Below are 57,671 nucleotides of genomic sequence, written 5' to 3'. Positions count from 1 at the left end.
AAGGCCCGCGCTCGCAGGTGCCGGTGAGCGCATCCGCGCGCGGACCCGGCAGCGCGGGGCGCGCACCCTCGGCTTGCCCGTCGCACATGTCCCACGCGGGCATCGGTGGCGGCCGGCCTTCCCTGAAGAAAGGCCCTGGTGGCCCTTCCCCGCGAAAACCCGGTGGTGGCCCGTAAGGCATCGGCGGTGGCAGCACGATGCAGCCCGTCAGGCTGGTGGCGGCGAGCACGGCCGCAAGGTGTCGGATTCTGTCGATCATTTTTTGAAATCTCCTCACGCCTTGCACGGCCACGCGCAGCCGACGGAGCAGGCGCCCCGCCGACCGCACCGGCCGCGCAATGCGCCCCGTCGGTCAGAACGCGTGGCGGATGCCGAAGTCGTAGCCCGTCGACGAACGCGGCAGGCCCGTGTAGCCCACGCCGGTGCTGCCATAGCCCGTCGTGCTGGCGGCGGTCAGGTCGCCGGTGTAGGCCGCGTCGTTGCGGTTGTTCACGCGCGCGACGGTGGCATACAGCGCGGTGCGCTTCGAAAGGTTGTGCACATAGCCCAGCGCGAACTTGTTGACGCGCGGGCTCTCGCCGGTGATGCCGAGGGCGCCTTCGTGGTAGCGCACCGTGGAGTACGACGCGCGGATCAGGCCCGCGCCCACCGGCACGCTGGCGCCGAGCAGGTAGCCCTTGTAGCTGTCGTGGCTGTTGCCCACCGCGGCGATGTCGAACTTGTTCTGCACGTTCGAGATTTCGCCGAACAGCTTGACGGGCCCGAAGTCGTACGACGCACCGAGGTTGATCGTTTGCACCTTCTGCGTGAGCGACGTGGTGTCGACCGCCACGTTCTGGCCCACGGCCAATGCCACATCGAGCGGCCCGTTCGCATAGCCGAAGCGCCCGCCGATGTAGCGGCCGGCATTGCTGCTGGTGGCCGCCGTGAGGTTGGTGCCGCTGGTGCGCACGTTCTCGTTGAAGCTGTACTGCACCTGCCCGTAGAAGCCACCGAGATTGGCCGGCAGGAAGTAGCCGACCATGTTGCTGGCACGCGCGTAGTTGGTGTTGCCGATGCCGCTGCTGGCGCCCACCGTGCTGATGACGTTGGTGCCCGACCCGTTCGTGCCGAAGGGGTCGAAGACGGTGTCGTTCCAGAAGGTCGAGGTGTAGTCGCGGCCCAGCCGCACTTCACCGAAGCCACCGGAGAGGCTGACCGTCGAGCGGCGATTGAAACTCGAGATGCCGTTGGCACCGTCGTCGTTGCTGATCGGCGCTTCGAGCCAGAAGCTCGCGGCCAGCCCGCCGCCCAGGTCTTCGGTGCCACGGAAACCGATGCGGCTGGAGTTGTAGCCCGAGTTGGCCAGGCTCCATTGGCTCTGCTTGCTGGTGGCGCCCGTGAGGGGGTCGCGCGAAGTGGCGGATTGATAGCTCACGCCCGCATCGACGACACCGAACAAGGTAACGGACGATTGGGCAGAGGCCAGGCCGGTAACGGCCAGCGCGGCGAGTGCCGTGAGGGATTTCTTCATTCAGGTTTCTCCGGTTTGAGCAGCTCTTCATCGAGCAGCTGGAACGGATGGTCTCGTTCAAATTTGGAGGAATCTGGTGGGTAGGCCGTACTGTTGTTTTTGCGCGCACCCGCTTTGGTTACCGCAGGTTTCGGGCACGCCCCCGCATGACTCCCTCTCCTTCTGGGAGAGGGTTGGGGTGAGGGCCGACGGCATCAACGCCACGACCAGCGCCCGGTATGCGGCACGGCGCGCTCGGCTCCTCTGTGCCGCCGAGGAGCGCAGCGTTTCGCGGATCAGGGCTCGCAGCTGTTTGAGCGCAGCGAGTTCTGCGAGACCCCGCGAAACGCGAGCACCGCAGGGAAGCCGCAAAGCGGCCGGCACAGCGGGGCCGAGCGCGCCGTGCCGCATGCCGGGCGCCCTTCGCAAGCGTCCTGAATAAAAACGCAAAGACACCCCCCATCCCAAAAGTCTCCCAAAAGCCAAGCAATGCTCGGCCCCTCGAAGGAGCCCGACATGACCATTGCATTGCAAAGCACCATCGCCGCGTCCCTGGGTGTGCAGCAGCTCGCCAGCGCATTCAGCCCCGCCTTCTCCCACCTGCGCATTCTTCGCAACCTCGTCATTCCCATGCCCGAAGGTTGCGCGATGCGAACCGCCAGGATCGACGCCGTGCTCGTCTGCGAAACCGGCATCTACCTGTTCGAGATCAAGGCCTGGCGCAACGCCTTCGTCTATCGCAAGAAGTCCGACCAGGCCCCGCCGCGCTGGTTTCTTCGCCTCAACGGCTGCAGCAGCGCACGCGAAGTGAAAGACCCCGCCTGGCAAGGCGGCCGCAAGACCACGCAACTGCGAAGCCTTCTGCCCGAAGACCTTCGCCTGCAGTACTTCGTGCTGCTGCCTTGCGAAGGCGTCGAGCTCGAAGGCGTGATGCCCGCTGCCGTCATCACCCAGCAAGACCTGCCCTACATCGCACGGCTGGTGCGCAACAACGGCCGCACCGCGCGCACCTACCCCTTGCTCGATGCCGATGCCATCGACCGCACGGTGCAGCGCCTGCTCGACATCCAGGGCAACCTGTCGGTCGCGCATCACATGCAGAACTGCCGCGAAAGAAGCCTTCTCGCGGCCACCGGATGGAACAGCGCAACCGCCATCGGATTGCAATAAACAGAAACACCCCGCACGCGGCGGGCATGGCCAAGGTCCCAAATTTCTCCGACATTGGCAGGGACCATGCGGCGATGAATCTTCCCAAGTCCCTTGCGACCCTCGCCGCGCTGCTCGCCTCTCTCGCTGCGCTTCCGGCATGGGCCACCGATCCGTTCACCGTCAAGGACATCCGGCTCGAAGGCCTGCAGCGCGTCGAGCCCGGCACCGTCTTCGCGACCCTCGGCATCAAGGCCGGCGACACCTACAGCGACGAGCGCGGCAGCGCCGCCATCCGCGCGCTCTTCGGTCTGGGCCTTTTCAAGGACGTGCGCATCGACGTCAACGGCAACGTGGTCGTCGTGATCGTGGAAGAGCGCCCCTCCATCGCCGACGTCGACTTCGTCGGCACCAAGGAATTCGACAAGGCCGCCCTGCAGAAGGCCCTGCGCGAGGTCGGCCTGGCCGAAGGCCAGCCCTACGACAAGGCCCTGGCCGACCGCGCCGAGCAGGAGCTCAAGCAGCAGTACATCGGCCGCAGCCTCTACAACGCCCAGGTCATCACCACCGTCACGCCCGTCGAGCGCAACCGCGTCAACCTCACGTTCACCGTGACCGAAGGCGAAGCGGCACGCATCAAGGAAGTGCACGTGGTCGGCAACAAGGACTTCAGCGAAAGCACGCTGCTCGACCTGTTCGACCAGGACAGCGGCACCTGGCTTGCCTGGTACACCAAGTCGAACCAGTACGTGCGCAGCAAGCTCAACGCCGACCTGGAGACGCTGCGCTCGTACTACCTCACGCGCGGTTATCTCGAATTTCGCATCGACTCCACGCAGGTCGCCATCTCGCCGGACCGGCAGGCGATCACGCTCACCATCAACATCACCGAAGGGCAGAAGTTCGCGATGGCCGGCGTCAGGCTCGCGGGCAACTACCTGGGCCGCGAGGACGAGTTCAAGTCGCTCGTCACCATCCGCCCCGGCGCGCCCTACAACGGCGAAGACGTCACCGCCACCACCAAGGCCTTCACCGACTACTTCGGCACCTTCGGCTATGCGTTCGCACGCGTGCAGGCCGAGCCCGAGATCGACCGCGCCAACAACCGCGTCGTGATGGTGCTGAAGGCGGAGCCCTCGCGGCGCGTCTACGTGCGGCGGCTCAACATCGGCGGCAACTCGAAGACGCGCGACGAAGTGATCCGCCGCGAGTTCCGCCAGTACGAAGGCGCCTGGTACGACGGCAACAAGATCAAGCTCTCGCGCGACCGCGTCGACCGCCTGGGCTTCTTCACCGACGTGAACGTCGAGACCGCCGAGGTCGCCGGCTCGCCCGACCAGGTCGACCTGTCGATCAACGTGACCGAAAAACCCACGGGCTCGCTGCAACTGGGCGCGGGCTATTCGTCGACCGACAAGATCTCGCTGACCTTCGGCATCACGCAGGAGAACGTGTTCGGCAGCGGCAACTACCTTGGCGTGCAGGTCAACACCAGCTCGTACAACCGCACGGTCTCGCTCACCGCCACAGACCCGTACTTCACGAAGGACGGCATCTCGCGCACGCTGAACCTCTTTCACACCACCACCCGCCCCTACTACGAAGCCGACGGCAACTACAAGCTCGCAAGCGACGGCGGCTCGGTGCGCTTCGGGTTGCCGGTGGGCGAGCTGGACACTGTCTATCTCGGCATCGGCGTCGAGCGCTACGCCTTCACGCCGGGCAGCAACGGCACCTACACGCTGGTCAACGGCTCCTACGTCTACACCGCGACGCCGCAGGCCTACCTCAACTACTTCCAGTGCACGGGCATCGCGCCGAGCGTGGTGTGCGCGAGCGACACCAAGCTGGCCATTCCCGCAACCGTCGGCTGGTCGCGCGACGACCGCGACAGCGCGCTGGTGCCCACGCGCGGCCGCCTGCAAAGCGCCAACCTCGAACTGGGCGTGGGCAGCGAGCTACGCTACCTGAAGACCACCTACCAGTACCAGCAGTACTTTCCGCTGTCCAAGCAGTACACGCTGGCCGTCAATGGCCAGCTCGGCTATGCCAAGGGACTGGGCGGCACCACGTTCCCGATCTTCAAGAACTTCTATGCCGGCGGGCTCGGCTCGATCCGCGGCTTCGAGCAGAACTCGCTCGGGCCGACCGACTCCGTCACCGCCGGCGCGCTCGGCGGCACGCGCAAGGCGATCTTCAACATGGAGTTCAGCACGCCCTTTCCGGGTGCGGGCAACGACCGTTCGCTGCGGCTGTACACCTTCCTCGACGCGGGCAACGTGTTTGCCGACCGCACCACGGGCATGACCGATGCGCAATGGAAGGCGCAGAACCGCCTGCGCGCATCGACGGGCATCGGCATCAGCTGGATCTCGCCGCTGGGCCCGCTGCGGCTGGCCTATGCGCTGCCACTGATGTACCAGAAGGCCGACACCGCCAACGGCATCGCGGCCGACCGCATCCAGCGCTTCCAGTTCCAGATCGGAACCTCTTTCTGACCAGCGCCGAAGGAGACACCACCGCATGAGCCGCATCCTTCTGGTCGAGAACGGGCACGACAGCAGCGCCCGGTTGCTGCTGCCTCCGCTGCGCGACGCGGGCCACGAGTTCGAGCAGATCGAGGACGGCGCGGCGGCGCTCGACCGCATCCTCAGCGCGCCGCCCGCGCTCACGCTGCTCGACGTGGCGCTGCCGCGCATCGACGGCCTGCGTGTGCTGGAGAAGGTGCGCTCGCACAGCGACCATCCGATCATCATGCTGACAGCGCGCACGCGCGAGGCCGACCGGCTGCGCGGCTTCGACATGGGCGCCGACGACTACGTGTGCAAGCCCTTCTCGCCCCGCGAGGTGGTGGCCCGTGTCAACACCGTGCTGCGCCGTCGCGCGCAACGCCCGTATGCAGCAAAGCCTTCGGCCGCGGTGAGCTTCGCCGATCCGCGCGCCAGCCTGGAAGGCCATGCGCTGGACCTCACGCGCCGCGAGCTGCTGTTGCTGCGCGCGCTGTCGCGCGACCCCGGCCGCGTGTTCACGCGCTCGAACCTGCTCGAGGCCGCGTTCCCCGAAGCGCTCGACGTGAACGAGCGCGCGGTCGACGGGCACATCAAGAACCTGCGCAAGAAGATGGCCTGCGTCGTGCCCTCGCACGACTGGATCCGCTCGATCTACGGCGTGGGCTTCAGCTTTGCCGAACGGCCAGCCTGAGCCGCCGGGCCGGTCTGGTACCGGCAGGCCGTCGACCCTGCAACCGGCGCATCGGGGGTGGCAGGCACGGCCGGGCTGAACAGATCACCGGCCGCCGTGCGCCCGCTGTCCGCTGGTACGGTTCGCGCACCCGGACCATTGCCCATGATCGGCGCCAGCGTCGACAGGTTCGACCGCCGTGCCTGCGTGTGCACGCGCTCGGGGCATTCGTCGCGCGCGGCAATGAAGGCGCTGATCGCCAGGCCGCCGAAGGCCAGGTAGCCCGCCAGGCGCTACATCAGCGAGGCGATGCCGCCGCCAAGGCCGTCTTGAAACTGCATCGTGATCCGCAAGATGCTTCAGCCCGCTGCCGCCGTGCCGGGCGGCCGCGATGGTTCGTTGTGTGTCATGAGGTCTTCTTCCCGACCGGCGCGGGGCCGGGCACGGCCGGCCGCGTGGCGCGGGCCTCGGCCCAGCGCACCAGCAACACCCACGCATGGGCCACCAGCCAGAAGCGCAGCGCGAGCGACAGCAGCAACCACAGCGGCAGGTCCATGTCCGGGTTCATGGGCTGCATCCTGCGTGTTGAATCGGGAGAAATATGGGAGAACACTTCTCCCAGATTCCTCCTCATTTCGGCCCGAAGATCGGCCGCTTGCCTATGACGACCGCCCGCCCGAAACGCATGTCGCAGAATGCGGCCATGCCTGCCCCGAGCCCATGCCGCGTCTGACCCTTTCCCGCAAGATCTTCCTGGCGCTGGCCGCCTTGCTGATCGTGCTGCTGCTCAGCTTCGCCGGCCTCTCGATCCTTGCGCTGCAGCGTGGGCTGGGCTCCTACGTGGCCGAGATAGAGATCCGCCGCATGGACTGGCTCGCGCAGCTGGTGCTCAAGCACTACGTCGCCAACGGCGACTGGAAGAGCCTGCGCGACAACGACGACACCTGGCACCGCCTGCAGATGGGCCGGCTGGCGGCCGCGACCGACGGGCCCGGTGGTGCCGACGAGCGGCGGCTGCCGCCCTGGTACAGGTACCGCGCGCTGCGCGAAGCCCAGGCGCAGGAACAGCAAGGCCAGCCGCCGGGCACATCCGACAGCGGGCCGCCGATCCCGCCGCCTTCACCTTCTTCGTCATCGCCGTCGTCGTCAGCTCCCTCGTCGCCGCAACTCGACCTGCTGCCCCGCCGGCTGCCGGCGATGCCGCCGCCGTGGTTCTTTCCCGATCCGCGCGAGATGGCCGATTCGATCTTCCAGCGGCTGGCCGTGCTCGACGCCCAGGGCGTGCGCGTGGTCGGCGCGAGCGTCGATCTGGAGAACGCGGCGCGCCTGCCGATCCGCCGTGGCCGCTCGGTCATCGGCTACCTCGCGCTCACGCCCATGCAGGGCCTCGAAAGCGAGGCCGACCGCGCCTTCCTCGCGCGGCAGTCGGGCGTGATCGTGCTGACCGGGCTGTGCGGCCTTGCCTTCGCGCTGGTGCTGTCATGGCTGCTGGCGCGCCGCTGGTTCAAGCCCATCGACGAACTCACGCAGGCCGCGCAAGAAGTGGCGCGCGGGCGGCTTTCCACGCGCGTCGCAGTGCACGGCTCCGACGAACTCGCACTGCTCGGCAAGACCTTCAACGACATGGCGCAGCGCCTGGACACCGTCGAGGCCTCGCGCCGCGCGTGGCTGGCCGATGCCGCGCACGAGCTGCGCACACCGCTGGCCGCCATGCGCGCCGAGATCGAGGCGCTGCAGGACGGCGTGCGCAGCTTCGACGAGCGCACCGCGCTGCGGCTGCACCGGCAGGTGATCCGGCTGGGCCAACTGGTGGACGACCTGCGCAGCAGCATGCGCGAGCCGCAAAGCGACCTGCTGACCGCCACCGTGTTTCCGCTGTCGCTGTTGAAAGAGGCGCTGGACCACACGCGCGACCGCTTCGCCAAGCGCGAGATCGCGGTAGACCGGCACGCCATCGACCTGATCGCGGCGTCGGCGCAGCCGGTGGTCGAAGGCGACGCGCACCGGCTGCACCAGGTGTTCATGAACCTGCTCGAGAACACGCTGGCCTACACCGACCCGGGTGGCAAGCTGCGCATCGGCGTCACGGTCGAAGGCGCATGGAGCGGCAACCGCCTCACGCTGGTGTTCGACGACAGCGCGCCGGGCCTGCCCGAGCACGAGCTGCCGCGGCTGTTCGACCGCCTGTTCAGGGGCGAGACCTCGCGCAGCCGCGAGTTCGGCGGCTCGGGGCTCGGCCTCTCGATCTGCCGCGCGACCATCGAGGCGCACGGCGGCACCATCGACGCATCGGCCTCGCCGCTCGGCGGGCTGCGCCTGACACTCACACTTCCACTGGCGGCACCGTCATGACACGCATCGTCATCGTCGAAGACGAGATCGACATCGCCTCGGTGGTGCAGGACTACCTGCGCCATGCGGGCTACGAAACGGAGCACTTCGCCGACGGACGAAGCGCGCTCGACAGCATCGTGGCGTCGCCGCCCGACCTGACGCTGCTCGACATCATGCTGCCGCGCCTGGACGGCATCGAGGTGCTGCGCCGCGCGCGCGAACACACGGCGCACCCGATCATCATGCTCACCGCGCGCATCGAGGAGGTCGACCGCCTGCTCGGCCTCGAGCTGGGCGCCGACGACTACGTGTGCAAACCCTTCTCGCCGCGCGAGCTGGTGGCGCGCGTGCGCGCGGTGCTGCGGCGCACCGCGCCAGGCCCGGCCGCAGGTGCATCGGGCGATGCGCCGGGGCTGGTGCTCGACGACGTGCACTGGCGCGCCTCGCTCGAAGGCACGCCGTTGAACCTCACGCGGCGCGAGTTCGGTTTGCTGCAGGTGCTGTCGCGGCATCCGGGCCGCATCTTCTCGCGGGCCCGCCTGCTCGAATTGGCCTACGACGACACGGTGGACGTGACCGAGCGCGCCATCGACAGCCACGTGAAGAACCTGCGCCGCAAGCTCGGCGCGGTGACGCCGGAACACGACTGGATACGGTCGGTGTATGGCGTGGGCTTCGCGTGGGAGGCGCCCGCCTGAACGCCTCCCACGCCGCTGCTGTTTTTACTGCCAGCCGAAGCGCCGGATGTAGTAGCGCTTCATGAGCGTCGTCAGCACCGCATAGCCCAGCAGGATGGCCACCAGCCACGGGAAGTAGCCCAGCGGCAGCGCCTGCAGCTTGAAGTAGCCGGCCAGCGGCCCCATCGGCAGGAAGATGCCGGCCGCCATGATGAGCAGCGTCATGGCCGTCAGCGGCCAGGCCGCGCGGCTTCCGATGAAGGGCAGCTTGGGCGTGCGGATCATGTGCACGATCAGCGTCTGCGTCAGCAGCCCCACCACGAACCAGCCCGACTGGAACAGCGCCTGCTGCCCTTCGCTGTTCGCGCCGAACACGTGCCACATGAGCACGAAGGTCGTGATGTCGAACACCGAGCTGATCGGCCCGAAGAAGACCATGAAGCGGCCGATGTCGCCGGGGTTCCAGGTCAGCGGCTTCTTCACCAGTTCCTCGTCGACGTTGTCGAAGGGAATGGCGATCTGCGAGATGTCGTACAGCAGGTTCTGCACCAGCAGCTGCAGCGGCAGCATCGGTAAAAAGGGCAGGAACGCGCTGGCCACCAGCACCGAGAACACGTTGCCGAAGTTGGAGCTGGCCGTCATGCGGATGTACTTCAGCATGTTGCTGAAGGTCTTGCGCCCTTCGATCACGCCGGCCTCCAGCACCATCAGGCTCTTTTCGAGCAGGATGATGTCGGCCGCCTCCTTGGCGATGTCCACCGCGCTGTCCACCGAGATGCCGATGTCGGCCGCCCGCAATGCCGGCGCGTCGTTGATGCCGTCGCCCATGAAGCCGACCACGTGGCCGTTGTCGCGCATGGCGCGCACCAGCCGCTCCTTGTTCAGCGGCGAGAGCTTGGCGAAGACGTTGTTGACCTCCACCGCGTGCGCCAGCGCCTTGTCGCTCATGCGGTCGATGTGCTGGCCCAGCAGGATGCCTTCGACCTTGAGGCCGACCTGCTGGCAGACCTTGCCGGTCACCAGTTCGTTGTCGCCTGTCAGCACCTTCACCGTCACGCCGTGCTCGGCCAGGGCCTTGAGCGCGGGCGCGGTCGATTCCTTCGGCGGATCGAGAAAGGCCACGTAGCCGACCAGCGTGAGGTCGGCTTCGTCGGCCACCGAGTACGCGGCCGCGCGCGACGGCGTTTCCTTCATGGCCACGGCCACCACGCGCAGGCCCTCGTGGTTCAGCTCGCGGGTGATCTGGCGCACGCGCTCCAGCATCGCTTCGTCCAGCGGCACGTCGCGGCCGTTGTCGTGCACGCGCGTGCACACGCTGAGCATTTCCTCGACCGCGCCCTTGCAGATCAGCTCGTGGTGGTCTTCGCGCTCCGACACCACCACCGACATGCGCCGGCGCTGGAAGTCGAAGGGAATCTCGTCGACCTTGCCGTAGTCCTGCCCCAGCTTGAGTTCGGACTGCAGTTCCACGTGCTCCAGCACCGCGCGGTCGAGCAGGTTCTTCAGGCCCGTCTGGTAGTAGCTGTTGAGGTAGGCGAACTTGAGCACCTCGGTGGACTCGTTGCCGAACACGTCGGTGTGGCGCTCCAGAAAAATCTTGTCTTGCGTGAGCGTGCCGGTCTTGTCGGTGCACAGCACGTCCATGGCGCCGAAGTTCTGGATCGCGTCCAGCCGCTTGACGATCACCTTCTTGCGCGACAGCAGCACCGCCCCCTTGGCCAGCGTCGAGGTCACGATCATCGGCAGCATCTCGGGCGTGAGGCCCACGGCCACCGACAGCGCGAACAGAAAGGCCTCGGTCCAGTCGCCCTTGGTGAAGCCGTTGACCAGCAGCACGATGGGCACCATCACCAGCGCGAAGCGGATCAGCAGCCAGCTCACGCTGTTGACGCCGGCCTGGAACGCGGTGGGCGTGCGGTCGGTGGCGGTGACGCGCGTGGCCAGCGTGCCGAAGTAGGTGCGGTTGCCAGTGGCGATCACCAGCGCAATGGCCGAGCCCGACACCACGTTGGTGCCCATGAACACGATGTTGGCCTGCTCCAGCGGGCTGTGCGCGCCGCTTTGCCGCTCGACGAACTTTTCCACCGGCAGCGATTCGCCGGTCATGGCCGACTGGCTGACGAACAGGTCCTTGGCGGCGAGGATGCGGCAGTCGGCCGGGATCATGTCGCCGGCCGACAGCACGATGTGGTCGCCAGGCACCAGGTCCTTGATGGGCAGCTCGACGCGGCTGGGCGCGTGGCGCGCCAGCGGCCGGGCCTCGAAGTAGCGCTCGGCGACTTCGGCCGCCTCGGTGCGCAGGTCGCGCCGGATCACGGTGGCCGTGTTGCTGACCAGTGCCTTGAGGTTTTCGGCCGCGCGGTTGGAGCGGCCCTCCTGCACGAAGCGGATCAGCGTCGACAGCAGCACCATGGTGCCGATGACGACGGTGGCCTTGGTGTCTTCGGTGACATAGGACACGACGGCGAGCAGCGTCAGCAGCAGGTTGAACGGGTTCTTGTAGCAGTGCCACAGGTGCATCCACCAGGGCAGCGGCTTTTCGTGCGCCACTTCGTTGGTGCCGACGGTTTCCAGCCGGCGCTGGGCCTCGGCGTCGCTCAGGCCGTCTTCGTGGGAGTCGAGCCGCACCAGCAGCGAGGGCACGTCGTCGTCCGCCGCACGGAACAGGTCGCGCGCCAGGCGGTCGGAAATCGGCTGCGAGGCGCCGCGGCCGCCGGCCACGGTTTCCAGCATCTCGCCCCGGCCGAAAAGCCGCGAGGTCCGGCGGCTGTTGAGGAAGGCGACGAACCAGGTCTGAAGAAAATTCATCCGAGCGCTCCAGCAAAGGAATGGTTGGGCCTGTCGGGCAAGGAACTCGCGGGCCGGGGATTGCTGCCTGCATCGACTGCCGCATCATCCCCCCAGAATGTGGCAGGCGGATTGTGCGTTGCCGCGCCGCCCAGGGTTTCCAGGCGCAGCAGCACCACGGGCAGCGCCTGCAGATGCAGGGCCAGGCACTGCACCAGCCGGGTCGCACCGCCGAGTTGCCCCTGGAACTCGCCGCTGAGCGCCCACTTCACGGGCGGCATGCCCAGCGGCTGCTCCTGCGCGCGGCGCCAGTACAGGCGCGCGTCGAAGAAGCTGCAGCGCAGCGCCTCGCGCGCGGCGTCCAGCGCGTCGGCATGGACGATCAGCGTCAGGCGATGATGGAGCCAGCGGGCTCCGCGTCCGGAATCGAATTCGGCCATGGCGAAATTCCTTTCACTTTGTCTTTGGAGCTCAGAGCGCGGGATGCAGCCCGACGCTCAGTTGAAGCTGCACGGTGGCAGCGGCCAGGTCGGCCCGCGCCTGCAGGTACGCGAGGTAGGCGTCGTCGGCCGAACGCTGCGCCGCCAGGAACTCCAGCAGCGAGGCCTGCCCGTTGCGGTACGACAGGCGGATGCCCGCGAGCACCTTGTCGGAGTCCGCGAGCACGGACTCGCGGTAGCGCCGCAGGTTCTCGCGCGCGGCAACAAACTGGGTGTAGCTGGTGCGAACGTCGGCATCGGTCTTCAGCTCGGCCGCGCGCAGGCCCAGCATCGCCTGCGTGACGGCCGACTCGGCCTGGATCACCTCGCCCTTCTGCAGGCGCGAGAACGGGAGCGGCATCGACACTTCCACCGCCAGCGTGCGCGAGACCGGCGAGCCGGGCGTCTCCTTGCCCTCGCCGTCGAAGGTGCTGCGGCCCATGGGCGTGCGGCCGGCTGTGAGCTTCACGGTGGGGCCGACATAGCGGTTGGCCTGCACGAGTTCGGCATTCGCGCGTGCGCTGTCGAGGGTCGCGCGGGCGATCAGCACTTCGTCGCGCGCATCGAGCGCCTGGCGGATCAGGGCATCGACGTCGTCGCCCGGCGTGTACGCTGCAAAGTCGCAGTTCAACCCGAGCGGCCCGAACAGTTCGCCGAAGCGCTGCCCCAGCGGCACCGACAGGTTTAGCAGCGCGGCCTGCGCATCGGCACGCCCCTTGACCACGCCGGCCTGGAACTGGTCGCGCTCGGTGCGCGACTGCAGCAGCTCCAGCCCGCCCGCATCGCCCACCTTGCGGCGCACTTCGTTGGCACGCACGACGTCGGACAGCGACTTGAGCGACGACTCCTGCCGCACCAGCGCCTCGCGCGTGCGGCAGGCTTCCGCGAAGGCGGTGGCCGAATCGCTGTAGAGCTGGTGCTTGAAGCCTTCGACGTTGGCCTCGGTCAGCTTCACGTTGCTCTTCGCAGCCTTGATGCGCTTGTCGCGCTTGCCGCCGGTCTCGATCTCCCATTCGAGCGCGACCGTGCGGCTGACGGGTGGCTTCAGCGCGACGGTTCGGCTGAACTCCTTCGGCCCGTAGCCGAGGGTGAGCTTCGGGTCGGGCATGACGCCCGCGATCGACACGCCGGCCTCGGCGGCGGTGATCGACTCGCGCTGCGACGCGAGGTCGAGGCTGTGCTTCTCGACGGCGGCGAGGTAGCCCGCGAAATCGACTGTCGCGGCACCGGTGGCTGCGGCCGAAGCCGTGCCTTGCGCGCAGGCGATGCCCGTGCACAGCGACAGCAGCGCCACGCCGACGCCGTGCCAATGGATGTTCTTGTTCTTCATGCTTGCTCCAGGAGGCCCGCGTCCGGCGCGGCCGTTTCGGCCTCGGCGCGCCGTCTGGCAGCGGCCTCGGCCTGTGTTTCGACAAGGTGGTAGAGCGCCGGCAGAAGCACCAGCGTCAACAGGGTGGCGGTGACGAGGCCGCCCACGACGACGGTGGCCAGCGGCCGCTGCACGTCGCTGCCCAGTCCCATCGCCAGCATCGCGGGCGTGAGGCCGAAGGCGGCCACGGTGGCGGTCACGAGCACGGGGCGGATGCGGCTGCGCGCGCCCTCGATCACGGCCTCGCGCAACGGCAGGCCGTCTTCGCGCCGCAGCCGGTTGATCTGCGAGATCATCAGCACGCCGTTGAGCACGGCCACGCCGAACAGCGCGATGAAGCCGACCGCGCTCGACACGTTCAGCGTCATGCCGCGCAGGTGCAGCGCCGCCAGGCCGCCGAGCATGGCGAGCGGCACCACCAGCAGCACCATCGCCGGCTGGCGCAGGTTGCCGAACTCGGCGAACAGCAGCAGGAACATGATCGCCAGCGTCATCGGCAGGATCACCATGAGCCGGGCCTGCGCGCGTTCGAGGTTCTCGAACTGGCCGCCCCAGGCAACCTGGTAGCGCAGGTGGTCGTAGTGCACGTCGCGCTCGATGGCCGATTGCGCCTCGGCCAGGAAGCTCGACAGGTCGCGGTTGCGCGCATTGAGCTTCACCGTGAGGTGCCGGCGCGACGCTTCGCGCGTGATGGTGGTCTCGCCCGACACGGTGCGAACCTTCGCCACCTGTCCGAGCGGCACCTTCGCGCCGCCGGGTGCGGTGAGCATCAGGCCGGCGATGGCGTCCGGGTCGTTGCGGGTGGCTTCGGGAAAGCGCACCGTCATGCCGTAGTTCTTCTCGCCCACATAGACCTGCCCGATGGCCGTGCCGCCCATGCCGGTGGAGATCAGGTCGCTCACGTCGGCCACGTTGATGCCGTAGCGCGCGGCGGCCGCACGGTCGATGTCGATCTTCAGGTTGGGCAGCGGCGGCTCCTGGTCGATGGCCACGTCGACGGCGCCGGGTACTTTTTCGAGCACGCCCACCACGTCGCCCGCGATGCGGCGCATCTCGTCCAGGCTGTCGCCGTAGATCTTGACCACCAGGTCGCTGTGCGCGCCCGAGAGCTTGTCCTGCACGCCGTCGATCATGGGCTGCATGAAGCCGACCGAAAAACCGGGCAGCTGCTTGTAGCGCTCGGCCAGCTTGGCGATCAGCTCCTGCTTGCTCAGGCCCGACTTCCATGTGTCGTACGGATGCAGGCCGACGCTGGCCTCGATGTGCGAGACGGTCCACGGGTCGGTGCCGTCGTCGTTGCGGCCGGTCTGCGTCACGATGTACGAGACCTCCGGGAACTCGCGCGTGGCGCGGCGCAGTTCATTGGCAAGGCCGGTGGCCTTCTCGAGCGTGATGCCCGGCGGCATCGTCACCTGCAGCCAGAGCGAGCCTTCGTCCAGGTAGGGAAGAAAGTCGCGGCCGATGGTGCTGCCCAGGCCGAGCACACCCAGCAGTGCCACCGCACAGCTCACCACCACCCAGCGCCCCTTGCCCAGCGCACGCGAAAGGAAGGCTTCGTAGCGCACCGTCAGCCATTCCATCGGCCGGTTGTGGAAGATGCGGCGCGGCTTGCGGAACGCGAGGTACGCCAGCCCCGGAATGAGCGTGAGCGCCACCAGCAGCGCGCCGACCAGCGCCGAGCCCACCGCGAAGGCCATCGGCGAGAACAGCTTGTATTCGATGCGCTGGAAGGCAAAGAGCGGCAGGTAGGCCGCGATGATGACCAGCATGCCGAAGAAGATCGGCCGCGCCACCTGCACCGTGGCGGCGATGGCATCGGCGGGGGTCAATGGCTTGTCTTGCGCCTGCTCGCGCCGCCGCAGGATGCCTTCAACCAGCACCACCGCGCCGTCGACCAGGATGCCGAAGTCGATCGCGCCCAGCGACAGCAGGTTGGCCGGCACGTTCAGGTGCCGCATGAAGATGAAGGCGATCAGCATCGACAGCGGAATGGTCAGCGCCACGATGGCCGCCGCGCGCGGGCTGCCGAGCGACAGCAGCAGCACCAGCGTGACCAGCACGATGCCCTCGATCAGTGTCTTGCCGACCGTGTGCGTGGTGGCGTCGATGAGCGAGGCGCGGTCGAGGTAGGGCACGACCTTCACGTCCTTGGGCAGCAGGTTGTCGTTCAGGTCCTGCACGGCGGCGTGCACACCCTGGATGACCTGCGAGGCCTGCGCATCCTTCAGCAGCAGCGTGATGCCGGAGATGGTGTCGGGGTTGTCGTTCTTGCCGAGAACGCCCCGCCGCTCGACGTTGCCGTAGCTGAGCGTGCCCAGGTCCTTCACCAGCACCGGCGTGCCCGACTTGGCCGTGACCACCACGTTGCCCATGTCCTGCAACGAGCCGATGAGCCCCGAGCCGCGCACCACATAGGCCTGCTCGCCGCGGTTCATGAGGCTGCCGCCGGCACTGCCGTTGTTGGCGTTGATGGCGTCCTTGATCTGCTGCAGCGTGACGCCGTACTGCACCAGCTTTGCGGGGTCGAGCGCGAGCATGAACTGCGTGGTCAGCCCGCCGAAGTTGGCCACGTCGATCACGCCGCTGACTTTCTTCAGGCGCGGGATGACGGTCCAGAACTGCAGCTCCGACAGCTCGCGCAGGTCGCGCGTCTTCGACTCCAGCGTGTAGCGGTAGATCTCGCCGATGGGCGAGGTGTAGGCGTCGAGCCCCGGCGTGGCGCCGTAGGGCAGCGTCACGCGGGCGATGCGCTCCTGCAGGCGCTGGCGCGACCAGTAGCCGTCCACGCCGTCCTTGAACACCACGACGATCAGCGACAGGCCGAAGGTGCTCTTGGAGCGCAGCACATGCAGGCCGGGCGTGCTGAGCAGTTCGCGCTCCAGCGGCACGGTGATCTGCTGCTCGACCTCTTCGGCCGCAAGGCCCGGCACCTGGGTGACGACCTGCGAGGTGACGTCGGCGATGTCGGGATAGGCCTCGATGGGCAACTGCTTCCAGCAGGTCCAGCCGTAGAGCGCGACGAAGGCGAACACGATCCACGCGATGCCGCGCCGGCGAAAGCACAGGGTGACGAGGCGCTCAATCATTGAGGAGCACCCCTTCCTTCACGGCGATGCGCTCGCCGGCCTTGAGCCCCGAAAGAATCTCGACGCGGTCGCCGATGACCGGCCCCACCGTCACGTTGCGCGCCTCGTAGGTGAAGGCGCCCTTCTCCACGAAGACCTTGGTGTAGAGGCCGCTCTGCACCAGCGCGGACGCAGGCACGACCACCGCCGGATGCGCCTCGCCCGAGAACACCACCTTGGCGAACATGCCGGGGCGAAAGCGGCCGTGGCGGTTGTCGATGGCCACGCGGACCTTCACCGTGCGCGTGTCGGTATCGAGCACCTCGCCGATGTACTTGACGGTGCCGTCGAAGGCCTGGTCGGGGTAGGCGTTCAGGTCGATGCGCGCCTTCTGGCCGACGCGCAGCGCGGCGATGTCTTTCTCGGACACGTTGGCGGTGAGGAACACGGTCGACAGATCGGCCACCGTCATGATCGGCGCGTTGATGTCGTTCCAGTAGCCGCCCTGCGCGCCGGTCATCTCGATCACGCGGCCGCTGATGGGCGAGCGCAGCACGTATTCGCGGTGCGAGCCCGCACCTGCCGAAGCACCGAGCTGTGCCAGGCGGTTCTTCGCGACCTGCGCATCGCTGGTGGCGGCGCCGTAGGCGAGTTCGGCCGCTTCGTAGTCCTTGCGGGCGGTGATCTCGGCCTCGAACAGCAGCTTCTGGCGCTCGAAGTCGCGGCGCGACTGGCGCAGCGCGGCCTCGGCCTTGGTGGCATCGCCGAAGGCATTGCTCAGGTCGGCCGAATCGAGCGTGAAGAGCGCGTCGCCGGCCTTGACCGAGTCGCCCAGCGCGCGTTGCAGCTTGACGATGCGGCCCGCCACCGGCGAAGTGACCTTGACGAGTTTTTCGGGTGCAGCCTCGATGCTGCCGGGCGCGCCGATCGGCCGCTCCACCGAGCGCGATTCCGCCGCAGCCACCTGGATCGATGCGCGCAGCGGGGAGTTTTCGGGCACGGCGACAAGTGCGCCGTCGTGCACCACGGCGCGCGCGGCCGGCACCGGTTGCGCCACGGCGGACGACGTGAACATCCTGCCCGCGTCGCAGCCGGCCAGCACGATGCTGGCGGCCACTGCGACGAGGGTGGCGATGAAGGTTCTTTTTCTCATGGTTCTTCTCCTGGGGATCGAGAGATCCGGATCTGTTGTTGTGGGATGGACCGCAGTCACAGCCGCGCCCCTCGCAGCGGCAGGCAGAAAGCCAGCAGGCGCGCGAAGAAGCCCATCGAAGGACGGGCATCGAACGCACGGCCGCCGACCTGCGCGCAGCGGCGGCGGGCCGCGCGGGTCAGGTGGCGGAAGACTTCGTTGCGCTGCGGGGCAGGCAAGGTCGAGAGCGCGTCGGCGATGACGCGGCCCGAGCAGGGCGAGAGGGTGGCGGCGAAAGCGGCGGCGCCGTGGCTGTACAGCAGAGCCTGCAAGGCCTGGGGCCGGCGCTGCGCGAGCGCGGCATGCGGCGCGCGGCGCAAGGTCTCACGGCGGTGAGCGAGAGCGAACATGGCGGAGACTCCTGCGGCATCGGCGCGCAGGAGTCCTCACGCCTGTGTTCAGGCGAGTCGAGGCCTCCGGGGCAATGCCGGATGCGGGTTCAATGAAGGGGGCGAAGGATGGGCAGGCGCGCGCAAGCGCCAACTAGGGTCTGGGTCCACGGTCTTCTCCTCGGCCCTCTCGGGCGGGTTGATGCAACGAAGCTCCGCTGCATGGACGCACGCGCACAGACCGCCCGGAGGGAGGCCGAAAGATCGCGATCGCGATCGAGCCACCCCGGGCGGAGGATCAATGAATCGGGCGTGAGGAGATGGGCGCGAAGCCTGGGCTCCGAAGGGAGCCGGGGCATCGGCAAGGGCTGCGGTCGGCTCGGCGACCTCAACCCGGAGAGCGGGTGTTCAGGAGGCCGGGCAGGCAACAGCGGCCATCAAGGCACGCTTTGCATCACTGCTACTACAACTGGCACTGTCCACGCGCGGCGCTCCAAAAAACAAGATGCGCGGATTATTGCGATGCAGCAATGCGAGCGTCAACAAAAATTCACACTACGTGCGATTTATCCGACGCCGGTCCTGCTGGCTCGTGACGACCGCCGAAGTGGCGGGCCGCGCAAGACCCAGCGCCCCCTCGAGCATGCGGATGATGGTCTCGCGCGCGAGGTCGAAATCGGCCGGCTCCAGTGCCTTCTTGCCCAGCAGCATGCGCATCTGCCATGCGAAGTCGGCATAGGTCTGCGTCATGGCCCACAGCGTGAACAGCAGATGCGCCACGGGCAGCGGCGCCACGTCGCCATTCGCCATCCAGCGGTTCAGCACGGCGGCCTCGGCGCGGAAGGCGGGCACGAGCTTGGCCTCGATGTCGTCGGCGCATTGCGGCGCCTGCGAAATGATCTCCTGCGCGAACAGGCGCGAGCCCGAGGGGTGGTCGTAGGAGAACTGCAGCTTCTGCGTGACGTAGCGCTCCAGCGCGGCATGTGGATCGAGGTCGGCATCCGCGAGGCTGTTGAGATTGGAGAGCCATGAATCGAGCACGTCGTTGAAGACGCGGCTGTACAAGGCCTTCTTCGAGGGGAAGTAGTACAGCAGGCTCTGCTTGGAGATGCCCGCATCGGCCGCGATGTCGTCGACCGACACACCGCCGTAGCCGTGCAGCGCGAAGCGTTCCTGCGCCACGGCGAGGATGGCGCTCTCGATGTTCTGCCGGCGGGCCTGCCGCTTCACGGCCGGTGGGCGTGCGGTGGTGCTCATGGGTTCTTCATCCGCGCAAGGAAACGCACGAGCCGCTCGTCGCCGCAGTGCGCGACGTTGAAGCGATACCACGCGAAGGGCTGCGGTGCGCCGCCGAAATCTGCAGCGGCCGCGAGCGGCAGGCCCTGCTTGCGCGCCTCCTGCAGCACCGCGTCGCTGGTCGGTCGCGGCTCGCTGCCGGGCGGCCAGCCGGCGCAGAGAAAAGGACCACCGTCGGGCACGTACAGCGCCTGCAGGCCCGCACCAGTGAGCAGCGACAAGGTGCGCTCGCCCGCGATCTTCAGCGCCGTGTTGAGCTTCTGCAGAAAGCGCGGATAGCTGGCATCGGCCAGCACCTCGCAGGCCACGCGCTCCTCGAACTCGCTCGGCCCGAGCGTCGTGTGCAGGCAGCGCAATGCAGGGTCGTCGACCCAGCGCTGCGGCAGCAGCACATGCGCGAGCCGCAGCTTGGCCGACAGCGTGGTCGACACGCCACCGACCTGCGCCACGCGCTGCAGGCCGTCCATCGCCGCGAGGCTGGGTGCCTGCAGCGGCGAGAGCCCGCGCCATGTGTCGAGTTCGATCACGCGCAGGTCGTGGCGCTCGGCGGCCTGCAACGCCTGGTGCGCGCCCTGCGGGCTCATGCAGATGCCCAGCGGATTGGAGACGGCCGTCGAGAGCAGCAGCAGGCGCTGCCCGCCTGCTGCAGGCAACTGTGCAGCAAGGCTGTCGAGCGTGCCGATGTCCAGGCAGCCACCGCGCCGTGGCACTTCGAGCATGCGTCGGCCCAGCGTGTGGATCAGGCGGCGCAACTGGCGCGGCGCGGGCGATTCGACCAGCACCGCGTCGCCCGGCCCGGTCCATGCCTGCAGCAGGCACATCACGGCGCCGAGGCTGCCTGCGGCGGTCATCACCTGCTGCGGGCCCATCGCGGGCAACTCGGCGCGATGGCGCGTGGCGATCAGTTCGCGCAGCCGTGGCAGGCCGAAGCTGGGGCGCGTGCCGCTGTCCCAGTCGGGCGCGGCGCGGGCCACGCGGCGCATGGCTTCGCGCACGAGGTCGTCGCCACGGTATTCGGCGGGTGGTGGCCTGTCTTCACCTGTCGTCTGCTCGGCCACGGGCTGCATCGTTGAACCGCTGTCATCGAGCGTCGAGCGTGACGGCCGATGCAGCACGTAGTAGCCACTGCCCGGCCGCGACGCCAGCACGGAGCGTGCGCGCAAGGCGCTGTACGACTCGGTGACCGTGAAGGTGCTGATGCCCAGCTTGCCGGCCAGCGCGCGCACCGAAGGCATCTTGGTGCCGGGTGCGAGGCGCCCGTCGATGACGCGCAACTCGACGCCCACCACCAGCCGTTGCGCCAGGCCGAGGCCGGGGCCGGCGTCGTCCATCTCGCCCATCAGGCCCTGCATCCATCCGGCACCGGCCTGCGCCGGTGAAAGCAGCGCCGGGGCGTTGCGTGAACTCTGCATCGCTGTGTCTCCTTCGAAACCCGTGTGGCCGGTCGAGACAGGGTTTGCCCTTGGGAACTGTGCTGGACAGTGCACCAAACAGCACGGTCCGCGGCGGCAAACACTTTCTCGCATGCCGCTTCAACTGTGTATGGGCGGCACCCCTCGTTTGCTGAATCATCGCGACATTCGACCACTTGGTCAAACTTCATGAGGGCTAGCTCCCTCGTGTCGAAACAGATCCCCACCACGATCCTGGAGCCTGAACGCCCATGAGCAGCACGATGAATCCCGTCGCTCCCACCGCACACCTTGCATCGGATGTGCGCGCGGGCCGCCTCAACCCCGAGCAGTACGCGAAGAACTTCTGCGACGCCCATCCGCCGCTGAACGTGGTGCAGGCCAACATCGAGGCCGAGCGCTGCTACTACTGCTTCGATGCGCCCTGCCAGACAGCCTGCCCCACGGGCATCGACATCCCGACCTTCATCCGCCGCATTGCCGACGGCAACCTGCGCGGCGCCGCGCGCACCATCCTCGAAGAGAACCCGCTGGGCGGCATGTGCGCCCGCGTGTGCCCGACCGAGGTGCTGTGCGAGCAGGCCTGCGTGCGCAACAGCAACGAGAGCAAGCCGGTCGAGATCGGCCTGCTGCAGCGCCACGCGACCGATGCCTTCTTCGATGCGCCCGGCGCGCCGCTCTTCGTGCGCGGGGCCGACACCGGCAAGCGCGTGGCCATCGTCGGCGCGGGTCCGGCCGGCCTGGCCTGCGCGCACCGCCTCGCGGTGCTGGGCCACCAGGTGACGCTGTTCGACGCGCGCCCCAAGCTCGGCGGCCTGAACGAATACGGACTGGCCAGCTACAAGACGGTGAACGACTTCGCGCAACGCGAGATCGAGTGGCTGCTGTCGGTCGGCGGCATCGAGGTGCGCAACAACCAGGCGCTGGGTCGCGACCTGCACCTGGACGCGCTCGCCGCCGAATACGACGCGGTGTTCCTCGGCCTGGGCCTGGCCGGCGTGAACACGCTGGGCCTGGGCGAGCAGACCGGCGTGCGCGACGCGGTGGACTTCATCGCCGAGCTGCGCCAGGCCGCATCGCCGGCCGACGTGGCCATCGGCCGGCACGTGGTGGTGATCGGTGGCGGCATGACCGCCGTGGACGCGGCCGTGCAGTCGCGCAAGCTCGGCGCGGAAGACGTGAGCATCGTCTACCGGCGCGGCACCGAAGGCATGGGCGCATCGCCCGACGAACAGAGCTGGGCCAAGGACAACGGCGTGCGCATCATCCATTGGGCCGCACCGAAGGCCTTGCGTGCCAAGGGCGGCGTGCTGCGCGGCATCGACTTCGCGCGCACGACGCTGGTCGACGGCAAGCTGGTCGAGACCGGCGAGAGCCTTGCGCTGCAGGCCGACATGGTGCTGTGCGCCATCGGCCAGAGCTTTGTCGCGACCGCGCTGGAAGACAGCGGCGTGCAGTTGCAGGGCGGCCGCATCAGCACCGATGCGGAATGCCGCAGCTCGCGCCCGAAGGTCTGGGCCGGTGGCGACGCGCGCTTCGGCGGGCGCGACCTCACGGTCGAGGCGGTGGAAGACGGCAAGCAGGCCGCGCTGTCCATCGACCGCCACCTGCGCGCCGCGTGACGCGGCTGCACCGACCTTCCCTTTCTCTCATTCCATCCGTGCGCGCCTTGCCGCGACAGGAGCAATTCACATGGCAGACCTGAGCATCGACTTCGTGGGCATCCGCAGCCCCAACCCCTTCTGGCTGGCTTCCGCACCGCCGACCGACAAGGAGATCAACGTGGTCCGCGCCTTCGAAGCCGGCTGGGGCGGCGTGGTCTGGAAGACCGTGGGCGAAGACCCGAACGTGGTCAACGTGCACGGCCCGCGCTATGCCGTGTCGTACGCGGCCGACCGCCGCGTGACGGGCTTCAACAACATCGAGCTGATCTCCGACCGCCCGCTGCGCACCAACCTGGAAGAGATGACGCGCGTCAAGCGCAACTGGCCCGACCGCGCGCTGGTGGCCTCGGTGATGGTGCCGTGCACCGAGGCATCGTGGAAGAACATCCTGCCGATGGTCGAAGACACCGGCTGCGACGGCCTGGAGCTGAACTTCGGCTGCCCGCACGGCATGAGCGAGCGCGGCATGGGCGCGGCCGTGGGCCAGGTGCCCGAGTACATCCAGATGGTGGCCGAGTGGTGCAAGCACTACTCGAAGCTGCCGGTGATCGTGAAGCTCACGCCCAACGTGGCCGACATCCGCCCCGCCGCGCGTGCGGCCAAGAAAGGCGGCGCCGATGCGGTGAGCCTCATCAACACCATCAACTCGATCATGGGTGTGGACCTGGACGCGATGGCGATGTTTCCGCACACCGACGGCAAGGGCTCGCACGGCGGCTACTGCGGCCCCGGCGCCAAGCCGATCGCGCTGCACATGGTGGCCGAGATCGCACGCGACCCGCAGACGGCGGGCCTGCCGATCTCTGGCATCGGCGGCGTCTCGACCTGGCGCGATGCGGCCGAGTTCATCGCACTGGGCAGCGGCTCGGTGCAGGTGTGCACGGCCGCCATGGTCTACGGCTTCAAGATCGTGCAGGACCTGTGCGATGGCCTCTCGAACTTCATGGACCAGAAGGGCTACGCCAACCTCGAGCAGATGCGCGGCCGCGCGGTCGGCAGCATCACCGACTGGCAGCAGCTCAACCTGAACCACGTCGACAAGGCGGTGATCCACCAGGACCTGTGCATCCAGTGCGGCCGCTGCCACGTGGTGTGCGAAGACACCTCGCACCAGGCCATCAGCGCAACCAAAGACGGCATGCGCTTCTTCGAGGTGAAGGAAGAAGAGTGCGTCGGCTGCAACCTGTGCGTGTCGATCTGCCCGGTGCCCGGCGCGCTGTCGATGCGCACGCTGAAAGCCGGCGAGGTGGACGCGCGCACCGGCCGCCCGGTGGTCGGCCAGTACGCCAACTGGACCACGCACCCGAACAACCCGATGCGCGCCGAAACCCACGCCTGAGCCGATCGGATGAACGAATGAATGAATGAGTGAAGAAGCCCGGCACAGACCGGGCGGCGGCAGGAGGGGAACGACAACACAGTCAAGAAAACAGCCCACACGCAGGAGACATCCCACATGACGACCCCATCGCAGAGCGGCGCACCCGCCGCAAACCTCTGGAACGAGGACCTGGCGCCCACCACACTGGCGCAGCGAACGTGGCGCTGGTACCACTTCGCCGCGCTGTGGGTGGGCATGGTGATGTGCATCCCCGCCTACACGCTGTCGGCCAGCCTGATCGAAGGCGGCATGTCGTGGGGGCAGGCGGTGCTGACCGTGTTCCTGGGCAACGCCATCGTGCTGATGCCGATGCTGCTCATCGGGCACGCGGGCGCGAAGTACGGCATTCCGTATGCGGTGATGGCGCGCGCGTCATTCGGTACGCGCGGGGCGCGGCTGCCCGCGCTGCTGCGCGCGGTCGTGGCCTGCGGCTGGTATGGCATCCAGACCTGGTTCGGCGGCGAGATGATCTACACGCTGGTCGGCGTGCTCATGGGGCAGCCGCTCGGTGGCGACAAGCTGCCGGTGCTCGGCATCAACGGCGCGCAGCTGGTGTGCTTCCTGATCTTCTGGGCCATCCAGCTGTACTTCGTGGTGCATGGCATCGAGTCGATCCGCCGACTCGAGACCTACACCGCACCGCTCAAGATCATCGTGTGCATCGCCCTGCTCTACTGGGCCGTGCAACGCGCGGGCGGCCTCGGCCCGATCTTCGACCAACCCTCGCAGTTCGAGCCGGGCGGCAAGAAGGCCGGCATGTTCTGGGCCGTGTTCTGGCCCTCGCTCACGGCCATGGTGGGCTTCTGGGCCACGCTGGCGCTGAACATTCCCGACTTCACGCGCTTCTCACGCTCGCAGCGCGACCAGGTGGTGGGCCAGGTGATCGGCCTGCCCGCGCCGATGGGCCTGCTCGCGATGATGGCGGTGATGGTCACCTCGGCCACCGTGGTGATCTACGGCAAGGCGCTGTGGGACCCGGTGGACCTGGCCAGCCGCATGACCGGCGCCGCCGTGCTGATCGCCCTCATCATCCTGTTGATCGACACGGTGAGCGTGAACCTCGCGGCCAACCTGGTCGGCCCGGCGTATGACTTCTCTGCCCTCAACCCCGAGAAAATTTCGTACCGCAAGGGCGGCTATATCACCGCCGGCATTGCCATCGTGATGATGCCGTGGAAGGTGCTCGAGACCACGCAGGGCTACATCTTCACCTGGCTCATCGGCTACTCGGCGCTGCTCGGCCCGGTGGCCGGCATTCTGATTGCCGACTACTACCTCGTGCGCCGCAAGGAGCTGGACGTCGATGCGCTCTACCGCGGCAGCGGCCAGTACAGCTACAGCAACGGCTGGAACATGGCGGCGGTCATTGCCTTCATCGTCGGCGTGCTGCCCAACATTCCGGGCTTTCTGAATGCGGCCTTTCCGTCGGCCGTGCCGTCGATGCCCGATTTCTTCAAGACGATCTACACCTATGCGTGGTTCGTCGGCGTGGTGCTGTCGGCCATCGTGTACCTGGGCCTGATGAAGGCACGGGCGCCGCAATTGCAGGGCCTGTCCGCGCCCCTGAAGAACCCCACCTGAAACACACACAGAAGGAACTCACGCCATGACCGTACTCATTCGCGGTGGCACGGTGGTCAACGCCGATGCCGAGCACCGTGCCGACGTGCTCTGCCAGGGGGACAAGATCCTCCATGTCGGCACCGACCTGCAGGTGCCGGGTGGCGCCGAGGTGATCGATGCCGGCGGTGCCTACGTCATGCCCGGCGGCATCGACCCGCACACCCACATGCAGCTGCCCTTCATGGGCACGGTCGCGGCCGACGACTTCTTCAGCGGCACGGCGGCGGGCCTGGCCGGCGGCACCACGAGCATCATCGACTTCGTGATTCCCGATCCGCAGCAGTCGCTGATGGACGCCTTTCGCATGTGGCGCGGCTGGGCCGAGAAATCCGCCGGCGACTACAGCTTTCACGTGGCCGTGACCTGGTGGAACGACAGCGTGCATGCCGACATGGGCACGCTGGTGCACGAGCATGGCGTGAACAGCTTCAAGCACTTCATGGCCTACAAGAACGCGATCATGGCCGACGACGAGATCCTGGTGAAGAGCTTCCAGCGCTCGCTCGAACTCGGCGCCATGCCCACGGTGCATGCGGAAAACGGCGAGCTGGTCGCGATGCTGCAGCAGCAACTGCTGGCACAGGGCATTCGCGGGCCCGAGGGCCATCCGCTGTCGCGCCCGCCGATGGTCGAGGCCGAGGCGGCCAACCGCGCCATCGCCATCGCCGACGTGCTGGGCGTGCCGATCTACGTGGTGCACGTGTCGTGCGGCGAGGCACTCGAAGCCATCACCCGCGCCCGCGCGCGCGGCCAGCGCGTGTACGGTGAAGTGCTGGCCGGCCATCTCGTGGTCGACGAAAGCGCCTACCGCGACCCCGACTTCGCGCGCGCCGCGGCCCATGTGATGAGTCCGCCCTTCCGCTCGCGCGAGAACCAGGCCATGCTGTGGCGCGGCCTGCAGGGCGGCAACCTGCAGACCACGGCCACCGACCACTGCACCTTCTGCGCCGAGCAGAAAGCGGCCGGTCGCAACGACTTCACGAAGATCCCCAACGGCTGCGGTGGCGTCGAAGAACGCATGGCCGTGCTATGGGATGCGGGCGTCAACGCGGGCCGGCTCACGCCCTCGGAGTTCGTGCGCGTCACCTCGACCAACGCGGCGCAGCTTTTCAACCTGTACCCGCGCAAGGGCGTCATTCAAGCCGGCGCCGACGCCGACATCGTGGTGTGGGACCCGAAGGCCACCAAGACGCTGTCGGTGAAGACGCAGCACTCCAAGAGCGACTTCAACATCTTCGAGGGCCGCGAAGTCATGGGCGTGCCCAAGCACACCGTGAGCGCGGGCCGCTGGGTCTATCGCAACGGCGACCTGCGCGCCGAGCCGGGCACCGGCCGCTACCTCAAGCGCCCGCCCTTCGCGCCGATGTTCACCGCGCTGGAGCGCTTCAAGCAGCAGCACGCGCCCACGGCCGTGGCGCGCTGAATTCTCAAGGAGTCATACATGAATGCAGTAGTAGACAAAGAGGTGCTGACGATCAACGGCGAGCGCCTGTGGAACTCGCTGATGGAACTGGCACGCATCGGCGGCACGGCCAAGGGCGGCGTCAAGCGGCTGGCGCTGACCGACCTCGACAAGCAGGGCCGCGACCTCGTGGTGTCGTGGGGCAAGGAGGCCGGCCTGAGCATCACGGTCGACAAGATCGGCAACGTCTTCATGCGCCGCGAAGGCACCAACCCCGCGCTGCCGCCCATCGTGTCGGGCAGCCACATCGACACCCAGCCGACCGGCGGCAAGTTCGACGGCAACTACGGCGTGCTGTCGGCGCTGGAAGTGGTGCGCACGCTGAACGACCAGGGCATTCGCACCGAGGCGCCGATCGAGGTCGCGTTCTGGACGAACGAAGAGGGCTCGCGCTTCGTGCCGGTGATGATGGGCTCGGGCGTGTTCTGCGGCGCTTTCAGCCTGGAGCACGCCTACGCCGCGAAAGACACCGAAGGCAAGACGGTGCGCGAAGAGCTGGAGCGCATCGGCTACGTCGGGCCGCAGACGCCGGGCGACCACCCCATCGGCGCCTACTTCGAGGCCCACATCGAACAGGGCCCGGTGCTGGAAGACGCGGGCAAGGTGATCGGCGTGGTGCCTGCCGTTCTCGGCCTCTCGTGGTACGACTGCGTGGTGACCGGCATGGAAGCGCATGCGGGCCCGACGCCGATGCACCTGCGCCGCGACGCGCTGCAGGTGGCGACGCGGATCATGCAGGAGGTGGTGGCCATCGCGCTGCGCTACCAGCCGTACGGTCGCGGTACGGTCGGCATGGTGCAGGTGCACCCGAACAGCCGCAACGTGATTCCGGGGCAGGTGAAGTTCTCGGTCGACCTGCGCAACGTGAACGACGAGCTGCTCGACCGCATGCACGCCGAGATCCTCGCCTTCGTCGAGCGCACCGGCCGCGAGACGGGGCTGGGTGTGACCATCGAGCGCGTGTCGTACATCCCGCCCTGCCCCTTCCACCCCGACTGCGTGGACGCCGTGCGCCGCGCGACCGACAAGCTCGGCTACTCGGCCATGGACGTGGTCTCGGGCGCGGGGCACGACGCGATCTATGCGGCGCGGCTCGCACCGGCCGGCATGATCTTCGTGCCGTGCAAGGACGGCATCAGCCACAACGAGATCGAGGACGCGCAGCCCGACCACCTGACGGCCGGCTGCAACGTGCTGCTTCACGCGATGCTCGAACGCGCGAAGCGCGTCGACTGAAGCCGTCGCGGCATTTACTGGTACGCCGCCAGCTCCTGCCTGGCGATCGCGTTGCGGTGCACCTCGTCGGGGCCGTCGGCCACGCGCAGGTGGCGCTCGTAGGCGTAGAAGTGCGTGAGCAGCGTGTCCTGGCTCAGGCCCATCGCGCCGAAGGCCTGCATCGCCCAGTCGATCACCTTCACGCAGTTGTTGGGCGTGAGCACCTTGATCATCGCGATCTCTTTCGCTGCGACCTTGTTGCCGACCGTGTCCATGCGGTAGGCGGCGTTGAGCACCATCCAGCGCGACTGTTCGATCAGCATGCGTGACTCGGCAATGCGCTCGCGCCACACGCCCTGCTCCGACAGCAGCTTGTGGAAGGCGGTGCGCGACACCAGCCGCTGGCACATCATCTCCAGCGCGGCTTCGGCCATGCCGATGGCGCGCATGCAGTGATGGATGCGGCCGGGGCCGAGGCGGCCCTGCGCGATCTCGAAGCCGCGGCCTTCGCCGAGCAGGATGTTCTCGACCGGCACGCGCACGTTGTCGAACACGATCTCGGGGTGGCCGAAGGGCGGGTCGTACATGCCGAGCAACTGCATGTCGCGCACGATGCTCACGCCGGGCGTGTTCTTGGGCACCAGCACCATCGACTGCTGTCTGTGGCGGTCGGCGTTGTCGGGGTCGGTCTTGCCCATCAGCACGAAGATCTCGCAGCGCTCGTTCATGGCGCCGGTGATGTACCACTTGCGGCCGTTGATGACGTACTCGTCGCCTTCGCGGCGGATGCTGCAGCGGATGTTGGTGGCGTCGCTCGATGCCACCTCGGGCTCGGTCATCGCGAATGACGAGCGGATCTCGCCCGCCAGCAGCGGCGTGAGCCAGCGCTCTTGCTGGGCCTTGGTGCCATAGCGCGCCAGCACTTCCATGTTGCCGGTGTCGGGCGCGGAGCAGTTGAAGATCTCGGCGCACCAGTAGCGCCGGCCCATGATCTCGCACAGCGGCGCGTACTCGACATTGGTCAGGCCCGGCCCGTGTTCCGACTCGGGCAGGAACAGGTTCCACAGCCCGCGCTCGCGCGCCTTGGCCTTCAGGCCGGCCATCATCGGCAGCTCGGCGTAGGGGCGGCCGGCGCGCGCGTTGGCGGCCAGCTCTTCTTCGCGGCGCTTCTCGTTCGGGTAGACGTACTCGTCCATGAACTTCAACAACTCGTCGCGCAGCGCGATCACCTTGGGTGTGAATTCGAAATGCATCAGGCGTCCTTCAACAACAAAGTGCGTTGAAGTTAAGTCGCGCGGGCGGATTTGGACGGTCCTTCGCGCGACAGGCACCCGGTGCGGCTGTCACCTTCGCAGCAGCGCCTCGACGGCCAGGCGGCGCGAGAATGCCTTCCCATGAACACGACAACACCGGAGACCCCGCAGAAACCCGCAGCGCCGCGCCCCGTGCGCGCCGCGGCCACGCTCATCGTGCTGCGCGACGAAGGCCGCGGGCTCGAAGTGCTGATGCTGCGCCGGGCCGAAAAGGCCAACGACCAGAACAGCGGCGCGAGCGTGTTTCCCGGCGGCGTGATCGATGCGCACGACCGCAGCCTGCACGCGCAATGCAGCGGGCTGGACGACGACGCCGCGAGCGCGCGCCTTGCCGTGCCCGAAGGCGGCCTCGATTACTACGCGGCCGCGATCCGCGAATGCTTCGAAGAAGCCGGCCTGCTGTTCGCCACCGATCCATCAGGCGCGCTGGTGAAGCTCGACGGCCTGCCGTCCGACCGGCTCGCGGCCATGCGCGATGCGGCCGTGCAGGGCACCGATGCGCTGCTCGCGCTGTGCGCGGAACACGGCTGGCGACTCGCGGTCGACCGGCTGACCTACTTCACCCACTGGCTCACGCCGCCCGGCATGCCGCGCCGCTTCGACACCCGCTTCTTTCTTGCGCTGATGCCGGCGGGGCAGAGCGTGCGGCCTGATGGCAGCGAGACCGTCGAGCACATGTGGCTGAAGCCCGCCGAGGCGGTGGACCCGGCGCGCGGCCTCAAGCTGATGAACGTGACGCGTCGCATCCTGGAGCAGCTTGCGCAGTTCGTGAGCGCGAACGAGGTCATCGCGCATGCGCGCGGCCTGCGGCACATTCCCCGCGTCATGCCGAGGCTGGCGAACGGACCCGAAGGGCGGCGACCGGTGAACATGGAAGAGCCGGCATATGACGAGGTCGGCCTCGTCGATCCGGACGGTGAAGGCCACGGCCGGTATGCGCATGAAGCCGGGCTTGTCATGCGGCTTTCCGCTCGAATCGTGCGGGTCACCGCCAGTGACGACGGTGCACAAGGCAAGCTCGCCCACAGCTATTTCGTCGGCACTTCGAACGGCGATTGCGCACTGATCGACCCGTTGCCCCTGACACCGGCACACCTCGCGGCGCTCGTCGCGGCGGCACCGGGACGGGTGCGCCACATCCTGTCGACGCGGGCCCTGACGGCGGAATCCACGCACGCGCTCGCAAGCCTGCGGGCGACCTGGCCCGACGTGTCCATCTCCCCACCCGCACCGGGCGAAAAACTCGTGCTCGGAGAAGCCACGCTGCAAGCCTGTGCAGGCACGGACGGCGCGAATTCACGCCAGTTCCTGCTGATCGAAGACCTGACGCTGTTCATCGGCCTTGCGTCCGCAAACACGGTCGACAGCACCGGACTGCTCCAATGGATCGCACCCCGCCACGGCTTCATGCGCCGCCCGATCGCGACATAGCCACAACGCCACGAAACCGTGGCATGCATCGTGCAAGATCGCATCATGCTTCCCCTGTCTTCCGACGCGCTGCGCCAGCGGCTGCGGTCTTTTGCCTCTCGCGCGCAGCCGCTGCGCATCCTGCTCACGCTCGGCAGCCTGATGGCCGCGTGCGGCTACACCGGCCACCCCGATGCGGTGATCCCGCTGTTTCTTGGCGCCATTGCCAGCGCGCTCGCCGAAACCGACGACAGCTGGCGCGGCCGGCTTCGCGCGCAACTGGTCACGCTGGCCTGCTTCGCGGCGATGGCGTTCGCGGTCGAGGCGCTGTTCGGCCTGCCGCTGCTGTTCATCACCGGGCTCGCGCTCGCGGCCTTCAGCCTCACGATGCTGGGCGCGGTGGAGGCGCGCTACAAGGCGATTGCCTATGCCACGCTGATCCTGGGGATGTACGCCACGCTCGGCATCGAGAACATGACGTCCTCGCACGGCACTGCGGCCGTTCGCGGCCGCGAGCCGCTGTTGCTGCTGGCGGGCGCAGCGTGGTACGGCGTGTTCTCGGTACTCTGGTGCGCGGCCTTTCCGGCGCAGCCGGTGCAGGCGCGGCTGGTCACGCTGTTCGGGGTGCTGGGCAACTTCGTGCGCTTCAAGGCTTCGCTGTTCGAGCCGCTGCGCGGCATCGACATCGAGCGCAAGCGGTTGTCGCTCGCGCAGCTCAACGCGGAGGTGGTGACCGAGCTGAACGCCGCCAAGGAAAGCATCTTCCGCCGCATCGGCGCGCGGGCGCCGACGGGGCGCATCTCGCGCTACCGCGGCCTGTACCTGATCGCGCAGGACGTGCACGAGCGCGCCAGCTCTTCGCACGACGACTACAACGCGCTGGCCGACGCCTTCTTCCACAGCGACCTGCTGTACCGCTGCCAGCGCGTGCTGGACCTGCAGGGCATCGCCTGCCTGCGCCTCGCGTCATCGATCGAGCGGCGCGAACCCTTCGAGGTGGGCACCGAGACCGTCCAGGCGCTGGCCGACCTGCGCAGCGCCATCGCACATGAACGCGCACGCGCGTCCACGCCCGAGCGGCTGGTGCTGCTGGCTTCGGTCGAGGCGCTTGCGCGCAACCTCGCGCAACTCGACGGGCAACTCACGGGCGCAAGCCAGCCGTCGGCGCGCGCCGGCCGGACCGAGATGGGTCTGTTCGACCGCTCGCCGCGTTCATGGCGCGATGCGGTCGAACGCGTGCGGCGGCAGCTCACGCCGCGCTCGCCGCTGTTTCGGCATGCACTGCGGCTGTCGATCGCGCTGGTTGCGGGCTATGGCGTGATGCACCTGATCCATCCGGCGCAGGGCTACTGGATCCTGCTGACCACGCTGTTCGTGTGCCAGCAGACCTACGGCGACACCATCTCGCGCATGGGCCAGCGCATCGCGGGCACGGCGCTGGGCGTGGTGGCGGGCTGGGCGCTGCTGCAGCTATTTCCGCAACCGCTGGTGCAGTCGGTGATCGCGGTGGTGGCGGGCGTGCTGTTCTTCGCGACGCGCACCACGCGCTACCTGCTGGCAACGGCCTCGATGACGCTGCTGGTGCTGATGTGCTTCAACCAGGTCGGCGACAGCGGCGTGCTGCTGGTGCCGCGGCTGGTCGACACCGCCATCGGCAGCGCGATCGCCGGGCTTGCCGTGCTGCTGGTGCTGCCGCACTGGCAGGCGCGCCGCATCAACGAACTGGCGGCAGCGGCCTTGCGTGGTCACGCGGGCTACCTGCGGCAGATCGTCGCGCAGTACCGCACGGGCGCACGCGATCACCTCGATTACCGGCTGGCGCGCCGCAACGACCACAACGCCGATGCGGCCCTGTCGACCGCCGTGTCCGACATGTTCCGCGAGCCCGGCTACGTGCGGCCGCGCGCGGGCGTGGCGCTGCGCTTTCTGATCCGCTCGCACACGCTGTTGAGCTATCTGTCGGCGCTGGGCGCGCACCGCGCGGCGCTGCCCGATTCGGCGCAGATGGCGGTGCTGCGCACTGCGGCGGAAGGCGCGATCGCGGCGCTCGATGCGCTGGCGGCCGGACTCGAGAGCGGCTCGGTCGATGGCCCGCGCGACACCGCCTCGGAGTCGGCGGCGCGCGCCGCGTTGGCAGAAGCGACGGCCGCCAGCGGCGAGGCCGATCCGCAGGCGCGCACCTTTCATACGGAGCTGGGTTTGATCTGGCTCCAGATCGACGCGCTGCGCGGCCATGCGCGCGAATGGCTGCAGCCGGAAGGCACCGAGCCTCCGGCTGCGGCCGTGTAGCAAGCCGTCGAGCCTTCAGGCCCTCAGGCGCGTTGCGAATCCAGCTGCTCGCTGTTCTTCACGACCTACTGCGCCTTCACGTAGCTCTCGATCAGCAACTGGTACGGCGGGAACACGGCGCTGTAGGCCTCGGCCCATTGCAGCGCGTCTTCGCGGTTCCAGGTCTTCTGGATCTCGGAGCAGACGGCCGCGGTATCGGCATTGCGGCGTCGTCGGCGTCGATCACAGGCTTGGCACCGTTGAAGTTGGCGATGTTGTCGGGGGTGGCCATGAAAGGTTCTCCTGGAAGTTGAGGTGAATGCCCGGCAGGCAGAGGGCGCCGATACATGTCCAGAAGGCTAAAAGCGAGGCCAAAACTCCGGTAGTCGGCCAGATTTTCCATGAGCGTCTCATCTCATGGACGATGAAGAACACCTGAACATCCGTGCGCCCCGGTCGGAGAAAGCGCCGTCTTTGCGGCCGGGTGGGCTGGCGGCAGGTAAAATTACCCCTTCATGTCCCGCTGGTTTGCCGCTACTGTCCTTGCCATCATGTTGTCCTGCTACGGCTTTGCCGTGCTTGCCCACAACCTGATCGGTGCCGGCCATACGTACGGCAACCACCCAACCGTCTCGCAGGCCAGCCAGGTCGAGCAGACGGTGGTCACCAGCGTTTCGCTCGCCGACGCCACCACGGTTGGCGATGCCGATTCGGCATCGGACGATGCCACCAACCTCGACGAAGCAGGCTCCGAACACGCCGAGCTGGTCGATGCCCGCAACGACGTGCGCCTGCCGCAGCGTCTGTCGGAACAGCTGCCGAAACTCGGCCTGACCACCACGATCTCGCCGTTCCTCGAACGGCCCAAGCGGCCTCCTCGCGCCGCTTCCTTCGTCGCCTAGGCCTCACGGCCCTGCGCGACCGGGAGCCCTGCGCGGGCTTCTGCCCCTCGATACGGCCTGCCGGCCTTCCGGCACACCCGCATCGCAACGACACATCTCCCCTTCCGGCCGTTCGCCCGCTGCACGTGCCATTTCGTCCAGTCCGGCATCGGTCCACCTCCCTTCAAGGAAATCAGGAAATCACAATGAACAACAGCCCAACCACTTACCACCCCGGCTTCGACGCGCCGATCGCCTCGGTGCAGGAACGCAACCGCGTCCTGCGCAACACCTACTGGCTGCTCGCGCTGTCGATGGTGCCGACGGTGCTCGGCGCCTGGATCGGCGTCTCCACCGGCTTCTCGCGCGCCATGTCGCCCGGCATCGGCCTGATGGTCTTCCTCGGCGGCGCCTTCGGCTTCATGTACGCCATCGAGAAGACCAAGGAATCGGCCGCCGGCGTGCCGGTGCTGCTGGCCTTCACCTTCTTCATGGGCCTGATGCTGTCGCGCCTGGTCGGCACCGTGCTCGGCCTGGCCAACGGCGCCAGCCTCGTGATGACGGCGTTCGCCGGCACCGGCGCGATCTTCCTGGGCATGGCCTCGTTGTCGTCGGTCATCAAGCGCGACCTGTCGGCCATGGGCAAGTGGCTCTTCATCGGCGCCATCCTGCTGCTGGTGGCGGGCATCGCCAACTTCTTCATCAAGTCGAGCGCGCTGATGATGACGCTGTCGGTCGCGGCCATCGGCATCTTCTCGGCCTTCATCCTGCACGACCTCAAGCGCGTGAAGGACGGCCTGGAAACCAACTACATCTCGGCCACGCTGGGCGTGTACCTCAGCATCTACAACGTCTTCCAGTCGCTGCTGGCCCTGTTGGGCATTGCCGGCGGCCGCGACGAGTAATCCACCGCAAAGGAGAACTGACATGCGCCTCACCACCAAGGGCCGCTTCGCGGTCACCGCGATGATCGACATCGCCCTGCACGGCCGCTCGGGCCCGGTCACGCTGGCGTCGATCAGCATGCGCCAGCGGGTTTCGCTCTCGTACCTGGAACTGCTGTTCGGCAAGCTGCGCCGCAACGAGCTGGTCGAATCGACCCGGGGTCCGGGCGGCGGCTATTCGCTCAGCCGCAAGGCGGCCGACATCTCGGTGGCCGACATCGTCCTCTCGATCGAGGAACACGATGCCGAGTCCACCCGCCGACGCGGCAACGGCGCGCCCGGCGACGCGGGCCGCTGCGAAATCGACGAGCTCTGGGCCACCGTGAATCTTCGCGCGGTCGAGTTTCTCAAGTCGATCTCGCTGCAGAGCCTGGTCGACGAGCAGAAGGCCAAGGGCGTGCAGCCCGCGGCACGGCAGGACGCCCGGCGCACGCCGGTCGGCCAGCCGGCCGCGCGCAAGCCTTTCGTCGTCGACGCGCCCAACTCGGTGTTCGCACTGGGCCGACGCCACCAGCAAAGCGCCAGTTAGGTCCGCCGCCCCTGCCGTCTGAAGACGGCAACCGCAGCGAGCCACAGACCGACCGCTTTTCGCGGCCCATGCAGCCAGCTCCCGCCACGGATCGACGTGGCGGCGGGTTGGCATCTGCATGGGCCTTTTTTCGTTGGCGACGGGACGTTGTCCCGCCGCACCGAGGCCGCTGCTTCTCCCTGTCGCGGTCTTGGGATTCCTTCATGTTGCGTCGCAACACCAAAGGCACAATGCACCGTTAAGGTGCAGACGCGCAACGCCGGGCATTCCCCCGCGCGCGCGACACCGCGATTCCAGATGGCCATGACCACCTTCAAGCTCCTGCTTCCCTTTTCCCTGCTCGCGCTCGCCGCATGCGGCGCCAAGCAGCCACCCGCCACCGATGCCGCGCCCCCCGAGGTCGGCATCGTGTCGCTGCACGCCGGCGACGTGGCCGTGCACACCGAACTCTCCGGCCGCACCGCCGCCTACCGCGTCTCCGAGGTCCGGCCGCAGGTCAACGGCATCGTGCGCAAGCGCCTGTTCGAAGAAGGCAGCATGGTCCGCGCGGGCCAGGTGCTGTACGAGATCGAGCCCGGCCCTTTCGAGGCCGCGCACGAGCAGGCGCAGGCCACGCTGGCCACGACACAAGCCACCATCGCCAGCCTACGCGGCAAGGCCGAGCGCTTCGGCGAACTGGTCAAGGCCAACGCCGTGAGCAGGCAGGAGCACGAAGAGGCGCAGGCCGCGCTCGTGCAAGCCCAAGCCAGCGTGAAGGCCGCGCAGGCGGCGGTGAAGGCGGCGCGCATCAACCTCGAATTCACGCGCATCACCGCGCCCATCGCCGGACGCATCGGCCGCTCGGGCGTGACCGAGGGCGCGCTCGTGGCGCCGGGCCAGGCGATGGCACTGGCCACGATCCAGCGGCTCGACCCGATCTATGTCGACGTGGTGCAGTCGAGCCTGGAGCTGACGAAACTCAAGCGCCGCTTCATCTCGGGCGACATGGCACCGGCCAGCACCCAGGTCCGCCTGCGCATGGAAGACGGCCTGCCCTACCCGCATGCCGGCACGCTGAAGTTTTCCGAAGTGGGTGTCGATGCGGCGACCGGCTCGGTCACGCTGCGCGCCGAGTTCCCGAACCCGCAAGGGCTGCTGCTGCCCGGTATGTACGTGCGCGCGCAGGTCGAGTCGGGCGTGGAGCGGCAGGCGATCCTCGCGCCGCAGCGCGGCGTGGCCCGCAACGAAAAGGGCGAACCGACCGCGCTGGTGGTCGGTGCCGGCGACAAGGTCGAGCTGCGTCCGATCGAAGTGCGCAGCACCGAAGGCGAGCACTGGGTCGTGACCAAGGGCCTGCGCGAAGGCGACCGCCTCGTGGTCGAGGGCCTGCAGCGCGCGCACCCCGGCGAGAAGGTGAAGCCGGTGCCGGTGTCTGCCAACGCAGCCGCGGCCGCTTCTGCCGCCGCCGAGTAAGAAGAATCCAAGAATCCCGTGATCGCCAATTTCTTCATCCAGCGGCCCGTCTTCGCCTGGGTCATCGCCATCCTCATCATGCTGGCCGGCGGCGTGGCCATTCGCACGCTGCCGGTGTCGCAGTACCCGGACATCGCGCCGCCGACCGTGGTCGTGTATGCCAACTACCCCGGTGCCTCGGCGCAGGCGCTCGAAAGCAGCGTGACGCAGGTCATCGAGCAGCAGCTGAAGGGCATCGACGGCCTGATGTACTTCAAGTCGACGAGCAGTTCGGCCGGCTACGCCGAGATCAGCGTCACCTTCCGCCAGGGCATCGACCCCGACACCGCGCAGGTGCAGGTGCAGAACAAGGTCAGCCAGGCCACCAGCCGGCTGCCGCAGGCGGTGCAGCAGCAGGGCGTGACGGTCGCGAAGTCGCAGAACAACTTCCTGCTCATCGTCGCGCTCTACGACGAGACCGACCGGCGCACCGACACCGACATCTCCGACTGGATGGCCAGCAACCTGCGCGACCCGATCAGCCGCGTCGACGGCGTGGGCTCGGTGCAGGCCTTCGGCGCGGCCTACGCCATGCGCATCTGGCTCGACCCGCACCGGCTGGCCAGCTACCAGCTGATGCCGTCCGACGTCACCGCCGCCATCACCGCGCAGAACACGCAGGTGTCGGTGGGCGAGATCGGCGCGCGGCCTTCAGCGCCGACGCAGCACCTGAACGCCACCGTCACCGCGCTCTCGCGCCTGCAGACGCCTGCGCAGTTCCGCGACATCGTGCTCAAGACGCAGGCCGACGGCGCCGTGGTGCGCCTGGGCGATGTCGCGCGCGTCGAGATCGGCAGCGAGTCGTATGCGGAAACCACGCGCCTGAACGGCCACCCGGCCTCGGGCTCGGCCATCATGCTGGCGCCCGGCGCCAATGCGCTGACCACCGCCAACGCGGTGAAGGCGCGCATCGCCGAGCTCGAACCGTCGCTGCCCCCGGGCCTGCGCGTGGCCTACGCCGAAGACAGCACGCGCTTCGTCAAGATCTCGATCAAGTCGGTCATCAAGACGCTGCTGGAGGCCATCGCGCTGGTGGTGGTCGTGATGTTCCTGTTCCTGCAGAACTGGCGCGCCACGGTGATCCCGGCCATCACCGTGCCGGTGGTGCTGCTGGGCACCTTCGGCGTGCTCGCGGCCTTCGGCTATTCGATCAACGTGCTCACGCTGTTCGGCATGGTGCTGGCCATCGGCCTGCTGGTGGACGACGCCATCGTGGTGGTGGAGAACGTCGAGCGCGTCATGCACGAGGAAGGGCTCGATGCCAAGGCGGCCACCATCAAGTCGATGAAGGAGATCACCGGCGCGCTGGTCGGCATCGCGGTGGTGGTGTCGGCGGTGTTCCTGCCGATGACTTTCTTCGGCGGCTCGGTGGGCGTGATCTACCGGCAGTTCTCGGTGACCATCATCGCGTCGATGGCGCTGTCGGTGGTGGTGGCCATCGTGCTGATCCCGGCGCTGTGCGCGCGCTTCCTGAAGGCCGGCGTGCCGCCGCGCACGCGCGGCTTTCTGGGCGCGTTCAATCGCCGCTTCGATGCCGCGCAGGGCCGCTACGTGAGCCTGCTCGGCCGCATCCTGCGCAAGCCGCTGCGCTTCACGGCCGTGTATGTCGCCATCGTGGCCGGCATGGGCCTGCTGTACGTCAGCCTGCCCGGCGGCTTTTTGCCCGAAGAAGACCAGGGCAGCGTGATGGTGCAGCTCACGCTGCCGGCCGGCGCCACCTCGGGCCGCACGGACGAAGTGAACCGCGCCGTCGAAAAGCACTTCCTCGAAACCGAGAAGGACACCACCGACACCATCTTCACGCTCACCGGCTGGAGCTACGGCGGCTCGGGGCAGAACATGGGCATGGCCTTCGTCTCGCTGAAAGACTGGTCGGAGCGCCCCGGCGCCGACAAGCGCGCGCACGCCATCGCGGAACGCGCCGGCGTGGCGCTGGCCAAGCAGCAGCGCGATGCCGAGGTCTACGGCATGGTGCCGCCGCCCATCGAAGGGCTGGGCCAATCCAACGGCTTCGAGTTCTGGCTGCAGGACACCTCGGGCATGGGCGCCGATCGGCTGGTGCAGGCGCGCGAACAGTTGGTGCGCGAGGCCGACAAGGACAAGCGCCTGCAATCCGTGCGTGCCAACAGCGTGGCCGGCACGCCGCAGCTGCAGATCGACATCGACCAGCTGAAGGCATCGGCCCTGCGGCTGTCGCTCGAAGACGTGAACACCACGTTGGGCATTGCCTGGGGCGGCAGCTACGTCAACGACTTCATCGACCGCGGCCGCGTCAAGCGCGTGTACGTGCAGGCCGATGCGCCTTACCGCTCGGCACCGGACGACATCCGCCAGTGGTTCGTGCGCGGCAGCACCGGCGCGATGACGCCGTTTTCGGCCTTCGCGACCACGCGCTGGTCGCAGGGCGCCTCGCAGCTGGAGCGCTACAACGGCCTGCCCGCGGTGCAGATCCAGGGCGCGGCTTCGCAGGGCACCAGCTCGGGCACGGCCATGGCCGCGGTCGAGACCATCGCGAAGAAGCAGAGCGGCACCGGCCAGGCCTGGAGCGGCCTGTCTTACCAGGAGCGGCTGTCCGGCGGGCAGGCTCCGCTGCTGTTCGCGCTGTCGATCCTCGTGGTGTTCCTGTGCCTGGCCGCGCTGTACGAGAGCTGGTCGGTGCCGTTCTCGGTGATGCTGGTCATTCCGCTGGGCGTGCTCGGCGCGGTGATCGCGGCGGCATTGCGCGGGTTGTCGAACGACATCTACTTCCAGGTCGGCTTGCTCGCGACCATCGGCCTGTCGGCCAAGAACGCGATCCTCATCATCGAGTTCGCCGAAGCGGCGCTGCGGCGCGGCGTGCCGCTGCTCGAAGCGGTGGCCGAAGGCGCGCGCCTGCGGTTGCGGCCGATCCTGATGACCTCGCTGGCCTTCCTGGCGGGCGTGATCCCGCTGGCCGTTGCCACCGGCGCGGGCTCGGGCAGCCAGACGGCCATCGGCACCGGCGTGTTCGGCGGCGTGCTCGCGGCGACCGCGCTGGGCATCTTCTTCGTGCCGCTGTTCTACCTGCTGGTGAAGCGCCTGGCCGCGAGGGTGATGGGACGCGAGGCGAGCGAAGAACAGGCCGCCTGACGCGCGCCACGGCCATCGGGCCCGGTGCGTGCCTGTCGGTCGCGGCCCGCGCTCAACCCTTCTGCGGCGCGGCCCGCCTTCGCGACAGGCCGGGCAATGTCCATCCGAAGGTCATGCCGGCCGCCGCGATCAGGATGGCCGCCGCGCCGACGATCTGGGCCGGCGTCAGGCGCTGGCCGAAGACCACGTAGTCGATACCGATCGCCACCAGCGGATAGATGAACGACAGCGCACCGGCCACCGTGGTGGGCAGCTTCTGGATCGCGCCGTACAGCAGGATGAACACGAGCCCCGTGTAGATCACGCCCATGGTGAGGTGGATGCCCCACGTTCCCGCATCGGTCGGCAGCGCCTTCAGGTTGGCGAAGGGCGCGAGCATGACGATCCCCACGCAGAACTGGATCAGCGCGATCAGGTGCGGCGCCATGCCGTCGAGCTTCTTCGCGACGATGGCGGCCACCGCGTAGCAGAAGGCCGCGCCCAATGCCATCAGCACGCCGACGACGTAGGCACCGTCGTCGGCACCGCCACCCTGCTTGGCCTGCGCCACCAGCACGAGGCCGGCGAACGCGATGCAGAGCCAGCCGATCTTCGTGGCGGTGAGCCGCTCCGACAGCATCAGCGCGCCGAGCGCGACCAGCATGAAGGGCTGCGTGTTGTAGACCGCCGTGGCAATGGAGATGGACGCGTGCGTGAAAGACGCGAAGATCAGCAGCCAGTTGACGACCAGTGCCACGCCGCCCAGCGCCGCCAGGGCGAAGGTGCGGGGCGTGAGGCCCCGGCGCAGCACGCCCAAGGCGGCGCATGCGATCCACAGCGTGGCCGCACCGAACACGCAGCGCCAGAAAAGCAGGTCGACCAGCGGCTGCTCGGCGCGCACGACGAACCATCCGATGGTTCCGGAGATCACCATGGCCGCGCTCATTTCGAGCGCGCCGCGAAGCTTCATCTGCATGAGAACCCGATGTGTGAAGGGAACACCGAGCGTGCCAGCTTTTGCGGCAAATGGACATGCTTTTAGAAAGGCGAAACCGCCCGATTGCCATGGAAAATCAGGCGCACCGACGAATCAACCGAGACTCAAGCCATGCTGGACGCGATCGATCAGGACATCTTGAAGGCGCTCGGCGCCAACGCCCGCATGTCGCTCAAGGAACTCGCGCTGCAGGTGGGCCTGTCTTCGCCCAGCGTCGCGGAGCGGCTGCGGCGCCTTGAAGAACGCGACGTGATCCGCGGCTACACCGTGCAGATCAATCCCCGGGCCCTCGGCTACCAGTTCCAGGCCATCGTGCGCATCCGGCCCTTGCCGGGCCAGCTGCAGGCGGTGCAGAAGCTGATCGAGAGCACGCCGGAGTTCTGCGAGTGCGACAAGGTCACGGGCGAAGACTGTTTTGTGGCGCGGCTGTACCTGCAATCGCTCGAACAGCTCGACCGGATTCTTGACCGCATCGCCAGCAAGGCCGAGACGAACACCTCGATCGTGAAGGCGCAGACCATCATGCAGCGGCTGCCTCCGCTGGGAACCCTTCAGGCCTAGGGCCAGAGCTGCCGCAATATCTCCGGCAGCATCCCGCCCACGAAGTCTTTCGTGCACTCCGTGCCGGCCAGCTCGCCGAACTTCTCGTCCAGCGCGAGATGCGCAAAGCCATGCACCGATGACCACGCCGCCAGCAGCGTGGCCTGCGTCGCGCGGTTCAGCGGCTTCTTGTGGCCCCAGCCGGTGTAGTCGCGCACCGCCAGTTCGAGTTCGCCTAGGGCCGCGTCGCCGGCCACCTTGAGCCTTTCGTCCTGCACCAGCCGGTCTTTGCGGAACATCAGGTGAAAGCGCCCGGGGTAGGTCAACGCGAAATGCACATAACCCATGCCCTGGCCGCGCAGCCTTGCGGCGGGGTCGCTGCCGCCCGTGGCGGTGCCCTCGCGCAGGCAGCGCGTGAGTTCCTCGAACCCCAGGATGGACACCTCTGTCAGCAGGCCCGCCGCACTGCCGAAGTGATGCAGCGGCGCGGCCGGCGACACGCCCGCGCGGCGCGCCACCTCGCGCAGCGTGAAGCCCTCGACACCGCGTTCGGCCAGCAGGACTTCGGTGGCCGCGATCAGCGCCGCGCGCAGATCGCCGTGGTGATAGGGCGCCGGAGCGCTCGCCGTTTTTCGTGCCGTCATGACTGCTGGTTTCCGGGGGTCTTCATCGGTGGAACTTTACACCGTTCAAATTCTTCTGGATTTTTCATCTAAACACCGTCAAGATATCACCAGTTTCATCCGACCCGATCTTCTTTTCCGCACGCGAGGCCACCATGTTCGATTCACTTTTCAGCGCGGGCAGCACTGTCGCCCTCCCCGCCTGGGCCGCCCTTGGCGCCGCGCCCTGGCTCGGTCGCGCCAAGCCCGCCATCTGGGCGCTGACCGGCATCGTCATTCCCGTGGGACTGGGGCTGGCGTACTGGTGGCTCATGGCCACCTACTGGTCTTCCGCACCGGGCGGCGGCTACGGCTCGCTGTCGGCGGTGCATGCGCTGTTCCAGCAACCGGCACTGCTCACGGCGGGGTGGTTCCACTACCTTGCCTTCGACCTGTTCGTGGGCACCTGGATCGCGCGCGAAGGCGAGCGCGCGGGCATCGCGCCGCTCCTTCTCCTTCCCTGCTTCGTGCTGACCTTCCTGTTCGGCCCGGTGGGCCTGCTGGCCTTCCTGGCGCTGCGGGTGGCACCCTGGTGCGCGTGGCTGGCGCGCGAGCTGCACCGGCGACAGCCGCAGCTGGCCTGGTTCGGCGGCATCCTGCTGGCGGCGATGGTGCCCGCGCTGCTGGCGGCGTGGCTCGATCCGCGCACGCTCGCCGGCGTGGGCACGGGCGTGTGGGTCAAGCCGCTGAAGTTCATGGCGTCGGTGAGCCTCTATGCGCTGACGACGGCATGGCTGCTCGGCGACCTGCCGCGCATGCATCGCGGATCGCGCACCGAACGCGCGATTGTTGCGATCGTGATCGCGACGGGCCTCTTCGAGGTCGCCTACATCACGCTGCAGGGTGCGCTGGGGCAGGCCTCGCACTTCAACGAAGACTCGACCTTCCACGCCGTCATGTTCACCCTGATGGGCATTGGTGCGCTGTCGCTCACCGCCACGGCATTGCCGCTCGCACGTCTGGTGGCGCGGCACGGCGACACGCTCGCGCCGGCCTACAGGCTGGCGGTCGTGCTGGGCCTCGTGCTGACCTTCGTGGGCGGTGCCGGTGGCGGCATTGCCATCAGCCTGCACCACGGCTCGACCATCGGCGCGATCGCGGGCGGCGCGGTGCTGCCCCTGGTGGGCTGGTCGGCCACCGGCGGCGATCTGCGCGTGGCGCATTTCCTGGGCGTGCACGCGCAGCAGATACTGCCTTTGGCTGGCGCGCTGATCGCCATGCTGCGCCTGCCCTTCGGCCGCGTCGCCGTGTGGCTGGTGGCGGGCGGCTACGTCGCGCTGATCCTTCTTGCGTTCAGGCTCGCCTACGCAGGCGTGCCGCTCATGTCGTTCGGGGCGTGACGCCGACGGCGTGCATGCCCCGGCACATCATCAGAATTTCCAGTCGAGGCTGGCGCGGACCGACTGGTCTTTCATCTTCGAGGCGAACTGCCCGCTGTAGGCCACGCGAAGCGTCGCACGCGGCGCCACGCGCAGGTCGAGTTCTAGCTCGGCCAGCGTCGCATTCCTGGCCACCGGCACGCCGGTCACCGTGAATGCAGCGCTGCCCAGCAGCGCCGACGTCATCTGCGGCGTGAGGTCGCCGAAGCCGCGCCGCCAGCCCAGCGAAGCCCGGGCCGTGGCACTCATTCCGCCGAGATCGAAGTCCATCGACGTCCGCGCACCGAGCGTGCTGAAGGTCACGTTGGTGTTGGCGCCCTGCCCGTACAGCGCCGCGAGGCCACCGCGCTCGCGCAGCTTGCTGCTCGACAGGTTCACATGCGCGAGATTGGCGAAGGGCTCGACATCCACGCTGCCGGCCTTCAGCTTGTAGGCCAGCTCTCCGAACGCCTGCGCCGTGCGCGCATGGGAGCTGCCCTGCAGGCTGTCGGCAAAGCCCGGGAACGCCACCGACCGGCGGGTCGACAGCTCGTTCCACGTGAGGGCCAATCCGCCACGCACGGCCAGCGGCCCTTGCTCGGTGCCGCCATAGACGCCCAGGTGGTAGTTGTCGCTCGACCCCGAGGCCTGCCGGTCCTGCACGTCGAAGCTGGTGTGGCTCACGCCGGCCACGACGCCGATGCGCCCTTCGTCGAGCAGCGGGCCGTCCACGCCGCCCATGAAGCCGCTCGCGGAGCGCGAGAGCCTGCCGGCATTGCCGTCGCCACCCGCATGCCCCCAGGAGCCGAAGGCCTGGCCCCACACGCCATAGCGGCCGGGCACGCTCGCCAGCGTCTGCGCATCCTTGCCGCGCGCCTGCGACGCGTCGCCATTGGCCTCGGTCGCGAACCGCAGGCGGCGCAGCACGGCCTCGCGCACGAAGCGGCTGTCTTCGATCAATGCCGTCTTGGCCGAGGCGTGCAGCTCGCCGCCGAGCTGGTCGAATGCCGCGCGCGCCTGCGCGCCGGTCTGCAGGTTCAGCACCGCCAGTTTGAGGCTGCTGGCGTCAGGCAGGGTGTCGGCCCCCATCGCGGCGGCGGCCTGGTTGCGCGTGCCGGCTGCCGCGGCAAACGGTGCCACCTGGGCGATGTCCAGGTAGGCACCGGCGGTGTCGTAGCTCAGCTTCGGACCGACGAACAACGAGATGGGCGCCGCATCGCCCGACAGGCCGGCGTAGGTGCCGACGATGCCACCCGTGGCCGTCAGCAGGTTGTAGCGCTGGCCGAAGACGAAGGGCGCGTCGCTGGTGCGCACGATCTGCACCGTGCCGCCTTGCAGGATGGCCTTGCCGCCCACCACGATGCGGTCGCTGGCACCGCCGGGCGCCACTTCGGCCTGATAGAACGATCCGGCCGCCTGCAGGAAGTCGCCGCGCACCGTCAGCGTGCCGATGGAGTTGCCCGGCGCCACGGTGCCGCCCGCGGCGATGGTGGCTGCGCCCACCGAGCCCGTGCCGCGCAATGTGCCGCCGGCGTTGACGGTGGCGTCGCCCGCCGTGCCGTTCACCGTGAGCAGGCCCGTGTTGTTGACGACCGATGCCGAGACGATGGAGGCGGCCTTGTCGATCACCAGTTCGCCGCCATTGACGCGCGTCTCGCCTGTGTAGGTGTTGTTGCCCTGCAGCGTGAGCTGGCCCGCACCGCTCTTGGTGAGGCCTGCTTCGTAGGCGGTGGGGTCGGCCAGTTTCTTCGTGAGGTAGGCCACGCGGTCATTGGCCGTGCTGTACGAGAACTGCAGCGAGCCCTTGACGGCGTCAACCTCGCTGTCGGTGATGCTGAACGAACTGGCGTTCAGCGCCGTCGTGAGCTGGCCGCTGATGCTCTGGGCGAGCCAGCTGTACGCGGGGTTCGAGGCGTAGCTGTCCAGATACGAGCCGTACGTGGTGCCCGCCAGCAGGCGGGAGAACACCGAAGCCGCGACGGCGTTGCCCTGCAGGGCCTGATAGTCGGCGGCGAAATTCCCCGTTGCGATGGAGGCCGCCAGTTTCTTCAGCAGCGGCACAGCACCGGTGCGCAGGCCGCCGAGGTACGTCGCGAGCTGGTCGCCCGGAAGAGCGCCCGGCAGCGTCGCCTTCTTCGCCTGCCAGCCGTTGACCTCGGCCTGCTCTTCCGTCTTTCTCTGGACGATGGCTTCCTGCGAGATGTCGTTGCGCCAGATGTCCTTCTGCCCGCCGGGCAGGTTGTAGTCGAAGCGGCCCAGGAACTGCGCAGGGCCGTCCATCGCCTTCTGGAGATCGACAAGGCCCCAGCCAACCACCGCATTGGGCACCTTGCTGTTGCTGATCTTCAGCGGCGTGATGTCGCTGAACACCACGGGGTCGCCCTTGATGATCGGCTTGCTCGTATCCACCTCCATGTTCTGGGACGTGGTGAACAGCACCGTCAGTGCCTGCTCGTTCGTCATGAAGGGGTAGCGCTCCATGATCAGCGCCAGCGCCGCCGACGCGTGCGGTGCCGCGGCCGACGTGCCGTTGAAACTCGCGTAGGTGGGGTTCGGATTGGTCGCGCTGCCGGAGTAGCTGGTGGACGACGTCCCCGTGGGCGCGGCCACGCACCAGTACTTTGCGATGCCGCACTTGTTGTAGACCTGCCCTTGCTGCTGGGCGTAGCCGGTGGTCGTCATCCAGTTGCCTTCCAGCTCTGGGTGGAAGTACGGCAGCGAGCCGCGCAGGCTGGCGTTGTCGTAGCCGGTGTTGCCGGCACTGAAGTTGTTGACGACACCGTTCCTCGATACCTTCATCGCCGCGTCCAGCCAGGTGCCCTGGCCGTTGTTGGCGATGCGATATTTCTCGTGCAGCCAGTAGGCGCCGATGATGTTGTTCAGGGTGCTGTAGTCCTCGCGATTCGGGCCCCTTGTGGGCTGCGAGCCCCAGCTGTTGCTGATGATGCGCACGCCCTTGGCCGCCAGCGCGTCGTAGGCGGCCGAAAAGTACTTGGCGTCGGAGGCAGGAAACTTGGGATCGGACACGCCGAACAGGAACCCGTCGGTGGCGTTCGTGTTGGCCTCGTAGACAGTCGCATTGAACGCGACGCCGTGCATGTCCTTCCCATCGCGCGCGGCGCCGATGGTGCCGCTGACCATCGTGCCGTGGTTGTTGTTCTTCGCATTCAGCACCCCTGAGATCCCGTCGCTCGTGACCGGAATGAAACGGCTTGCCGGCAGCCCCGGATGCTTGTCGTAGTAGCCCGAATCGAGAACACCGATGGTGATGTTCTTGCCCGTGTACCCAGCCGCATAGGCGTACTGCGCCTTCATCGCGGCCAGCCCCCATTCCGCATTGAACTCGCCGGTGCGCCAGCTTTCGGGGTCCCCGATCTTTCCTGGGTCCTGGTAGCTGGCCGGCTGCGCGTTCGCACACGAGATCGACAGCAGCATCAGGCACGAACAAAAGACATTTCTGCGAAACGGAGGCACCTTCATTTCTTGTTCCCTGTTGGAGTTGGAGGCCGACGAAAAACCGCCCGTCGGATGGCGGTGAAAAATGAAACGGCGGTCCGCCATGGGTGGCCGCACGCCATTTCGCGCACGTCCGCTCAGAGGACGAGGCGTGTCTTGAACATCAGGGTGATGCGCATCGCGGGGCAGGTGCGCGAGACGCCGCGGGCCACGTGGAACACGAAGCCGGGAAAGATCAGCAGCCGGTTCGGCTTCGGATAGATGGCGGCCAGGATGTCGCTCTTGTCCTTGTTGAAGATCAGGGTCTCGCCGCCCCAATCCGGGTCCCACTGCGCGTGCGGGTAATAGACGGCGGTGCAGGCGCCCCGTTCCAGGGAGTCGGTGTGCGTGGCGCCGTCGCAGCCGTAGGGCAGCCCGTTGGCGTAGCAGCGCTCCAGCGCATGGCCCGCGAGGCTCGATCGCTTCAGCCGCTGCCAGAGCGCATCGGCCGGGGGTGCGTTGCGCGCCAGCTCGGCCTCGACATCGGGCGATGCGCTGGCCTCGGCGGCGTCGAGGCTGCCCGCGAAGTGCCTGTGCCAGAAACCCTGGACGGCATCGCCGGCGTGCGAGCGCCAGCCGTGCGACCAGTTGCCCGAAGAAAGAAAGGTGTGAAGGTTTCGCTGTTCCTCAAGGGGCAACAGGTCGTCGACCACGACGATGTCTTGCCAGGGCCTCGCGCCCTCGCTGGTTGCTTCTTTCACGAACCCTCCCTGCTCTTCTCGTTTTTTGAAGTGCGCGGGATCGGCGGATCGGATGCGGCACGTGCCCCACCAAAGGCAGCGATGCCGAGCGAACCGGCTGTTTCCGGAAACCCACGCGGTACGGTTTGAAGCAACGGCTGTGCCAACCCATGGGCACGCGGCCTGTGGATGTCGGGCGCACGACGGAACACTTTCGTCTGCCATCGCCCGCGCCGCGTCGTCCTCCGGGCCGACGGTGTATACCTTTGCCGTATCTATTGCAACATTGTTGCATCAGATCGGGTGAAAGCGTCTTGGTGGAATCCCGGGCCGCACCCGCCCATGCGCCTAGGCCGACTGGCCAGTTGCCCTTCTTTCGGGGCGAACCTACAGTGGCCTTCCGGCCCCTTCATCGGCATGCACGTGCCACTGATACGGAGGTTCCCAGCGATGCAGTCTCTCGTTTCCTGCTACGCCTGCGTCGGCGCCTGGGGCGTGGGGTTGGTTGCTCTGCCGCTGCTGTGGCCGGCGAGGCTGAATGCGGAGTCCCGGATGCGCGCCCGGATATTTGCGCTCGGCGCCTCGGCGGACCCGCCGGGCACCGTGTTCAACGACGACGACGGCAACGACGCGCAGCCCGCCGCAAGGCACGGGCCCGCGCGATGTCGACCCGAGGCGGCCTGACTTCCGCTTCGCACGCCGCGCGCCTCGTGCATGCGGTCCGTCAGGCCATCGCCCTATCGCCCCATCGGCTCAGAACTTGCCCAGCACGTTGAGGAACCACCCCTTGCTGCGGTAGCTCATGTCGGTGAGGTTGTCGGAGTAGTCAGTGAAGTTGTAGCCCACGCCCACTTTCAGGTTCTCGTTGACGTGGTAGTACGCGGCCGTGACCCAGCCGTTCTTGCGGTCCTTCAGTTCCTTCGCGCGCAGCGAGCGCCATTCGAGCATCCAGTCCCAGTTGCGCACCAGCTTCCAGTCGACGCGCAGCACGGTCAGCTGCGCCGAGCTCTTGAACCACGGCGCCGAGCTGTCGCGGCTGGCGCGCAGCTCGCCGAGCCGCCAGGCGTACTTGCCGCCGATGGTCCAGCGCGGGTCGATGTCGTAGGTGGCGTCGATGGCAAAGACGTGGCTGCGCTGCTGGTAGTCGATGCCGGTGGTCGACACGGTGGTGCCCAGGTTCGCATCGAGCCCGCCGCCCGACACCACCTGGCCCGGCGACGACAGGTCGTACAGGTAGGTGTACTTGAAGAGCAGGTTCAGCCGGTCGTCCAGCGCGGGGCGCAGCGCGTAGCCGAGCATGGCTTCGGTGTACTTGGCCGCGGCCAGGTTGCCGGTGGTGCTGTCGCTGTCGGCCCAGTTGAGCTTGCCGATCCAGCGCGCGTCGTCGTCCACCTTCCAGGTGAAGGAGTTCTTCAGCAGCCAGCTGGTGCGCGACTCGGCCGAGGTGCGGTCCCTGCGGTACTCGAGGCCGCCGCTGTACTTCAGGCGCTCGCTCGAATAGCCCGTCGTGAAGGCGATGGCCTGGCGGCGGGTGGCGCCGAGCGTTTCGGCGCCGACCCAGCCGTTCTCGAAGTTGACGCCGAAGGTCCAGCGCGTGTCGGGCGCGTACTGCACGCCGTAGGCATGCGTGAGGCCCGGCTGCGCGCCGGTGGCATGGCGATGCTCGGTGAACATCGTCAGGCCGTCGCCCACGCGCGAGCGCACGCCGGTCACGAGGCTGCCGCCACGGCCGATGAGGTTCTCGTCGGTGCGGCCGGTGTCGGCCACGTAGGTCATGTAGACGCTGGAGCGGTCGTCGTACTGGTAGTCGACACCGGCCTTGCCCGCGAGCCCGCCGTCGCCGGTCGAGAGTTCGCTGCGCAGCGCCAGCTTGTCGGTGAAGCGGTAACGCCCGCCCAGGCCGATGCGGTCGTTGTCCAGCCGCGTGCCGGTGCGCCGCAATGTCTTCTGCGCAAAGCCGTAGGCGCTCCAGCGGTCGTTGCCGGTGTATTCGAGCTGCACGGCCGCGTCGGCGCGCTCGCCCGACACGGCCTGCGTGCTGGGCAGCGAAGGGCTGGTGATGAGCGCATCGCCGGTCTTGTCGTCGTAGCGCAGGCCCAGGCCCAGCTTCCATTCGGGCGACAGGGCCAGGCCGTACTGCGCATCGACCACGCTGCTGTTGTAGCCGTTGCGTTCGTCGCGGCGGTCGACCTTCAGGCGCAGCTCTCCGTTCTCGCCCTTCTCTCCGAAGGGCACGGTGCCCGACAGCCCGACCTGCCGCGTGGCGTTGCTCGCGTACTGGCCCGGCGCCGAGAAGCCCGCATCGCGCGACTGCGCATAGGCGCTGATGCGTCCGCCGCCCCGGATGTCGAAGTCGGCCAGGTCGGCCTGCCCCTCCAGCCGCCAGGCGTTGGCGTTGCCGGTGGGGCCGTTGCCCAGGCGGGTGTTGCCGGTGCCCACGGCGCCGTTGCGCCCGCTGAAGTTGAAGCCGCCGTCGAGCGAGTCGAGCTGGCCAGTGCCCGGCCCCTTGCTGCGCGCGAACTCGCCCTTGACGTAGGTGGTCTCGGTCTTGCGCACCGTGACGTCGACACCGGCCAGCCGCTGGTCGGCGCCGATCTGGTCCTGGCGCGAGGCGGTCACGCCCACGCCCACGTGGTCGTTGGCCCACCACGACACGCGCCCGCCCACGGCAAGCGTGCTCAGCGAGGTGGTCAGCGGCGTGTATTCGTAGTCCACCACCAGGTAGGTCGGCATGCCGGTGAAGCCGCCGGCGCGCACCAGCGAGCCGTCGTCCGACAGGCTGGGCAATGGCGCCGACAACAGCACGCGGCCCTGCAGGTAGTCGATCTCGTAGTCCGAACTCGGCACGAGCTGCGTGCGCTTGAGCACGAAGCCCGAGTCCTTGTCGCGGATCTCCAGCGTCACGCGCTCGGCGCCGCGCGTGATGTCCTGGTTGCGCAGGTAGTAGAGCGAACCGCCGGTGCCGCGGAACTCCTCGCGCGCGGCCAGCGTGCCGGGCTCGGCCGCGTAGGCATCGACCTTCAGTCGCGCTTCGCCGAACGACGTCGACTCTTCGCCCAGGTAGCGGCCGTAGAAGCCGTACAGGCCACGGCTCACGCGGGTCAGCTCGGTGTCGCCGAAGTTGAGCTTGAAGTTGCCCCACATGGCCTGCGAGCGACCGTCGTCCACGCGCAGGTAGAAGCGGCCCTGCGTGGGCGCGTCCTCGATGGTGGTGGAGTCGTCGCCGAAGGTGCTCCACGAGTCCTCGGGGTCGAAGCGGCGGAACAGCGAGGTCGGGTCCTTGCGGTCGAGGTTGCGAAACAGCTCCTTGAGCGGACGCTCTTCGGTGTCGACGCTGGCCGTGAGCGTCCAGCGGTCGTTGAGCTGGCCCTTGGCATAGCCCGCGATGCGGCCTTCGCTCCAGCCGCCACCGCCGTAGCGGTTCTTGTCGTTGGTCATGATCGCGGCGGGGCCGCTCACGCTGTTGGTGCCCACGGTCAGGTCGGCCTGGCCCACGAAGAACCAGTCGCTCTTGGGCAGGTCGAAGTCGCGGCGGTAGGCGCGCGTGGCGCCCTGCGCATCGGTGACGGCGATCTCGCCGGTCTGCACGCGGCGCGGCACCAGTTGCTGGAACACGAAGCGTCCGCTTTCGTCCACCGGCACGGCGAAGCCGAGCGCGCGCACCGTCTCGCCGGGGCGGATGGCGGCGCCGCTGGCGGTGACCGTGCCCGCGCTCAGCGGAATGTTGGCGATGGCGATGTTGTTCTGGCCGTAGGCGCGCAGCAGCTCGCGCGCCACGTCGGGCGTGGTCGCGTCGGGCACGTGGCGCTCGGCCACCGAGAGCGAGAGGTCATCGGTTTCGTCGAAGCGGCCCTGCCGGTCGTACACGCGCACGCGGTAAAACAGCTTGCCGGCCGTGCCGGCGGCCAGCCGGTCGCGCAGCCCTTCGGGCACCTGCCATTCGCCGCGCAGCGTGGCGTCGAGCGGCACGGTGGCCAGCAGGCGGCGCTGCATCACGTCGTTGGCGGTGAAGATGCGCAGCTCGGCCTTGCTGGTGAACAGCAAGTAGTTGCTGTAGCCGGCAAAACGCACGGTGTCGCCGGCCACCACGGTGGTGGGCCATGCGGTGGCGCTCAGGCGGCGCGGCTGCGAGAGGTTGTCGTACTGCAGGCGAAGCTGGTTGCGCTCGAGCTGCACGTCGACGCAGCGCTGGCGGTCGGCGCTGGTGGCGCCCTCTCCCGCTGCGGTGGACGGGCCCTTGCCATCGGGCGTGAGCAACTGGCCGTCGACGCTCAAACGAAGCGGCGCATCGTCGGTGCCGATGGCCGTGAAGGTGCGGCACACGCCCGGGTCGGCCACCGGTGCGGGCGCGGCCACCGCCACGGGCGCATCGCGCCAGTACACGCGCACCTCGACGCGCCGGTTGGCCGCCCAGTTGGCGGGGTCGGTGGCGGGCGTGGCCACGGGCACGTCGGGGCCACGCGAGGTGGCGGCGGCTGCGCCATCGGGCAGGCCGAGGCGCTGCGTGAGGTAGCGCCCGACCTGCTGCGCGCGGGCCAGGCCCAGCGCGTGGTTGTCGGCGAAGCGCTCGCGCGAGCGGGCGCTCAGGGCCTGCGTGTCGGTGTGGCCGACGATCTCGAAACGCAGGCCGTCGCGGCCCTTGACCTGATCGGCGATGCGGTCGAGCTGCGCGCGGTCGGCCGGGGCAAGGCCATCCGCGCCGGACTCGAAGTGCGGCGTGCCGGTGTCGCTGCGTTCGACGGGCGGTGTGGCCGCCGCAACAGGCGCGGCGGCGGGTGCTGCGGGTTCGCGCGCGTCGCCGAGCACGAAGGTGGCCTTGGGCAATTCGCGCTCGCTGCTGCGCGGCAGGTGCCGCGTGCCGTCGATGTCCACGGCACGTGGATCGGCGGCGGCGTGGTCGAGCATGCGGCCGCGCACGGCGCTCTCTTGCGCCAGGGCGAGCCCCATGCTCATGCAGGCGGCGGTGACGGCGCCCGCGAGGGCCACGCGCTTCGGAAGCTGTCTTCTTCTCATGTCGGCTCGCTGGAACGTGTTCGGTGTGGAGGTGCGGTTCATGGCGTTCGTGTGGCCTCGCGTCATGGCTTTGCCGCCTCCGCGGTGGCGGGCGTCAGCTCGACCTCGACGTCCAGGTTGAAGAGCGGCTCTTCCTTGCGCTGCGCGCGTTGCTCGCCCAACTGCTTCCAGCGCGCGAGCACGGCGGCCTTCACCGCATCGACACGCTGGCGGCCCAGGGCTTCGGCTTCGCCGGGCGCGGCCTTGTAGGCCAGGCGCAGCACCGAGGTCTTCTCGGCCAGCACGTTCACCGTGCGGTCGAGTTCGCCCACGAAGCCGGCGCGCAGCTCGGCGCCGCCGTCGTCGAAGGCCGTGCCCTGCAGCGCGAGCCGCACGACGCGGTGCACCGTGGCGCCGAAGTTGATCTTCAGCACCTTGCCGCGCGTGGCGCGCTCGGCGGCCGGGTTCTCGCTGGTGGTGCGGAAACCCGAAGGCAGCGTGCGTTCGTCCAGCTTCAACACCAGGTTGCTGCCGGTGCCTTCCTTCGGAATGGCGGCGCAGGCGATGTGGTAGCGGCCTTGCGCATCGGTCGTCGCCAGCACGCCGTTGACGGTGGCGATGCGCACGTTGGCAATGCCGGGCTCGCCGTCGTCCTGGTAGCCGTTGGCGTTCCTGTCGTCGTAGACCTTGCCGATCACGTCGGTGCAGTCGAACAGCGCATCGGGCACCACGCGCACGGTGGCGGTGGCCAGGTTCGACAGCACGCGGCCGCCCACGCCCTGCGTGGCGATGACCTGGTTGACGAACTCGCCCTCGCCCACGCCGACCCCCACGCCCGCGACCATCAGGTATTCGCGCGTTTCGTTGGGCGCGAAGTTCTGGCCCGGCACGATGAGCTGGCGCCCGTTGACCTGCGGCACCACCGGCAGCGCGACGCCGCCCGGCAGGATGCGCACGCTCATCGAGCCCTGGATGTATCGGAAGCCCGGTGGCAGCGTGTCGACCACGGCCACGCCCGGCACGGGGTTGCCGCGCGTGTTGCGCGCCGTGATGCGGTAGGGCAGCAGCTCGCCCTTCTTCACGGTGAGCTTCGAGGTGGTCTTGCGCAGCTCGATGAGCGTGGCGTCCGACGGGTCGAGCGGAATGTTGTTGGCCACCACGTGCTGGCCGCCGCCGGCTGGCCGCAGGAACAGCAGGTAGTAGCCGGCGCCTGGCACCAGCGCCGCGCCGGGGCTCACCACGCAGGGGTTGGTCTGCGCGGGCACGGGTCCGTTGGCGGGCGCCGAGCACGACTGCGTGCCGAGCGCGCCCACGGCGGCCGGATAGATCGACGACGGCAGGTAGTTGCCCGGCGGCGTGATCGCCAGCTTGTACTCGCCGGCCGGTGCGCCCGGCAGCACGAAGAAGTCGTAGTAGCCACCGGGGCCGGTGGTGTAGCTGTCGCGGCCGTCGAACAGGTGCTGCGCCGGATCGAAGCCGGGCGGCCCCACCAGTCGCACCACCGCGCCGGGCACGGGCGTGCCGCTCACGCTGTCGTACACCACGCCACCCGGGTCGTACGGCAGGTCCTGCTTCTGCACGTTGGCGCCGGGGTTCACGCGCACCTTGATGGTGAAGCGTGGGTCGCTCGCGGGCGGCGTCGGGTACGGGCCGTTGGCGCCGTTCTGCGCCGCGTCGGTGGGCCACACGCCACCGACGACACGGCCATCGGGCGAGCGGAAGCGCACGCGGTATTCACCGGGCGTGAGGTCGCCGAAGCGGTAGCCGCCATCGGCGCCGGTGGTCACGCTGTAGAGCACGGTGGCCGCGGTTTCGGCGCAGGCGTTGCCGCCGTCGCCGCAGCGCATCAGCTCGACCGTCCAGCCTTCGCCGCCGCCCTCGCCGCTGTCGCGGTTGCGGTTGTGGTTCTGGTCGAACCACACGTTGCCGGTGAGCGAGGCGGGCTGGTTGCTGTGCTCGGTGAAGTCGTAGCCGGTGCCGTTGGCGTTCAGCGAGTTGAAGCTCACGTGGATCTGGTTCGGACCCTGCGCGGTGCCGCCCAGCGTGCCCGGCACGGCGATGCCTTCGTCGTAGCCCACGGGCTGCGTCTCGGTGAGGGTGTAGCCACCGGGGCCGGGCAGCGGCAGGCCTGGCAGTTCGTAGCGGCCATCGGCGCCGGTGACGGCCGTGCGCGTGACCGGCTGGCCCGCGGCGTCGGTGCCGGTCAGCGTGATGGTCACGCCGGCGATCGGCAAGTCCTGCGGCTCGCGCGTGCCGTTGCGGTTGGCATCGTTGTAGACGGTGCCCGCCAGCGATGCGCCGCGCTCGCCGAAGTTGTAGTTGTCGCCGTTGCCACCACGGTAGGCGATGGCGCTGATGACGTCGTTGCCCAGCGTGCCGCTGGGCACGCCGTCGAGCGTGCCGACTGCGTCGAGGCCGTCGGCATAGGTCACGGGTTGGGTCTCGCGCACGGTGTAGCCCGCCGCGTCGGCCGGCAGCAGGCCGGTGAAGGCGTAGCGGCCGTTCGCATCAGTGACAACGGTGGCATTGACCGGCAGGCCACCCGAGGTGCGGCCGGTGAGCGTGAGCGTGACGCCCGGAATGCCCGGCTCGCCCGCCTGGCGGATGCCGTCGTTGTTGGTGTCGACGTAGACCCAGCCGCCGATCTGGCCGCCGCGCTCGCCGAAGTTGTAGTCGATGCCCGCGTCTTCCGACACGAGTGCGAGCCCGCCGAAACGGTCGTTCACGTTGCCGGGGTTGGCGGTGCCGCGCGGCGCGCCGCCCACGGTGCCGAGCGACTCGGGGCCGTCGGCCATGCCGGCGGGTTGCGTCTCGTCGATCTGGTAGATGCCGGGCGTCAGCGCGTCGACCAGGTAGCGGCCGTCGGCGGCGGTCTGCACGGTGCGGTCGACCGCGTTGCCCAGGAAGTCGGTGCCGGTCACGCGGATGGTGGTGCCGCCGATGCCGGGCTCGCCGCTGTCGCGCACGCCGTTGGGCGGCGCCACGTCGGCATACACATAACCCGAAAGGCTCGCGGGCTTCACGGCCGAGAAGTTGTTGCCGGCCGAGCCCGCGCCGGCGGCGCCGAGCACGATGTTCTGGATGACGTTGGCGTTCGAGCCGTTGGGGCCGTTGGTCACGCCGCTGCCGCCGGTGGGCACGGAGCCCGCGGCGCTGCCCGCGCCGCTGACGTTGCCGGCGTGCGTGATGCCGGGCAGGTAGCCCTGCGGCCGCGTCTCGGTCACGGTGTAGTTGCCGGGCGCGAGGTTCGGAAAGCTGTAGTCGCCGTTGCCGTCGGTGGTGGTGGTGCGCGAGACGGACTGGCCGTTCACGTCCGTGCCCGTGAGCGTGATGGTCACGCCCGCGATGCCCGGTTCGGTGGCGGGCGCGCCTTGCACGCCGTTGCCGTCACGGTCGTAGTACACGCGGCCCGAGATGCCGCCGGGCAGCAACTCGCCGAAGTAGTAGTCGCCCTGCGTCAACGGCACGTTGCTGCCGCCGGCCACGGTCACGCCGCTGATGACGTTGCCGCCGCCCTGCGGCGTGCCGGGGTGGCCGTTGGCGTTGGCCTTGCCCGGTGCGTAGTTGACCGGCTGCGTCTCGGTGATGGTGTAGCCACCCGCTCCCGAAGGCGGCACGTTGCGGAACTCGTAGCTGCCCGCGGCGCCCGAGGGCACGGCCAGGATGCTGACGGCATTGCCCGCGGCGTCGGTGCCCGTCAGGCGCAGCTCCACATTCGGGATGCCGGTGTCGCCGGCCTGCAGAATGCCGTCGTTGTTGGCGTCCACGAACACGCGCACCGAAACGCGGGTGAGCAGTTCGCCGAAGTCGTAGCCGGTGCCGTTGACGTTCGAGCGCAAGGCGATGGCGCTCACGACATCGTTGGTCACGGTGCCGCCGGCGGTGCCGGCCGCATCGCTGCCATCGGCGAAGCCCGCGGGCTGCGTTTCGGTCAGCGTGTAGTTGCCGGGCGTGAGGTTGTTGAAGGCGTAGTTGCCGGTGCCTGCCGCCGTGGTGGTGGTCAGCGACACCGGGTTGCCGTACATGTCGGTGCCCGTGAGCGTGACGGTCACGCCGGCAATGCCGGGGTCGCCCGCGCTGGAAGCGCCGTTGTAGTCGGCGTCCTGGTAGACGCGGCCGGCCAGGCTCGATGCGCGCACCTCGCCGAAGTTGTTGGCCGTGGAGGTGCCGCCCGTGCCGAGCACGATGTTGTTGATGATGTTGGCGTTGGAGCCGTTCGGCCCGTTCGACGTGCCCGCCGGCACGGTGCCGGGCGTGCTGCCGGCACCGGTGACGGTGCCCGCCTTCGTGATGCCGGGCAGGTACGCCGCGGGCTGGTCTTCGGCCACGCTGTAGGTGCCCGCTGGCACCGTGAAGCTCCAGTTGCCGTTGGCGTCGGTGGTGGTCGTGAGGGCGATGGCGTTGCCCCCGCCGTCGGTGCCGGTCAGGCGGAGGGTCACGCCGGCGATGCCGGGCTCGCCACCGTCGATCAGGCCGTTGCCGTTCAGGTCTTCGTACACGCGGCCCGAGAGCGCGCTGTTCTGCACAGTCACGTTGCCATCGCTGAAGTTGTTGCCGCCGTTCGGATCGGTGCCGCCGTTGGTGTCGCCCGAGCCGGTGGTGACGATGTGCGCGCGGTTGGTGATCACGGTGCCGTTGGCCGGCGGCGTGCCGCTGAAGCGCACGGGGATGCGCACGGTGGCCGTGCCGTTGGCCGGCATCGAGGTGATGGCGCAGCTCACGGCGGTGCCACCGGCCACGCCGGTGCAGGTGGGTGCGGCGGGGGTGAAGCTGCCGCCCGTGACGGTGAACACCGGCGTGCCGGCCAGCACCAGCGATGCGGGCAGCGTGTCGGTGAAGCTGGTGGTCTCGGCGCTGTCGGGGCCGTTGTTGCGCAGTTGCACGAGCCAGTCGAAGGGCACGGCCGACGACGCGGTGG

General features: G+C 68.3%; 38 protein-coding genes and 1 pseudogene (2 of these 39 only partly in view). 20 read left to right on the top strand and 19 right to left on the bottom strand.

Annotated features, from left to right (window positions below):
* Both BLQ28_RS06975 and BLQ28_RS06970 read right to left on the bottom strand, forming a co-directional pair.
* Positions 1-259, bottom strand: partial view of a hypothetical protein gene (locus BLQ28_RS06975; RefSeq protein ID WP_256327205.1) — the 5' portion only. The gene continues 53 nt to the left of window position 1, outside the view; the window shows 259 of its 312 coding nt (coding positions 1-259); its start codon is at positions 257-259; its stop codon lies beyond the left edge, outside the window.
* A 93-nt stretch (positions 260-352) separates the two neighbouring features.
* Complete coding sequence (locus BLQ28_RS06970) at positions 353-1,513, bottom strand: porin (protein WP_093237966.1); 1,161 nt, start codon at positions 1,511-1,513, stop codon at positions 353-355.
* 495 nt (positions 1,514-2,008) lie between these two features.
* On the opposite strand from BLQ28_RS06970, the gene BLQ28_RS06965 reads away from it, so the two are divergent.
* The 3 genes from BLQ28_RS06965 to BLQ28_RS06955 all read left to right on the top strand — a co-directional run bounded on the left by BLQ28_RS06965 (position 2,009) and on the right by BLQ28_RS06955 (position 5,842).
* Entirely contained in the window at positions 2,009-2,662 is a 654-nt protein-coding gene (locus BLQ28_RS06965) for a nuclease-related domain-containing protein (RefSeq protein WP_093239359.1), read from the top strand.
* 74 nt (positions 2,663-2,736) lie between these two features.
* On the top strand, positions 2,737-5,139 hold the full coding sequence (gene bamA / locus BLQ28_RS06960) for an outer membrane protein assembly factor BamA (protein ID WP_093239358.1): 2,403 nt from the start codon (positions 2,737-2,739) through the stop codon (positions 5,137-5,139).
* Between the two features lie 25 nt (positions 5,140-5,164).
* Complete coding sequence (locus BLQ28_RS06955) at positions 5,165-5,842, top strand: response regulator (RefSeq protein ID WP_093237965.1); 678 nt, start codon at positions 5,165-5,167, stop codon at positions 5,840-5,842.
* 385 nt (positions 5,843-6,227) lie between these two features.
* On the opposite strand, the gene BLQ28_RS32535 is transcribed toward BLQ28_RS06955, so the two are convergent.
* Complete coding sequence (locus tag BLQ28_RS32535) at positions 6,228-6,389, bottom strand: hypothetical protein (RefSeq protein ID WP_256327204.1); 162 nt, start codon at positions 6,387-6,389, stop codon at positions 6,228-6,230.
* A 152-nt stretch (positions 6,390-6,541) separates the two neighbouring features.
* Here BLQ28_RS32535 and BLQ28_RS06950 point away from each other — a divergent pair, with 152 nt between their 5' ends.
* Entirely contained in the window at positions 6,542-8,173 is a 1,632-nt protein-coding gene (locus tag BLQ28_RS06950) for an ATP-binding protein (RefSeq protein WP_093237963.1), read from the top strand.
* A complete protein-coding gene (locus BLQ28_RS06945) occupies positions 8,170-8,853 on the top strand; it encodes a response regulator (RefSeq protein ID WP_093237962.1) in 684 nt (227 codons plus the stop codon). Before BLQ28_RS06950 ends, BLQ28_RS06945 begins: the two co-directional genes overlap by 4 nt.
* A 24-nt stretch (positions 8,854-8,877) precedes the next feature.
* On the opposite strand, the gene mgtA is transcribed toward BLQ28_RS06945, so the two are convergent.
* The 8 genes from mgtA to BLQ28_RS06905 all read right to left on the bottom strand — a co-directional run bounded on the left by mgtA (position 8,878) and on the right by BLQ28_RS06905 (position 20,761).
* Entirely contained in the window at positions 8,878-11,640 is a 2,763-nt protein-coding gene (gene mgtA, locus BLQ28_RS06940; protein ID WP_093237960.1) for a magnesium-translocating P-type ATPase, read from the bottom strand.
* Complete coding sequence (locus tag BLQ28_RS06935) at positions 11,637-12,059, bottom strand: hypothetical protein (protein ID WP_093237958.1); 423 nt, start codon at positions 12,057-12,059, stop codon at positions 11,637-11,639. Before BLQ28_RS06935 ends, mgtA begins: the two co-directional genes overlap by 4 nt.
* A 31-nt stretch (positions 12,060-12,090) precedes the next feature.
* Complete coding sequence (locus tag BLQ28_RS06930) at positions 12,091-13,428, bottom strand: TolC family protein (protein WP_093237957.1); 1,338 nt, start codon at positions 13,426-13,428, stop codon at positions 12,091-12,093.
* Entirely contained in the window at positions 13,425-16,553 is a 3,129-nt protein-coding gene (locus BLQ28_RS06925) for an efflux RND transporter permease subunit (RefSeq protein ID WP_093237955.1), read from the bottom strand. The genes BLQ28_RS06930 and BLQ28_RS06925 overlap by 4 nt, the downstream gene beginning before the upstream one ends.
* Positions 16,546-17,685 carry an efflux RND transporter periplasmic adaptor subunit gene (locus BLQ28_RS06920; protein WP_093237954.1) on the bottom strand — a complete coding sequence of 380 codons (1,140 nt, stop codon included), beginning with the start codon at positions 17,683-17,685 and terminating at the stop codon, positions 16,546-16,548. The genes BLQ28_RS06925 and BLQ28_RS06920 overlap by 8 nt, the downstream gene beginning before the upstream one ends.
* A 56-nt stretch (positions 17,686-17,741) precedes the next feature.
* On the bottom strand, positions 17,742-18,074 hold the full coding sequence (locus tag BLQ28_RS06915; protein ID WP_093237952.1) for a hypothetical protein: 333 nt from the start codon (positions 18,072-18,074) through the stop codon (positions 17,742-17,744).
* A 534-nt stretch (positions 18,075-18,608) separates the two neighbouring features.
* Positions 18,609-19,310, bottom strand: coding sequence for a TetR family transcriptional regulator C-terminal domain-containing protein (locus BLQ28_RS32925; RefSeq protein ID WP_176801042.1), 702 nt, complete (start codon positions 19,308-19,310; stop codon positions 18,609-18,611).
* On the bottom strand, positions 19,307-20,761 hold the full coding sequence (locus tag BLQ28_RS06905; RefSeq protein WP_176801041.1) for an aminotransferase-like domain-containing protein: 1,455 nt from the start codon (positions 20,759-20,761) through the stop codon (positions 19,307-19,309). The genes BLQ28_RS32925 and BLQ28_RS06905 overlap by 4 nt, the downstream gene beginning before the upstream one ends.
* Before the next feature lie 263 nt (positions 20,762-21,024).
* On the opposite strand from BLQ28_RS06905, the gene BLQ28_RS06900 reads away from it, so the two are divergent.
* The 5 genes from BLQ28_RS06900 (at position 21,025) to BLQ28_RS06880 (ending at position 28,127) form a co-directional block, all read left to right on the top strand.
* On the top strand, positions 21,025-22,383 hold the full coding sequence (locus BLQ28_RS06900; RefSeq protein ID WP_093239355.1) for an NAD(P)-dependent oxidoreductase: 1,359 nt from the start codon (positions 21,025-21,027) through the stop codon (positions 22,381-22,383).
* A gap of 70 nt (positions 22,384-22,453) precedes the next feature.
* Entirely contained in the window at positions 22,454-23,764 is a 1,311-nt protein-coding gene (preA, locus tag BLQ28_RS06895) for an NAD-dependent dihydropyrimidine dehydrogenase subunit PreA (RefSeq protein ID WP_093237949.1), read from the top strand.
* A 117-nt stretch (positions 23,765-23,881) separates the two neighbouring features.
* A complete protein-coding gene (locus BLQ28_RS06890; RefSeq protein ID WP_093237948.1) occupies positions 23,882-25,387 on the top strand; it encodes an NCS1 family nucleobase:cation symporter-1 in 1,506 nt (501 codons plus the stop codon).
* Between the two features lie 25 nt (positions 25,388-25,412).
* Positions 25,413-26,852 (top strand): dihydropyrimidinase, encoded by a 1,440-nt coding sequence (gene hydA, locus BLQ28_RS06885; RefSeq protein ID WP_093237946.1) that lies wholly within the window; start codon positions 25,413-25,415, stop codon positions 26,850-26,852.
* Positions 26,853-26,870: 18 nt separating this feature from the next.
* Positions 26,871-28,127, top strand: a complete 1,257-nt coding sequence (locus BLQ28_RS06880; RefSeq protein WP_093237945.1) for a Zn-dependent hydrolase — start codon at positions 26,871-26,873, stop codon at positions 28,125-28,127.
* Between the two features lie 14 nt (positions 28,128-28,141).
* Here the strand turns inward: BLQ28_RS06880 and BLQ28_RS06875 are convergent, their stop codons facing one another.
* Positions 28,142-29,359 carry an acyl-CoA dehydrogenase family protein gene (locus tag BLQ28_RS06875; RefSeq protein WP_093237943.1) on the bottom strand — a complete coding sequence of 406 codons (1,218 nt, stop codon included), beginning with the start codon at positions 29,357-29,359 and terminating at the stop codon, positions 28,142-28,144.
* A gap of 141 nt (positions 29,360-29,500) precedes the next feature.
* On the opposite strand from BLQ28_RS06875, the gene BLQ28_RS06870 reads away from it, so the two are divergent.
* Positions 29,501-30,850, top strand: a complete 1,350-nt coding sequence (locus tag BLQ28_RS06870) for an NUDIX hydrolase (protein ID WP_093239353.1) — start codon at positions 29,501-29,503, stop codon at positions 30,848-30,850.
* A 45-nt stretch (positions 30,851-30,895) separates the two neighbouring features.
* On the top strand, positions 30,896-33,118 hold the full coding sequence (gene yccS / locus BLQ28_RS06865; RefSeq protein WP_093239352.1) for a YccS family putative transporter: 2,223 nt from the start codon (positions 30,896-30,898) through the stop codon (positions 33,116-33,118).
* Between the two features lie 65 nt (positions 33,119-33,183).
* Here yccS and BLQ28_RS06860 read toward each other — a convergent pair.
* A pseudogene (locus BLQ28_RS06860) lies at positions 33,184-33,315 on the bottom strand (hydrolase); the annotation flags it as partial.
* 333 nt (positions 33,316-33,648) lie between these two features.
* Here BLQ28_RS06860 and BLQ28_RS06855 point away from each other — a divergent pair.
* The 5 genes from BLQ28_RS06855 to BLQ28_RS06835 all read left to right on the top strand — a co-directional run bounded on the left by BLQ28_RS06855 (position 33,649) and on the right by BLQ28_RS06835 (position 40,050).
* Complete coding sequence (locus BLQ28_RS06855) at positions 33,649-33,999, top strand: hypothetical protein (protein WP_093237942.1); 351 nt, start codon at positions 33,649-33,651, stop codon at positions 33,997-33,999.
* Positions 34,000-34,184: 185 nt separating this feature from the next.
* On the top strand, positions 34,185-34,883 hold the full coding sequence (locus BLQ28_RS06850) for a Bax inhibitor-1/YccA family protein (protein ID WP_093237940.1): 699 nt from the start codon (positions 34,185-34,187) through the stop codon (positions 34,881-34,883).
* Positions 34,884-34,905: 22 nt separating this feature from the next.
* Entirely contained in the window at positions 34,906-35,451 is a 546-nt protein-coding gene (locus tag BLQ28_RS06845; protein WP_093237939.1) for an Rrf2 family transcriptional regulator, read from the top strand.
* A gap of 303 nt (positions 35,452-35,754) precedes the next feature.
* Complete coding sequence (locus BLQ28_RS06840; protein WP_093239350.1) at positions 35,755-36,903, top strand: efflux RND transporter periplasmic adaptor subunit; 1,149 nt, start codon at positions 35,755-35,757, stop codon at positions 36,901-36,903.
* Positions 36,904-36,921: 18 nt separating this feature from the next.
* Positions 36,922-40,050 (top strand): efflux RND transporter permease subunit, encoded by a 3,129-nt coding sequence (locus BLQ28_RS06835; protein ID WP_093237937.1) that lies wholly within the window; start codon positions 36,922-36,924, stop codon positions 40,048-40,050.
* Between the two features lie 52 nt (positions 40,051-40,102).
* Here BLQ28_RS06835 and BLQ28_RS06830 read toward each other — a convergent pair whose 3' ends face one another.
* The gene (locus BLQ28_RS06830; protein WP_093237936.1) at positions 40,103-41,005 is read right to left on the bottom strand and encodes a DMT family transporter; all 903 of its coding nucleotides are present in this window, start codon (positions 41,003-41,005) and stop codon (positions 40,103-40,105) included.
* Between the two features lie 132 nt (positions 41,006-41,137).
* On the opposite strand from BLQ28_RS06830, the gene BLQ28_RS06825 reads away from it, so the two are divergent.
* Positions 41,138-41,587, top strand: a complete 450-nt coding sequence (locus tag BLQ28_RS06825; RefSeq protein ID WP_093237934.1) for an Lrp/AsnC family transcriptional regulator — start codon at positions 41,138-41,140, stop codon at positions 41,585-41,587.
* On the opposite strand, the gene BLQ28_RS06820 is transcribed toward BLQ28_RS06825, so the two are convergent.
* Entirely contained in the window at positions 41,584-42,210 is a 627-nt protein-coding gene (locus BLQ28_RS06820) for a TetR/AcrR family transcriptional regulator (protein WP_093237933.1), read from the bottom strand. The genes BLQ28_RS06825 and BLQ28_RS06820 overlap by 4 nt on opposite strands.
* 134 nt (positions 42,211-42,344) lie before the next feature.
* On the opposite strand from BLQ28_RS06820, the gene BLQ28_RS06815 reads away from it, so the two are divergent.
* Positions 42,345-43,568: an ABA4-like family protein gene (locus BLQ28_RS06815; protein ID WP_093237931.1), complete on the top strand. Its 1,224-nt coding sequence runs from the start codon at positions 42,345-42,347 to the stop codon at positions 43,566-43,568.
* 30 nt (positions 43,569-43,598) lie between these two features.
* On the opposite strand, the gene BLQ28_RS06810 is transcribed toward BLQ28_RS06815, so the two are convergent.
* Together BLQ28_RS06810 and BLQ28_RS06805 are read right to left on the bottom strand one after the other, a co-directional pair.
* On the bottom strand, positions 43,599-47,021 hold the full coding sequence (locus tag BLQ28_RS06810; RefSeq protein WP_176801040.1) for an autotransporter domain-containing protein: 3,423 nt from the start codon (positions 47,019-47,021) through the stop codon (positions 43,599-43,601).
* Positions 47,022-47,179: 158 nt separating this feature from the next.
* Positions 47,180-47,782, bottom strand: a complete 603-nt coding sequence (locus BLQ28_RS06805; RefSeq protein ID WP_256327202.1) for a 2OG-Fe(II) oxygenase — start codon at positions 47,780-47,782, stop codon at positions 47,180-47,182.
* 531 nt (positions 47,783-48,313) lie between these two features.
* On the opposite strand from BLQ28_RS06805, the gene BLQ28_RS33235 reads away from it, so the two are divergent.
* Positions 48,314-48,445, top strand: a complete 132-nt coding sequence (locus BLQ28_RS33235; RefSeq protein WP_256327201.1) for a hypothetical protein — start codon at positions 48,314-48,316, stop codon at positions 48,443-48,445.
* Between the two features lie 69 nt (positions 48,446-48,514).
* Here BLQ28_RS33235 and BLQ28_RS06795 read toward each other — a convergent pair whose 3' ends face one another.
* Complete coding sequence (locus tag BLQ28_RS06795; protein ID WP_176801039.1) at positions 48,515-52,774, bottom strand: OmpA family protein; 4,260 nt, start codon at positions 52,772-52,774, stop codon at positions 48,515-48,517.
* A gap of 62 nt (positions 52,775-52,836) precedes the next feature.
* Positions 52,837-57,671, bottom strand: the 3' portion of a protein-coding gene (locus BLQ28_RS06790) for an SdrD B-like domain-containing protein (protein ID WP_093237924.1). 3,178 nt of this gene lie beyond the right edge of the window; the window shows 4,835 of its 8,013 coding nt (coding positions 3,179-8,013); the start codon falls outside the window, past its right edge — the gene reads right to left on this strand; it ends in the stop codon at positions 52,837-52,839.

The sequence above is a fragment of the Variovorax sp. EL159 genome, assembly GCF_900100965.1.
In the GTDB taxonomy this organism is placed as follows: Bacteria; Pseudomonadota; Gammaproteobacteria; order Burkholderiales; family Burkholderiaceae_C; genus Variovorax.
This window is presented reverse-complemented; position numbering and strand designations above follow the sequence as displayed.

What these genes read in the sequence shown, in the direction of transcription:
- BLQ28_RS06970 (WP_093237966.1), bottom strand. Translation starts at nt 1,513, where the DNA reads ATGAAGAAATCCCTCACGGCACTCGCCGCGCTGGCCGTTACCGGCCTG.
- BLQ28_RS06965 (WP_093239359.1), top strand. Translation starts at nt 2,009, where the DNA reads ATGACCATTGCATTGCAAAGCACCATCGCCGCGTCCCTGGGTGTGCAG.
- bamA (WP_093239358.1), top strand. Translation starts at nt 2,737, where the DNA reads ATGAATCTTCCCAAGTCCCTTGCGACCCTCGCCGCGCTGCTCGCCTCT.
- BLQ28_RS06955 (WP_093237965.1), top strand. Translation starts at nt 5,165, where the DNA reads ATGAGCCGCATCCTTCTGGTCGAGAACGGGCACGACAGCAGCGCCCGG.
- BLQ28_RS32535 (WP_256327204.1), bottom strand. Translation starts at nt 6,389, where the DNA reads ATGAACCCGGACATGGACCTGCCGCTGTGGTTGCTGCTGTCGCTCGCG.
- BLQ28_RS06950 (WP_093237963.1), top strand. Translation starts at nt 6,542, where the DNA reads ATGCCGCGTCTGACCCTTTCCCGCAAGATCTTCCTGGCGCTGGCCGCC.
- BLQ28_RS06945 (WP_093237962.1), top strand. Translation starts at nt 8,170, where the DNA reads ATGACACGCATCGTCATCGTCGAAGACGAGATCGACATCGCCTCGGTG.
- mgtA (WP_093237960.1), bottom strand. Translation starts at nt 11,640, where the DNA reads ATGAATTTTCTTCAGACCTGGTTCGTCGCCTTCCTCAACAGCCGCCGG.
- BLQ28_RS06935 (WP_093237958.1), bottom strand. Translation starts at nt 12,059, where the DNA reads ATGGCCGAATTCGATTCCGGACGCGGAGCCCGCTGGCTCCATCATCGC.
- BLQ28_RS06930 (WP_093237957.1), bottom strand. Translation starts at nt 13,428, where the DNA reads ATGAAGAACAAGAACATCCATTGGCACGGCGTCGGCGTGGCGCTGCTG.
- BLQ28_RS06925 (WP_093237955.1), bottom strand. Translation starts at nt 16,553, where the DNA reads ATGATTGAGCGCCTCGTCACCCTGTGCTTTCGCCGGCGCGGCATCGCG.
- BLQ28_RS06920 (WP_093237954.1), bottom strand. Translation starts at nt 17,685, where the DNA reads ATGAGAAAAAGAACCTTCATCGCCACCCTCGTCGCAGTGGCCGCCAGC.
- BLQ28_RS06915 (WP_093237952.1), bottom strand. Translation starts at nt 18,074, where the DNA reads ATGTTCGCTCTCGCTCACCGCCGTGAGACCTTGCGCCGCGCGCCGCAT.
- BLQ28_RS32925 (WP_176801042.1), bottom strand. Translation starts at nt 19,310, where the DNA reads ATGAGCACCACCGCACGCCCACCGGCCGTGAAGCGGCAGGCCCGCCGG.
- BLQ28_RS06905 (WP_176801041.1), bottom strand. Translation starts at nt 20,761, where the DNA reads ATGCAGAGTTCACGCAACGCCCCGGCGCTGCTTTCACCGGCGCAGGCC.
- BLQ28_RS06900 (WP_093239355.1), top strand. Translation starts at nt 21,025, where the DNA reads ATGAATCCCGTCGCTCCCACCGCACACCTTGCATCGGATGTGCGCGCG.
- preA (WP_093237949.1), top strand. Translation starts at nt 22,454, where the DNA reads ATGGCAGACCTGAGCATCGACTTCGTGGGCATCCGCAGCCCCAACCCC.
- BLQ28_RS06890 (WP_093237948.1), top strand. Translation starts at nt 23,882, where the DNA reads ATGACGACCCCATCGCAGAGCGGCGCACCCGCCGCAAACCTCTGGAAC.
- hydA (WP_093237946.1), top strand. Translation starts at nt 25,413, where the DNA reads ATGACCGTACTCATTCGCGGTGGCACGGTGGTCAACGCCGATGCCGAG.
- BLQ28_RS06880 (WP_093237945.1), top strand. Translation starts at nt 26,871, where the DNA reads ATGAATGCAGTAGTAGACAAAGAGGTGCTGACGATCAACGGCGAGCGC.
- BLQ28_RS06875 (WP_093237943.1), bottom strand. Translation starts at nt 29,359, where the DNA reads ATGCATTTCGAATTCACACCCAAGGTGATCGCGCTGCGCGACGAGTTG.
- BLQ28_RS06870 (WP_093239353.1), top strand. Translation starts at nt 29,501, where the DNA reads ATGAACACGACAACACCGGAGACCCCGCAGAAACCCGCAGCGCCGCGC.
- yccS (WP_093239352.1), top strand. Translation starts at nt 30,896, where the DNA reads ATGCTTCCCCTGTCTTCCGACGCGCTGCGCCAGCGGCTGCGGTCTTTT.
- BLQ28_RS06855 (WP_093237942.1), top strand. Translation starts at nt 33,649, where the DNA reads ATGTTGTCCTGCTACGGCTTTGCCGTGCTTGCCCACAACCTGATCGGT.
- BLQ28_RS06850 (WP_093237940.1), top strand. Translation starts at nt 34,185, where the DNA reads ATGAACAACAGCCCAACCACTTACCACCCCGGCTTCGACGCGCCGATC.
- BLQ28_RS06845 (WP_093237939.1), top strand. Translation starts at nt 34,906, where the DNA reads ATGCGCCTCACCACCAAGGGCCGCTTCGCGGTCACCGCGATGATCGAC.
- BLQ28_RS06840 (WP_093239350.1), top strand. Translation starts at nt 35,755, where the DNA reads ATGACCACCTTCAAGCTCCTGCTTCCCTTTTCCCTGCTCGCGCTCGCC.
- BLQ28_RS06830 (WP_093237936.1), bottom strand. Translation starts at nt 41,005, where the DNA reads ATGCAGATGAAGCTTCGCGGCGCGCTCGAAATGAGCGCGGCCATGGTG.
- BLQ28_RS06825 (WP_093237934.1), top strand. Translation starts at nt 41,138, where the DNA reads ATGCTGGACGCGATCGATCAGGACATCTTGAAGGCGCTCGGCGCCAAC.
- BLQ28_RS06820 (WP_093237933.1), bottom strand. Translation starts at nt 42,210, where the DNA reads ATGACGGCACGAAAAACGGCGAGCGCTCCGGCGCCCTATCACCACGGC.
- BLQ28_RS06815 (WP_093237931.1), top strand. Translation starts at nt 42,345, where the DNA reads ATGTTCGATTCACTTTTCAGCGCGGGCAGCACTGTCGCCCTCCCCGCC.
- BLQ28_RS06810 (WP_176801040.1), bottom strand. Translation starts at nt 47,021, where the DNA reads ATGCTGCTGTCGATCTCGTGTGCGAACGCGCAGCCGGCCAGCTACCAG.
- BLQ28_RS33235 (WP_256327201.1), top strand. Translation starts at nt 48,314, where the DNA reads ATGCGCGCCCGGATATTTGCGCTCGGCGCCTCGGCGGACCCGCCGGGC.
- BLQ28_RS06795 (WP_176801039.1), bottom strand. Translation starts at nt 52,774, where the DNA reads ATGAGAAGAAGACAGCTTCCGAAGCGCGTGGCCCTCGCGGGCGCCGTC.